This window comes from Streptomyces sp. NPDC037242, assembly GCF_055604165.1.
This window is the reverse complement of sequence record NZ_JBVJUY010000005.1, coordinates 186,419-241,818: the sequence shown is the minus strand read 5'-3', so window position 1 is coordinate 241,818 and position 55,400 is coordinate 186,419. Positions and strand designations below refer to the sequence as shown.

Annotated in this window: 50 protein-coding genes, 3 tRNA genes and 1 pseudogene (1 of these 54 cut by a window edge); 32 read left to right on the top strand and 22 right to left on the bottom strand. The window is 72.9% G+C overall.

What is annotated here, in order from left to right:
* On the top strand, positions 1-186 hold the 3' end of the coding sequence (locus tag ACZ7GJ_RS09270; RefSeq protein WP_470750524.1) for a carboxyl transferase domain-containing protein. It extends 1,158 nt beyond the left edge of the window; only the last 186 of its 1,344 coding nucleotides appear in the window; its start codon lies off the left edge, out of view; it ends in the stop codon at positions 184-186.
* 73 nt (positions 187-259) lie between these two features.
* On the opposite strand, the gene ACZ7GJ_RS09265 is transcribed toward ACZ7GJ_RS09270, so the two are convergent.
* Complete coding sequence (locus tag ACZ7GJ_RS09265; RefSeq protein WP_470750523.1) at positions 260-1,126, bottom strand: helix-turn-helix transcriptional regulator; 867 nt, start codon at positions 1,124-1,126, stop codon at positions 260-262.
* Between the two features lie 48 nt (positions 1,127-1,174).
* Here ACZ7GJ_RS09265 and ACZ7GJ_RS09260 point away from each other — a divergent pair, with 48 nt between their 5' ends.
* Positions 1,175-1,552, top strand: coding sequence for a cupin domain-containing protein (locus tag ACZ7GJ_RS09260; RefSeq protein WP_470750522.1), 378 nt, complete (start codon positions 1,175-1,177; stop codon positions 1,550-1,552).
* 48 nt (positions 1,553-1,600) lie between these two features.
* On the opposite strand, the gene ACZ7GJ_RS09255 is transcribed toward ACZ7GJ_RS09260, so the two are convergent.
* On the bottom strand, positions 1,601-2,875 hold the full coding sequence (locus ACZ7GJ_RS09255; RefSeq protein WP_470750521.1) for an MFS transporter: 1,275 nt from the start codon (positions 2,873-2,875) through the stop codon (positions 1,601-1,603).
* Between the two features lie 232 nt (positions 2,876-3,107).
* Here ACZ7GJ_RS09255 and ACZ7GJ_RS09250 point away from each other — a divergent pair, with 232 nt between their 5' ends.
* From ACZ7GJ_RS09250 to ACZ7GJ_RS09225, 6 genes are all read left to right on the top strand, one after another.
* The gene (locus ACZ7GJ_RS09250) at positions 3,108-4,265 is read left to right on the top strand and encodes a carboxylate-amine ligase (protein WP_470750520.1); all 1,158 of its coding nucleotides are present in this window, start codon (positions 3,108-3,110) and stop codon (positions 4,263-4,265) included.
* Positions 4,266-4,828: 563 nt separating this feature from the next.
* Positions 4,829-5,497: a hypothetical protein gene (locus ACZ7GJ_RS09245; protein ID WP_470750519.1), complete on the top strand. Its 669-nt coding sequence runs from the start codon at positions 4,829-4,831 to the stop codon at positions 5,495-5,497.
* Positions 5,491-6,228 (top strand): ANTAR domain-containing protein, encoded by a 738-nt coding sequence (locus tag ACZ7GJ_RS09240; RefSeq protein ID WP_470750518.1) that lies wholly within the window; start codon positions 5,491-5,493, stop codon positions 6,226-6,228. The genes ACZ7GJ_RS09245 and ACZ7GJ_RS09240 overlap by 7 nt, the downstream gene beginning before the upstream one ends.
* An 18-nt stretch (positions 6,229-6,246) precedes the next feature.
* Positions 6,247-6,963, top strand: coding sequence for an ANTAR domain-containing protein (locus ACZ7GJ_RS09235; RefSeq protein WP_470750517.1), 717 nt, complete (start codon positions 6,247-6,249; stop codon positions 6,961-6,963).
* 191 nt (positions 6,964-7,154) lie between these two features.
* Positions 7,155-7,736 carry a hypothetical protein gene (locus ACZ7GJ_RS09230; protein WP_470750516.1) on the top strand — a complete coding sequence of 194 codons (582 nt, stop codon included), beginning with the start codon at positions 7,155-7,157 and terminating at the stop codon, positions 7,734-7,736.
* Entirely contained in the window at positions 7,733-8,125 is a 393-nt protein-coding gene (locus ACZ7GJ_RS09225) for a hypothetical protein (protein ID WP_470750515.1), read from the top strand. Before ACZ7GJ_RS09230 ends, ACZ7GJ_RS09225 begins: the two co-directional genes overlap by 4 nt.
* A 135-nt stretch (positions 8,126-8,260) precedes the next feature.
* On the opposite strand, the gene ACZ7GJ_RS09220 is transcribed toward ACZ7GJ_RS09225, so the two are convergent.
* On the bottom strand, positions 8,261-8,728 hold the full coding sequence (locus tag ACZ7GJ_RS09220; RefSeq protein WP_470750514.1) for a pyridoxamine 5'-phosphate oxidase family protein: 468 nt from the start codon (positions 8,726-8,728) through the stop codon (positions 8,261-8,263).
* Positions 8,725-9,084, bottom strand: a complete 360-nt coding sequence (locus ACZ7GJ_RS09215; RefSeq protein WP_470750513.1) for a VOC family protein — start codon at positions 9,082-9,084, stop codon at positions 8,725-8,727. Before ACZ7GJ_RS09215 ends, ACZ7GJ_RS09220 begins: the two co-directional genes overlap by 4 nt.
* Before the next feature lie 131 nt (positions 9,085-9,215).
* Here ACZ7GJ_RS09215 and ACZ7GJ_RS09210 point away from each other — a divergent pair, with 131 nt between their 5' ends.
* Positions 9,216-12,194 (top strand): ATP-binding protein, encoded by a 2,979-nt coding sequence (locus ACZ7GJ_RS09210; protein ID WP_470750512.1) that lies wholly within the window; start codon positions 9,216-9,218, stop codon positions 12,192-12,194.
* Positions 12,195-12,306: 112 nt separating this feature from the next.
* Here ACZ7GJ_RS09210 and ACZ7GJ_RS09205 read toward each other — a convergent pair.
* The 3 genes from ACZ7GJ_RS09205 to ACZ7GJ_RS09195 all read right to left on the bottom strand — a co-directional run bounded on the left by ACZ7GJ_RS09205 (position 12,307) and on the right by ACZ7GJ_RS09195 (position 12,716).
* Positions 12,307-12,380, bottom strand: a tRNA-Ile gene (locus tag ACZ7GJ_RS09205).
* A 185-nt stretch (positions 12,381-12,565) separates the two neighbouring features.
* A tRNA-Asn gene (locus tag ACZ7GJ_RS09200) sits at positions 12,566-12,638 on the bottom strand.
* A gap of 5 nt (positions 12,639-12,643) precedes the next feature.
* Positions 12,644-12,716: transfer RNA gene (locus ACZ7GJ_RS09195), tRNA-Asn, on the bottom strand.
* A gap of 146 nt (positions 12,717-12,862) precedes the next feature.
* Here ACZ7GJ_RS09195 and ACZ7GJ_RS09190 point away from each other — a divergent pair.
* From ACZ7GJ_RS09190 to ACZ7GJ_RS09175, 4 genes are all read left to right on the top strand, one after another.
* Complete coding sequence (locus ACZ7GJ_RS09190) at positions 12,863-13,168, top strand: YtxH domain-containing protein (RefSeq protein WP_365924685.1); 306 nt, start codon at positions 12,863-12,865, stop codon at positions 13,166-13,168.
* 109 nt (positions 13,169-13,277) lie between these two features.
* Complete coding sequence (locus tag ACZ7GJ_RS09185; protein WP_470750511.1) at positions 13,278-14,717, top strand: FGGY family carbohydrate kinase; 1,440 nt, start codon at positions 13,278-13,280, stop codon at positions 14,715-14,717.
* Between the two features lie 187 nt (positions 14,718-14,904).
* Positions 14,905-16,638: an ABC transporter ATP-binding protein gene (locus ACZ7GJ_RS09180; RefSeq protein ID WP_470750510.1), complete on the top strand. Its 1,734-nt coding sequence runs from the start codon at positions 14,905-14,907 to the stop codon at positions 16,636-16,638.
* Complete coding sequence (locus tag ACZ7GJ_RS09175) at positions 16,635-18,557, top strand: ABC transporter ATP-binding protein (RefSeq protein ID WP_470750509.1); 1,923 nt, start codon at positions 16,635-16,637, stop codon at positions 18,555-18,557. The genes ACZ7GJ_RS09180 and ACZ7GJ_RS09175 overlap by 4 nt, the downstream gene beginning before the upstream one ends.
* Positions 18,558-18,620: 63 nt before the next feature.
* Here the strand turns inward: ACZ7GJ_RS09175 and ACZ7GJ_RS09170 are convergent, their stop codons facing one another.
* Positions 18,621-19,772 (bottom strand): RNA polymerase sigma factor, encoded by a 1,152-nt coding sequence (locus ACZ7GJ_RS09170; protein WP_470750508.1) that lies wholly within the window; start codon positions 19,770-19,772, stop codon positions 18,621-18,623.
* Positions 19,773-19,865: 93 nt separating this feature from the next.
* Here ACZ7GJ_RS09170 and ACZ7GJ_RS09165 point away from each other — a divergent pair, with 93 nt between their 5' ends.
* Together ACZ7GJ_RS09165 and ACZ7GJ_RS09160 are read left to right on the top strand one after the other, a co-directional pair.
* Positions 19,866-20,468: a hypothetical protein gene (locus tag ACZ7GJ_RS09165; protein WP_470750507.1), complete on the top strand. Its 603-nt coding sequence runs from the start codon at positions 19,866-19,868 to the stop codon at positions 20,466-20,468.
* Entirely contained in the window at positions 20,465-21,439 is a 975-nt protein-coding gene (locus ACZ7GJ_RS09160) for a nucleotidyl transferase AbiEii/AbiGii toxin family protein (protein ID WP_470750506.1), read from the top strand. Before ACZ7GJ_RS09165 ends, ACZ7GJ_RS09160 begins: the two co-directional genes overlap by 4 nt.
* Here ACZ7GJ_RS09160 and ACZ7GJ_RS09155 read toward each other — a convergent pair.
* The 3 genes from ACZ7GJ_RS09155 to ACZ7GJ_RS09145 all read right to left on the bottom strand — a co-directional run bounded on the left by ACZ7GJ_RS09155 (position 21,436) and on the right by ACZ7GJ_RS09145 (position 25,226).
* The gene (locus tag ACZ7GJ_RS09155) at positions 21,436-23,511 is read right to left on the bottom strand and encodes a molybdopterin oxidoreductase family protein (RefSeq protein ID WP_470750505.1); all 2,076 of its coding nucleotides are present in this window, start codon (positions 23,509-23,511) and stop codon (positions 21,436-21,438) included. The genes ACZ7GJ_RS09160 and ACZ7GJ_RS09155 overlap by 4 nt on opposite strands.
* 132 nt (positions 23,512-23,643) lie before the next feature.
* Positions 23,644-24,414, bottom strand: a complete 771-nt coding sequence (locus tag ACZ7GJ_RS09150; protein ID WP_470750504.1) for an SDR family oxidoreductase — start codon at positions 24,412-24,414, stop codon at positions 23,644-23,646.
* Positions 24,415-24,464: 50 nt separating this feature from the next.
* Positions 24,465-25,226 carry a SanA/YdcF family protein gene (locus ACZ7GJ_RS09145; RefSeq protein ID WP_470750503.1) on the bottom strand — a complete coding sequence of 254 codons (762 nt, stop codon included), beginning with the start codon at positions 25,224-25,226 and terminating at the stop codon, positions 24,465-24,467.
* Positions 25,227-25,431: 205 nt separating this feature from the next.
* On the opposite strand from ACZ7GJ_RS09145, the pseudogene ACZ7GJ_RS09140 reads away from it, so the two are divergent.
* The 4 genes and pseudogenes from ACZ7GJ_RS09140 (at position 25,432) to dnaG (ending at position 31,022) form a co-directional block, all read left to right on the top strand.
* Positions 25,432-26,306, top strand: a pseudogene (locus ACZ7GJ_RS09140) (sirohydrochlorin chelatase).
* A 56-nt stretch (positions 26,307-26,362) separates the two neighbouring features.
* Positions 26,363-27,703, top strand: coding sequence for a deoxyguanosinetriphosphate triphosphohydrolase (locus tag ACZ7GJ_RS09135; RefSeq protein ID WP_470750502.1), 1,341 nt, complete (start codon positions 26,363-26,365; stop codon positions 27,701-27,703).
* A gap of 93 nt (positions 27,704-27,796) precedes the next feature.
* A complete protein-coding gene (locus tag ACZ7GJ_RS09130) occupies positions 27,797-29,071 on the top strand; it encodes an NAD(P)/FAD-dependent oxidoreductase (RefSeq protein ID WP_470750501.1) in 1,275 nt (424 codons plus the stop codon).
* A gap of 34 nt (positions 29,072-29,105) precedes the next feature.
* Positions 29,106-31,022, top strand: a complete 1,917-nt coding sequence (dnaG, locus tag ACZ7GJ_RS09125; RefSeq protein ID WP_470750500.1) for a DNA primase — start codon at positions 29,106-29,108, stop codon at positions 31,020-31,022.
* On the opposite strand, the gene ACZ7GJ_RS09120 is transcribed toward dnaG, so the two are convergent.
* Complete coding sequence (locus tag ACZ7GJ_RS09120) at positions 31,019-31,483, bottom strand: gamma-glutamylcyclotransferase family protein (RefSeq protein WP_470750499.1); 465 nt, start codon at positions 31,481-31,483, stop codon at positions 31,019-31,021. The genes dnaG and ACZ7GJ_RS09120 overlap by 4 nt on opposite strands.
* 167 nt (positions 31,484-31,650) lie before the next feature.
* Between ACZ7GJ_RS09120 and ACZ7GJ_RS09115 the strand changes: the two genes are divergently transcribed.
* The 4 genes from ACZ7GJ_RS09115 to ACZ7GJ_RS09100 all read left to right on the top strand — a co-directional run bounded on the left by ACZ7GJ_RS09115 (position 31,651) and on the right by ACZ7GJ_RS09100 (position 35,110).
* Positions 31,651-32,340: a hypothetical protein gene (locus ACZ7GJ_RS09115; RefSeq protein WP_470750498.1), complete on the top strand. Its 690-nt coding sequence runs from the start codon at positions 31,651-31,653 to the stop codon at positions 32,338-32,340.
* The gene (locus tag ACZ7GJ_RS09110; RefSeq protein ID WP_470750497.1) at positions 32,337-33,611 is read left to right on the top strand and encodes an ATP-binding protein; all 1,275 of its coding nucleotides are present in this window, start codon (positions 32,337-32,339) and stop codon (positions 33,609-33,611) included. The genes ACZ7GJ_RS09115 and ACZ7GJ_RS09110 overlap by 4 nt, the downstream gene beginning before the upstream one ends.
* Positions 33,612-33,787: 176 nt before the next feature.
* Positions 33,788-34,330, top strand: a complete 543-nt coding sequence (locus tag ACZ7GJ_RS09105; protein ID WP_470750496.1) for a hypothetical protein — start codon at positions 33,788-33,790, stop codon at positions 34,328-34,330.
* A gap of 132 nt (positions 34,331-34,462) precedes the next feature.
* Complete coding sequence (locus tag ACZ7GJ_RS09100; protein WP_470750495.1) at positions 34,463-35,110, top strand: class F sortase; 648 nt, start codon at positions 34,463-34,465, stop codon at positions 35,108-35,110.
* Between the two features lie 75 nt (positions 35,111-35,185).
* On the opposite strand, the gene ACZ7GJ_RS09095 is transcribed toward ACZ7GJ_RS09100, so the two are convergent.
* The 3 genes from ACZ7GJ_RS09095 to ACZ7GJ_RS09085 form a co-directional block, all read right to left on the bottom strand.
* Positions 35,186-35,962 carry a sulfite exporter TauE/SafE family protein gene (locus ACZ7GJ_RS09095; protein ID WP_470750494.1) on the bottom strand — a complete coding sequence of 259 codons (777 nt, stop codon included), beginning with the start codon at positions 35,960-35,962 and terminating at the stop codon, positions 35,186-35,188.
* 37 nt (positions 35,963-35,999) lie between these two features.
* Complete coding sequence (locus ACZ7GJ_RS09090; RefSeq protein ID WP_470750493.1) at positions 36,000-36,272, bottom strand: hypothetical protein; 273 nt, start codon at positions 36,270-36,272, stop codon at positions 36,000-36,002.
* Between the two features lie 70 nt (positions 36,273-36,342).
* On the bottom strand, positions 36,343-37,638 hold the full coding sequence (locus ACZ7GJ_RS09085) for a ferredoxin reductase family protein (RefSeq protein ID WP_470750492.1): 1,296 nt from the start codon (positions 37,636-37,638) through the stop codon (positions 36,343-36,345).
* A 157-nt stretch (positions 37,639-37,795) separates the two neighbouring features.
* Here ACZ7GJ_RS09085 and ACZ7GJ_RS09080 point away from each other — a divergent pair, with 157 nt between their 5' ends.
* From ACZ7GJ_RS09080 to nirD, 3 genes are read left to right on the top strand one after another with little or no spacing between them, the layout of a single operon-like run.
* Positions 37,796-39,043 (top strand): NAD(P)/FAD-dependent oxidoreductase, encoded by a 1,248-nt coding sequence (locus tag ACZ7GJ_RS09080; RefSeq protein ID WP_470750491.1) that lies wholly within the window; start codon positions 37,796-37,798, stop codon positions 39,041-39,043.
* Between the two features lie 2 nt (positions 39,044-39,045).
* Complete coding sequence (nirB, locus tag ACZ7GJ_RS09075; protein ID WP_470750490.1) at positions 39,046-41,583, top strand: nitrite reductase large subunit NirB; 2,538 nt, start codon at positions 39,046-39,048, stop codon at positions 41,581-41,583.
* Complete coding sequence (gene nirD / locus ACZ7GJ_RS09070) at positions 41,580-41,915, top strand: nitrite reductase small subunit NirD (RefSeq protein ID WP_470750489.1); 336 nt, start codon at positions 41,580-41,582, stop codon at positions 41,913-41,915. Before nirB ends, nirD begins: the two co-directional genes overlap by 4 nt.
* Here nirD and ACZ7GJ_RS09065 read toward each other — a convergent pair whose 3' ends face one another.
* On the bottom strand, positions 41,916-42,323 hold the full coding sequence (locus tag ACZ7GJ_RS09065) for a VOC family protein (RefSeq protein ID WP_470750488.1): 408 nt from the start codon (positions 42,321-42,323) through the stop codon (positions 41,916-41,918).
* A gap of 110 nt (positions 42,324-42,433) precedes the next feature.
* Positions 42,434-42,895, bottom strand: coding sequence for a group III truncated hemoglobin (locus tag ACZ7GJ_RS09060; protein WP_470750487.1), 462 nt, complete (start codon positions 42,893-42,895; stop codon positions 42,434-42,436).
* 209 nt (positions 42,896-43,104) lie between these two features.
* Here ACZ7GJ_RS09060 and ACZ7GJ_RS09055 point away from each other — a divergent pair, with 209 nt between their 5' ends.
* Positions 43,105-44,265, top strand: a complete 1,161-nt coding sequence (locus ACZ7GJ_RS09055; RefSeq protein ID WP_470750486.1) for an alkaline phosphatase PhoX — start codon at positions 43,105-43,107, stop codon at positions 44,263-44,265.
* 48 nt (positions 44,266-44,313) lie between these two features.
* Here the strand turns inward: ACZ7GJ_RS09055 and ACZ7GJ_RS09050 are convergent, their stop codons facing one another.
* The 3 genes from ACZ7GJ_RS09050 to dusB all read right to left on the bottom strand — a co-directional run bounded on the left by ACZ7GJ_RS09050 (position 44,314) and on the right by dusB (position 49,982).
* Positions 44,314-45,360, bottom strand: coding sequence for an ArsR/SmtB family transcription factor (locus ACZ7GJ_RS09050; RefSeq protein WP_470750485.1), 1,047 nt, complete (start codon positions 45,358-45,360; stop codon positions 44,314-44,316).
* Positions 45,361-45,755: 395 nt separating this feature from the next.
* On the bottom strand, positions 45,756-48,464 hold the full coding sequence (gene ppdK, locus ACZ7GJ_RS09045; RefSeq protein WP_470750484.1) for a pyruvate, phosphate dikinase: 2,709 nt from the start codon (positions 48,462-48,464) through the stop codon (positions 45,756-45,758).
* A 375-nt stretch (positions 48,465-48,839) separates the two neighbouring features.
* Positions 48,840-49,982 carry a tRNA dihydrouridine synthase DusB gene (gene dusB / locus ACZ7GJ_RS09040; RefSeq protein ID WP_470750483.1) on the bottom strand — a complete coding sequence of 381 codons (1,143 nt, stop codon included), beginning with the start codon at positions 49,980-49,982 and terminating at the stop codon, positions 48,840-48,842.
* Positions 49,983-50,046: 64 nt separating this feature from the next.
* On the opposite strand from dusB, the gene ACZ7GJ_RS09035 reads away from it, so the two are divergent.
* Complete coding sequence (locus ACZ7GJ_RS09035; RefSeq protein WP_470750482.1) at positions 50,047-51,501, top strand: MFS transporter; 1,455 nt, start codon at positions 50,047-50,049, stop codon at positions 51,499-51,501.
* Here the strand turns inward: ACZ7GJ_RS09035 and ACZ7GJ_RS09030 are convergent.
* A complete protein-coding gene (locus ACZ7GJ_RS09030) occupies positions 51,464-51,763 on the bottom strand; it encodes a DUF7489 domain-containing protein (RefSeq protein ID WP_470750481.1) in 300 nt (99 codons plus the stop codon). The two genes, ACZ7GJ_RS09035 and ACZ7GJ_RS09030, sit on opposite strands and share 38 nt — an antisense overlap.
* Before the next feature lie 62 nt (positions 51,764-51,825).
* Entirely contained in the window at positions 51,826-52,281 is a 456-nt protein-coding gene (locus ACZ7GJ_RS09025) for a MarR family winged helix-turn-helix transcriptional regulator (RefSeq protein WP_470750480.1), read from the bottom strand.
* Between the two features lie 90 nt (positions 52,282-52,371).
* Here ACZ7GJ_RS09025 and ACZ7GJ_RS09020 point away from each other — a divergent pair, with 90 nt between their 5' ends.
* The 4 genes from ACZ7GJ_RS09020 to ACZ7GJ_RS09005 all read left to right on the top strand — a co-directional run bounded on the left by ACZ7GJ_RS09020 (position 52,372) and on the right by ACZ7GJ_RS09005 (position 55,263).
* A complete protein-coding gene (locus ACZ7GJ_RS09020; RefSeq protein ID WP_470750479.1) occupies positions 52,372-52,716 on the top strand; it encodes a DoxX family protein in 345 nt (114 codons plus the stop codon).
* A gap of 58 nt (positions 52,717-52,774) precedes the next feature.
* The gene (locus tag ACZ7GJ_RS09015) at positions 52,775-53,806 is read left to right on the top strand and encodes an aldo/keto reductase (RefSeq protein ID WP_470750478.1); all 1,032 of its coding nucleotides are present in this window, start codon (positions 52,775-52,777) and stop codon (positions 53,804-53,806) included.
* Between the two features lie 21 nt (positions 53,807-53,827).
* Positions 53,828-54,421: a TetR/AcrR family transcriptional regulator gene (locus tag ACZ7GJ_RS09010; RefSeq protein WP_470750477.1), complete on the top strand. Its 594-nt coding sequence runs from the start codon at positions 53,828-53,830 to the stop codon at positions 54,419-54,421.
* Positions 54,422-54,558: 137 nt separating this feature from the next.
* Positions 54,559-55,263 carry a VC0807 family protein gene (locus tag ACZ7GJ_RS09005; RefSeq protein ID WP_470750476.1) on the top strand — a complete coding sequence of 235 codons (705 nt, stop codon included), beginning with the start codon at positions 54,559-54,561 and terminating at the stop codon, positions 55,261-55,263.
* Positions 55,264-55,400: the final 137 nt, after the last annotated feature.

The following is a 55,400-nucleotide window of genomic DNA, read 5'->3' as shown; positions in this document are numbered from 1 at the left end:
GCCGCCCCGGGGAACACCTGGGTCACCCCGGACAGCTACTTCTCGGTCATCGCCCCGGAGTTGGCGGCGGCGATCCTCAAGCGCCCCGCGGAAGCCGCCCCGGCGACGGCGGACCAGCTCCGCATCCGCCCCCAGGACCTGGTGGCCCTGGGGGTGGCCCGCGGCGTGGTGGGGCCGAAGGCCTAGGGAGTGTCGTCAAAGTGGCGTCGGCCGCCCGAAGGGCGGCCCCGCCGGCCAGACGGGACTTTGACGACACGGCCTAGGGGGCCCGGGCGGAACGGGCGGAACGGGCGGACCGGGCGAAGTGCCCCGGGCCGGTTCCCACGTGCCGCCGGAAGTGCCGCGTCAGGTGGGCCTGGTCGTAGAACCCGGCCTCCGTCGCCGCCTGCGCCGGCTCCGTCCCGGCCAGGAGAAGCCGCCGGGCCACCGCCACCCGCCGCCCGGTCAGGTACGCGTGCGGCGGCAGCCCGAACGCCTGCCGGAAGCTGCGGATCAGGTGGGTCGGATGGGCGTGTCCCAGTACGGCGCACGCCTCCTGGAGGGTGATCCCGCCGACTACCCGCGCATCGAGCAGCTCGCGCAGTCGGGTGGCGGTCCGCGTGTCCGGGCCCCCGTACGAAAGGGTCTCGTGGCCCGGGCCGCGCCCGGCCAGCCGGCCGCGCAGCCGTTCCCGTACGAAGGCGAGCCGCGACTGCGCCTCCAGCAGGTCCACCGCCCCGGCGGGCAGGTCGGGCGGGCCCAGCGCCCGGTGCAGCCCGTGGACGCGGTCGCGCAGCGCGGCGTCGGCCAGCAGCGGTGTGTCCACGGCCGCCCCGGTCAGGGCCTCGGGCAGTACGGAGGTGTCGAGGTAGAGCACCCGCTTGCGGAAGCCGGCCTCCGTGACGGTCCGGCCGTCGTGGACCACCCCGGGCGGCAGCAGCACCACGGTGTCGGACACGCCCAGGCCGTGCCGCTCCCGGTCGAGGCCGAAGTCCACCCGGCCGCCGTCCAGGATCATCAGCGCCCAGGTGTCGTGGACGTGGGCGGGGTACGCGTGCTCGGTGAAGCGGGCGTGGAACACCTCGGCGATGCCCGGCACCGGTGGCTGCCAGGCGGAGACGGTGCTGGACGGACGTATCGCGGCCATGTCAGGAACGTACAAGACCGGCGGCGGCGCACCGGGAAGCCTGGACCCATGACCACACACCAGCCAGTGAACGTCCCGGTGAACATCGCGCGGAAGCTGTCCGAGTTCGACGAGCAGTGGGCGCCCCGACGCATCGCCCGCGTCAACGACTACGAGGTCAAGATCGCCAAGCTCCAGGGCGAGTTCGTCTGGCACACCCACGAGGACACCGACGAGCTCTTCCTCGTGGTCTCCGGCAGCCTCACCATCCGCCTCCGCGACGGGGACGTGGTCCTGGCCCCCGGGGAGATCTACGTCGTCCCGCGCGGGGTGGAGCACTGCCCGCAGGCCGACGCGGAGGCGGCGATCCTGCTGTTCGAGCCGGCCGGCACGCCGAACACGGGCGACGCGGGCGGCGACCGCACCCGGGAGCCGGTCGACGCCTGAGCCCGGCCCAGGCTCGGGGCTCGGGGCTCAGGGCTCGGGGCTCAGGGCTCAGGGCTGTGGCGACCGCGCGTCGTACCGGGCGAACCCGCGCCACCGCGCGGCCAGCAGCCCGAGCACCAGCACACACCCGACCCCGCCGCCCGTGATCGCCACGGCCGGGGAGAAGAGGTCGGCGGCGGTCCCGGCGAGGAAGTCCCCGAGCCGGGGCCCGCCCGCGACGACCACGATGAAGACCCCCTGGAGCCGGCCGCGCATGTCGTCGGGGGTCGCGGCCTGCATCATCGTGGAGCGGAACACCATCGACACGCTGTCCGCGCACCCGGCGAGGGCGAGGAAGAACAGCCCGAGCCAGAGGTTGCGGGTCAGCCCGAAGGCGGCGATGGCCAGCCCCCACCCGGCGACGGAGAGCAGGATCGCCAGCCCGTGCCGGTGGACGCGCCCCTGCCAGCCGGAGAGCAGCCCGCCCAGCAGCGCCCCGACGGCTGGCGCGGTCACCAGCAGGCCGACGGTCTTGGCGTCGCCGCCGTACCAGAGCACCGCGATGGCCGGGAACAGCGCCTTCGGCTGGGCCAGCACCATGGCGGCCAGGTCGCTGAAGAAGTTCATCCGGATGTTGGGCCGGCTCCCGAGGAAGCGCAGGCCGTCGAGCACGGAGGCCCGGCCGCGCTTCCCCGGCGCCCCGGGCTCACCGGGCGACCCGGCCCCCCGCTCGGGCCGCATCGACGGCAGCCGCCACATCGCGTAGAGGGAGGCGCAGAAGGTCACCGCGTCGATCAGGTACGCCGCTTGGTAGCCCCACCAGCCGACGATGAGGCCGCCGAGCGCCGGACCGGTCATCATCCCGAAGGTCATGGCCGCCGAGTTGAGCGCGTTGGCGGCGGGAAGCTGCTCGGGCGCTATCAGCCGCGGGATCATCGCGGCCCGGGCCGGGCCGTTGAGCGCCCCGCACGCCGCCTGGAGCGCGACGACCGTGTACAGGAGCCAGACCCGGTGGTAGTCGAGCAGCGCGGCGGCGGCCAGCGCGATCGAGAGGGCGGCCAGGCCCAGGGAGCTGTAGAGCCCGAGCGTGCGCCGGTCGACGGTGTCGGCGATGGCCCCGCCGTACAGGCCGAGGGCGATGAGCGGGACGAGCGAGAAGAGTCCGACGAGTCCGACGGAGAAGCTGGACCCCGTGATGGCGTAGACCTGGAGCGAGATGGCGAGGGCGCTCATCGCCTGGCCGAGCCGGGAGATGGTGGCGCCGACCCACAGCCGACGGAAGTCCGGGGAGGATTTCAGCGGCGTGATGTCGGCGAGTATTCGCCTCGGGGGGCGGGTGGGCACGCTCGTACGGTTCACAGCGGATGATAACCAGCGGTCCCTCGGAGCCGGGCAGGGTTTTTTCCCCGGTCCGGGCTCGCGCGCAACAGCCGCCCCACCCGGACCTGCCGTCCCGGGACGGGGTCGCTCTTGCCGCTAACCCGCCACTATCACCGGACATTTGACCGAATCGACGTGCGCTCCTCCCCTGGTGTTCAGCTCATGATGAAAAGACTCGTATGTCCAGGGAGGCGTAGTGATCAAACCTGGCACCAGCACCACGAGCACGAGTTCAGGCACGAGTTCGACGCCCGGTACGGTCCCGCTCACGGTCGGGGTCGAGGAGGAGTTCCTCCTCGTCGACACCCGCACCCTCCGAGTGGTCCCGGCCGCCCCGCACGTCCTCGCCACGGCCGCCGGACTCCCCCACGAACTGCACCCCGAGGGCACTCGCTACCAGGTGGAGATCTCCACCCCGGTGGCCGACTCCGCGGTGACCCTGCGCAGAGAGCTCGCCGGCCTGCGGCGCACCCTCGCCCAGGCGGCCCGCGCCCACGGCTGCCGGCTCCTGGCCGCGCCCTCGCCCGTCCACGCCGTGGAGGGGCCGCTGCACCTGACCGACGACGAGCCTCGCCAGCGCGAGCAGCACCGCCGCTTCGGCGCGCTCACCGACACCCTCGTCAGCTGCGGCCGCCACATCCACATCGGCACGCTGGACGTGGATACCGCGGTCGCGGTGTCCAACCGGGTCAGACCATGGCTGCCCACGCTGATCGCGCTGGCGGCCAACTCGCCCTTCTGGAACGGCCGCGACACCGGCCACGCCAGCTGGCGGGCGATGGCCTGGTCGGGCTGGCCCTCCGCGGGCCTGCCCCCGCACTTCACGTCCACGGCGCACTTCCGGCGCTCGGTGCAGACCCTGCTCGGCTCCGGGGCGGCCCTGGACACGAAGATGGTCTACTGGGACCTCCGCCCGTCCGGGAACTGGCCGACGCTGGAGCTGCGGGCGCCGGACATGTCCCCGTACATCGACACGGCCATCCTGCAGGCGGAGTTGGCCCGCGCCCTGGTGGCGACGGCACTGCGCGAGATCGCCGAGCAGCGTCCCGAGCCCGCCCTGCGGGAGGACGTACTGCGGCTCGCGCGGTGGCGTGCGGCCCATGACGGCCTGGAGGGCTTCGGGCTCGACCCGTACACGGGCGCCGAGCTCCCCGCGGCGGACCTGGCGGAGGCGTTACTGGACCTGGTGGCCCCGGCACTGGCTTCCGCGGGCGACCTCGACCACGCCGCCGGGACCCTGGCGGGCCTGCTCCGCGACGGCTCGGGCGCCCACCGCCAGCGCACGGCGTTCGCCCGCCGCGGGGACCTGACCGACGTACTGCGGCACTTGGCGGACGAGACGGAGAACTTCTAGCGCGCGAGGGGAACCGGAACACGCTGAACCCGCAGGTGCGGCCGTCCGCGCACCTGCGGCCCGCGGCGGGGCGCGCGGGAGTTCGTGCCGGGGGCGCACACCGGAGCGCCCACGCGCCGGTCGGCTACCGGCCACGAACGGCCTGCTTGCGCCGCTCCACTGGCCCCGGCACGGGGCTATCCTGCGGACAGAACGTCGACGTTCCAGACCCCGACGGCGCGTTGCCTGCCACTGCTGTCCGCGTCACGGCCCGGACCCGTCGTCCGGGCGTCCGACGCGTCCGAGGGCGGGGCCCGTCTCCCATCCTGGAACACAGGTACCGGACCGGCCTGCGCCCGCTGCGCACGTACACCCGCACCGGAAGAGCCGCGAAGGGCCGGGACGTCCGGCACCCGACGGCGCTTCCCGGCCGGTCCCGAACCGAGGCGCCCCATGCGTATTCCCGCATCGCACACGCTCCGTACCCCGCACGCCCCGCCGGCGCGGGGCCCGCGACCGCACCACCACCGGCCACCCGTGCCGGTCCGGCTCACCGGTATCACCGCCGCCCCGGGCGGTGTGCTGTGACGGACACCTGGCCGCGACGCGGCCCGCAGCAGGACGGCCGCCGCGCGCCCCACCCCGGGGACGCCATGGCCACGGTCCGCCTGCGGCGGCTCAACCGCTGGCAGGCCGAGGGAATGAAGGAGGACCTGGCAGACCTGTACGTGGAGTCCTCCCACTCGGCGGCCGGTGCGGAGTACCGCAACCGGGAGGCCTTCCTGCGCCGCCTCACCGCCGATGTCCGGCGGCCCGGCTTCGCCATGCTCGTCGCGGAGAGGGCCACCGTGGCCGGCTGCGCCTTCGGCTTCCCCCTGCGGCGGGACGGCTCCTGGTGGCGCGGGTTCCTCGGACCGCTCCCCCAGGCCGTCGAACAGCTCACCGCCTCCGGCCACGTCTTCGCCATCACCGAGGTCGTCGTCCACCCGCACCAGCAGGTCCTCCCCATCGGCCGACGGCTGCAGGAGCGGCTGCTGGACGACCACCACGCCTCGCTCGGCGCCACCTTGGTGCCCGAGGACGAGGTCAGGACCCTGACGGCCTTCCGGTCCTGGGGGTGGCGCGGGATCGGCGAGGTCCACCGGCCGCCCGGTACGGTGCTGTTGCAGGCGCTCGTCCTGCCCCTCGGGAAGCGGACGGGCCCCGCGGACGGGCTGGAGCACGATGCCCGTACCCAGCGGCCCGAGTGGTGACGGGTGCCCGGATCGCCAGGATCCGGGTGCTGGTGGCCGAGGAGGCGGCTCTCCGCGGTAGACGGGTCGGGGTGGTGGATGTGTGCACCGCCGCGGTGGCCGTGCTGCCGATCGGCGGGGCCGGCGTGTCGGCGATGTCCCGGACCACCGCCTGCCATCCGCTGTGCAGCACCGACATCGTGAGTGAGCGGCTCGAAGAGCTCCAACTCACCCTGGGCGAAGGCCCCTGTGTGGATGCCTTCGCCCTCGGGTCGGCCGTCCTGGCACCCGATCTCCGGGCTGCCGCGGAGCGGCGCCGTTGGCCCGTGTTCGCGTTCGAGGCCACTGCTGCCGGCGCGGTGGCCGTGTTCGCGTTCCCCCTCCAGATCGGTGCGATCTGCCCCGGAGTCCTGGACCTCTACTCCGGAGTGCCGGTCGAGCTGGACTTCGAGGAGCTGGCCGACGCCATGGCGCTCGCCGACACCGCGACGCTCGTCCTCCTCGGCACCCGCGCCGGACGGGCGGACGGTCCGCCGGACGACCTGGGCGGCCGTCGGGCCGAGATCGACCAGGCCACCGGCATGCTCACCGTCCAGCTGGGCGTGGGCATCGAGGAGGCGTTCGTCCGCCTGCGCTCCTACGCGTACGCCCACGGACGCCGGCTCGCCGAGGTGGCCGCCGACGTGGTGGCCCACCGGCTCCGGTTCGCCCCGGGCACCGATGAGGATCCGAGCCTCACCGACGAAGCCTGACAACGGAGGGTGTGCACGATGAACCAGCAGCTCCTGGCCAAGACGTTCGTCGAACTGGCGGACAACCTGGTCGCGGACTTCGACCTGATCGACTTCCTGCGCATGCTGACCGACCGCTGCGTCGGCATGCTCGGCGTGAGCGCGGCCGGAGTGCTCCTCGCGGACCAGAACGGTGAACTGCGCGTGATGGCCGCCTCTGACGAGCAGGTCCGCCTGCTCGAACTCTTCCAGCTCCAGAGCGACGAAGGTCCGTGCCTGGAATGCTTCCACACCGGCGTGCCCGTCACCGTCCCCGACCTGAGCACGGAGAGCGCCCGCTGGCCGCGGTTCGTCGCACAGGCCCACCGCACCGGGTACTCGGCGGTCCAGGCCCTGCCGATGCGCCTGCGGGACGAGGTCGTCGGCGCGCTCAACCTGTTCCGCACCATGCCGGGGCCCTTCGACCCGACCGCCACACCCATCGCCCAGGCCCTGGCCGACGTCGCCACCATCAGCCTCCTGCAGCAGCGCTCCTCCCATCGGGCCGGCATGCTCAACGAGCAGTTGCAGAACGCGTTGAACAGCCGGGTGCTGATCGAACAGGCGAAGGGCAAGCTCGCCGAACGGCAGGGCATCGACATGGAACAGGCCTTCACCGCGCTGCGGAGCTACGCCCGGGCGAACAACCGGCGGTTGTCCGACCTGGCACGCGCCTTCATCGACGGCACCGAACCCCTCACCGGCCTGGTCACGTGACCGTCCGTGCGGCGCAAACCAACTCACGTACGACAAGTGCCCATTGACAGGTCGCCTCCCCGGGCGTTGACTGGCCGCGATGGCGTTGGGCAGCACCACCCCGGAAACCTCCGGCCTGGCCCTCCGCCTCCGCTTCGCCCGGACCTCGCGGAACGCAGGCACCATCCCTGTGACCGCTGGAGGTCCCGGCCATGCCCAAGCTCATGATCATCGCTGCGGCCGTCATCGCGCTGGCGGCCGTCCTGTTGGCCGTATTCGGCACGGGGCGGCGCGCGCGGGGGCTCAAACAGCGCTTCGGCCCCGAGTACGACCGTCTCGTGGCCCGGCACAAAGGCGACACCAAGGCGGCGGACCGGGAACTCGGCGAGCGCATGAAGCGGCACGGCTCCGCCAGGCAGCGGCCGCTGTCCTCCGCGAGCCGCGAGCAGTACACGGCCCAATGGGCCGGGATCCAACAGCGGTTCGTCGACTCCCCGCGGGAGTCGGTCGCCGAGGCCGACGCCCTGCTGACCCGGCTGGCCACGGACCGGGGCTTCCCCGGCGCCGAGGTGTTCGAAGAGCAGCTCGCCGCCATCTCCGTCCACCACGCGAGCCACGTCGACGGCTACCGCAACGTGCACGAGGCGGCACCCGGCCGAAGCAGCACCGAGGAGATGCGCATGGTCATGGTCGAGGCCCGGGGCCTCTTCGACGCCCTGGTCGCGGAACTCCCGGCCGACTCCGGCCGGCACCGCACGCAGCGCCACCACACGAAGGGAAGCGGCACGCGATGACGTACGACCAGGACCGCGCCCGGCAGTCCCCGGCCGGGAGCCCGGCCCCGGGACGGCGCGACCCGCGCGGGGGTCCCCCGCACGCCGAGGTCCCCACGGGCACCCTCGTCCCGGTGCCGCTGCTCGCGCAGAGCGACCGGGACGAGTTGACCCTGCGCCTCCAGCACGCCCTCCACACCTTCGTCCGGAGCCCGCGCCAGGCGGTGGAGGAGGCCGACACCGCCTTCGCCGAAGCCACCACGCACCTGACGGCCGCACTCGTGGAACGCAGGCACGTGCTCGCCAAGGCCCGTCAGAACGTGCCCGACGGCACGGAGGCGGAGACCGAAGCCCTACGGCAGGCACTGCGCCAGTACCGGGAGCTCACCCTGCGGCTGCTGCGCATGTGACCACCCCCTGACAGCCGGCGGGGACGGCCCGCCTCCCCGATGGGCCGTCCCCGCCGGCCTGACCGCTTCCGCCGTCGCGGCGGTCCCCAGCGGTGTTCGGGTCCTCCGCGAGCCGACGGCACGGACGTACGGCCCTCAGACCAGCCGGCGGCCGTCCCGCACCAGTTCGCGGCCGGGAAGCTCGTTCACCTCGCGCCAGGCCTGGACGCGGCGCGGCGTGATGCGGAACCAGCGGTACGGGGTCGCGGACGCGCGCGGGTCGAAGCCGGTGCGTGCGGCGAACCGGTCGCCCCGCTCCCGCGGCAGCGCGTCGATCTCCAGGACCTCGACCTCGCCCTCGATCATGGACACGTCGCGGGTGTGGCCCAGCGCCAGGCGGGCGGCCCGGGTGGCGGCCAGGTTCCGGCCGGTCGGGCTGTCCGCCGGGGTGGCCACCAGCAGCGCCTCGCCGTCCCAGTCGAAGGACAGCGGCACCAGGTACGGCACGCCGTCCGCCGAGGCACTGGCCACCCAGACGTCGACGTCATGGGTGAGCCGGTGCTCGGTGTCGCGCATGCGCCGTTCGCGGGGACGGGGCGCGTCACCCGTCGGCTCGCCGCTCATCGGTCCTGGATCAGGCCGAGGACGTTGCCGTCGAGGTCGGTGACGGTGGCCACCAGCCGGCCGCCGCCGACGTCCTGCGCGGGCTGGCCCACGGAGGCGCCCGCGGCGGTCAGCTCGGCCACCTTCGCCTCGATGTCCGGGACGTGCCAGTAGGCCAGCGACGCGCTCAGGGCCTGCGGTCCGCCGTTCGGCACCAGCCCGATGTGCTGGCCCCCGGCCTCGAAGCCGACGTAGTACGGCGTGTCGGTCTGCGGCGCGACGCCGAGCAGGGCGGCGTACACGGCCTTGGCCTTCGCCAGGTCGGACACGGGGTGCAGCACGGTCTTGATCCCCTGGGTGGAAGAGCTGGTGGTCATGGTCACTCCTGTGTTCGCGAGTCGCGGGTCGCCGTCTCGGACCCGCTCCCTCTCTGTGGTCACAGGTTCTCCCGGCGGGAGGGCGGTCCGCCTCCGTGGTGACCACGGAGAGCACTACGGATAATGAGCCCGTGTCCAGTTCAGTGGTCTCGGCCCGGGAGGCCGAAGTGCTCGCGCTGCTCGGGGAGTTCCTCAGCAACGCGGAGATCGCCGCACGGCTCTTCCTCTCCGTGCGGACGGTCGAGTCGCACGTCTCGTCGCTGCTGCGCAAGCTGGAGGCGGCGGACCGGCGGGCGCTCTCGCGGCGCGCGGCCGAGCTCGTACGCGCCGAGCAGTCGCGCTCCGCGCCGGTGCTCCCGGAGCCGCTGACGGCGTTCGTCGGCCGGGCGCAGGAGCGCGGGGAGCTGGCCGAGGCGTTGAAGACGCACCGTCAGGTGACCGCGGTCGGTCCGGGCGGGGTGGGCAAGACGCGGCTCGCGCTGGCGGTCGCGGCGCAGACGGCGGGCGAGTTCGCCGACGGGGTGTGGTTCGTCGACCTGGTCCCGGTCACCGATCCGGCGCGGGTGGGGGCGGCGGTCGCGGCGGCCGCGGGTGTGGGCGAGCAGCCCGGGCGGGGCATCGACGACGCGGTGCTGGCCGCGCTGGCGGACCGGCAGGCGCTGCTGGTGCTGGACAACTGCGAGCAGGTGCTGGGCGGGGTGGCGCCGTTCCTGGAACGGCTGCTGACGGCCTGCCCCCGGGTGCGGGTGCTCGCGACGAGCCGGGCCCGGCTGATGGTGCCGTTCGAGTGGGTCTACCCGGTGCCGCCGCTGTCGCGGGCCGGCGGCGGCGAGTCGGACGCCGTGGCCCTGTTCATGGACCGGGCGGCGGCGGTCGGCCGGGCGCCGGATCCGACCGTGCGCGACCGGGTCGAGGCCATCTGCGAACGGCTCGACGGCATGGCGCTGGCGATCGAGCTGGCGGCGGCGCGGTGGCCGACGCTCGGGCCGGACGGGCTGGAGGCCGCGCTCTGCGACCCGCTGCGGTCCCTGGCCGGCGGATCCCGCGCCACCGACCGGCACCGGTCGGTGCGGACGGTGCTGGACTGGAGCCATGACCTGCTGGAGCCTCAGGAGCGGGCGCTGCTGCGGCGGGTGTCGGTGTTCGTCGCGCCGTTCACCGCCGGGGCGGCCGCCGAGGTCGCCGGGTTCGGGCCGCTGGATCCGGCGGCGGTGGCCGACGGGCTCGGCAGGCTCGCCGAGCAGAGCCTGCTCGCGGTGGAGCCGTACGCGGCCGGTACCCGGTACCGGGCGCTGGAGACCATCCGCCAGTACGGGACGGAGCGGCTCGCCGACGCGGGCGAGTCGGCGGAGGTCCGGTCCCGGCACCTGGGCTGGTGCGCGGCCGGTGCGGCCGCTCTCGGCGGGGCGGGTGCCGGCGGCCCCGGCTGGCGCGCCCGGTTCGACGCGGTGGCGGAGGACCTCCGCGCCGCCCTCGCCTGGGCCGCCGACCGCCCGGAGCGGCGCACGGACGCCTGCCGCCTCGCCTCGTCCACAGCCGCACTGGCCTTCACCCGCAACCTCCTGGGCGAGTCCCAACAACTCTACGAACGGACCGCCACCCTGGCCTCCGCGGGCGCCAAGGCCGAGGTCAGGGCGGGAGCCGGGGCCGAGGCCGCATCCGGAACCGGGTCTGGGGCCGGGGTGGCCGGGACCGAGGCCGCATCCGTGTCCGGGGCCGACGCCGCGGAGGCCGGGGCCGGGGCCGGAACCGGGGCCGGGGCCGACGCCGCGGAGGCCGGGGCCGGGGGTTACCTGGCTGCCGCCGGGGCGTTGCGGCGGGCCGCTGGGGTGGCCGGGTGTCGGAGGCTCGGGGACGACATGTACCGCCTGCACCGTGCCGCCGGGGAGGCCGCCCGGCGGGCCGGGGACACCGCGGGCGCCTGCCGCGACCTGGCGGCAGCCGCCACCGTCGCGTACCGCTTCTCCAGCGCGTTCGCGGTGGTTCCCCCCGCGGCCGAGGTGACCGCCCTGCTCGCGGCGGCGCGGAAGCTGTCCGGCGGCGACCCGGCTGCCGAGGCGGCCGTCGCGCTGGCGGAGGCGGCGGTGGTCGCGGACGCGTTCGGCGCGGTCCAGGGGGACTCGAACAACACGGCGGAGCAGACGGTGGCGTCCGCCGAGCGCGCGGTCGGGCTGGCCCGCCGCGCGGGCGACCCGGTGGCGGAGTCGGCCGCCCTCGACGCGCTCTCCGGTGCGCGGAGCTGGGTCGGCGAGGCCTTCGCCGCGGCTGAAGCGGCCCGGCGGCGGATCGACGTACTGGCTTCGGCGCCGCCCACCCCGGCCAGTACGCACGAGCTGACCGACGCCCTCGCCATGGCCGCCGGAACCGCCGTCGGCATCGGCGAGTTGCCGCAGGCCCGCCGGTGGGGCGGCCAGCTCGCCGACCAGCCGCTGCTGGCCGAGGCGGGCCACTACGCCACGTCCTGGCTCCTCGTCGCGGACGCGTTCGCGGGCCGCACCGAAGAGGTGCTCACCGGCAGCGTGAGGTTCCTCGACGCGTGGGAGCGCACCGGCCGCCAGCGCTCGTTCTCGCTCGGCCCGGCCGCCGCCTCGGTCGCGATGGTCCACGGCCTGCGCGGCGACCGCGCCGCCCGTACGGCCTGGCTCGCGGTCGTCGACGAGGCGGGCACCGCACCGGAGCACCGCCACGGCTACGGCGCGGTCTTCGACGCCATGGTCCTGCTCCACCAAGGGGACGCGGCGGCGGCCCTGGAGCGGCTCGCGCCGGAGCCGGACCGGGTGTGGAAGTGGGTCAGCTGGATCTGGCTGCACTGGTACGTGGCGCTCCGCGCGGAGGCCTCGGTACTCGCCGGCCACCCGGACGCCCGCCGCCGGATCGACGCCGCCCGCCCCGTGGTCGCCGGCAACCCGGTGGCCACCGCCCAACTGGACCGGGCCCTGGCCTTGCTCGACGACGACCTGCCGCGCCTGCTGACCACGGCGGAGTCCTTCGCCGCGGCCGGCTGCCCCTACCAGTCGGCGCGCACGCTCCTGCTGTCCGGCGCCGAACACACCGAGACGGGCGCGGCCGCCCTCAAGGCCCTCGGCCTGGCCCCCACGACTGTCGGGTAGTTCACACGGCGCCGCCCGAAGCAGCCCGAAAACGAAACGGTGCCCCGCCCGACAAGGCCGGGCGAGGCACCGAATCAGCCAGGCGCAACGTTTCTGCTGACCTGAACCGCAGTGGGGCGGGTGGGACTCGAACCCACGGCCGACGGATTATGAGTCCGCTGCTCTAACCGGCTGAGCTACCGCCCCTTCACGGCGTGGCGCGTACATGTGTGCGCGCCGTCTGCCGCAGCATAGCCGCTCATACGATCTCCTGCTCCGGATGCCTCGCATGATCGGCTTCGCCTTCTCAGAGAGACCGCTCTGAGTGCTGCCCGGTTCCAGGAGCAGGGCAAAAAAGAAAAGGACCCACCTGGGGTCCTCGTTCTTTCTTGCTCCCCCGACTGGACTCGAACCAGTAACCTGCCGATTAACAGTCGGCTGCTCTGCCAATTGAGCTACAGGGGACCGAGCTCCCCCGACTGGACTCGAACCAGTAACCTGCCGATTAACAGTCGGCTGCTCTGCCAATTGAGCTACAGGGGATTGCTGCGGTGCGCCGAACAGCCCACCTCCGGCCTGTGCCGGGGGGCGAGTGCCCGTTGCGAGTCATAGATTAGCGCAAGCAGGGGGGTGCTCCGCCAATCGGTATCGACAGCAGGCCGGGCACCACACGACGAGAGGTGACAGGCATGCGGTACAAGGTCACGTTCGCGGTCGGACTGGCCCTCGGGTACGTGCTCGGGACCCGGGCCGGGCGCGAGCGGTACGAGCAGCTGAAGAAGTCCGCCCGGGAGCTCGCGCAGAACCCCGCGGTGCGCAACGCCGCCGAGACGGCCGGGCAGAGCGGGCGGGAGTTCGCGGGCAAGGCCTTCGCCGCCGTGAGCGACCGGGTCGGCGACGCGGTGCCGGCTTCCCTCGCCGGGCGCGTACGGGGACTGCGCGAGCGGGTCGGGGGCGGCGCGGGCGAGGACGACTGGGGTACGAGCAACACCTGACGGGCCCGGCAACCTCATACGGGCACCGGCGGGCGCCCACGAGACCTACGAGCACTTCCGCCGCCTCTGGGCGGCGGAAGTTCGCCGGGCGTGCGGCAGAATTCTCCGCATGGGGATAGTCGCCGGGCTGGACAGCTCTTCCGCCTTCACTCGCATAGTCGTCTGTGACGCCGAGACGGGCGCCGTGCTGCGCCAGGGGTACGCACCCCATCCGCAGCCCGCCGGCGAGGCCGTTCCCCACGAAACCGATCCACAGGCGTGGCTGCTCTCGCTCGGCGAGGCCGCCGGCGGCGGGCTCCTCGAAGGGGTCCAGGCCATCGGGGTCTCCGCGCAGCAGCACGGCGTGATCCCGCTGGACGCGCAGGGCGGGCTCGTCCGCCCGGCCCTGGTCGGCAACGACAAGCGCGGGCAGGTCGCCGCCGCCGACCTCATCGAGCGGCTCGGCGGCCGGCAGGCCTGGGCCGAGGCCGTGGGCTCCGTCCCGCACTCCGCGCAGCCCGTCGCGAAGCTGGCCTGGCTGGCCCGCGCCGAGCCGGAGTCGGCCCGGCGGGTGGCCGTGGTGATGTCCCCGCACGACTGGCTGGTGTGGCAGCTGCTGGGCCGGCCGGCCCGGCGCACCACCGACCGGGGCGGCGCCTCCGGGACCGGGTACTGGTCGACCGCCACCGGCACCTGGCGCCCCGACCTGGTCGAGCTGGCGCTCGGGCACCAGGCGCTGCTGCCCGAGGTGCTCGGCCCGGCCGACGCCGCCGGGACCACGCCCGAGGGGCTGCTGATCTCCGCGGGCACCGGCGAGACCATGGCCGCGGCCCTCGGGCTCGGGCTGGGCCGCGGCGACGCGGTGGTCTCGCTGGGGGCCTCCGGGTCGGTGATGGCCGTGCACCACGAGGCGCTGTCGGAGCCCGGCGGTCTGATCACCTCCCTCGCCGACGCCGGCGGCATGCACCTGCCGGTGGTGAACACCTCCAACGCGGTACGGGCCCTGCGCGGCACCGCCGAGCTGCTGGGGACCGACCTGGAGGGGCTGAGCGCGCTCGCGCTGAAGTCGACGCCGGGCGCGCACGGACTCGTACTCCTGCCGTACCTGGAGGGCGAGCGGACGCCGAACCTGCCGCACACCGCCGGAACCCTGTCCGGGCTGCGGCGGGACTCGATGAAGCCGGAGCACCTGGCCCGGGCGTCCTTCGAGGGCATGCTGTGCGGGCTGGTGGACGCGCTCGACGTACTGCGCAGCCGCGGGGTGGAGATCCGGCGGGTGTTCCTGCTGGGCGCGGCGGCCGAACTGCCCGCCGTACAGGCCTTCGCGCCGGGGCTGTTCGGCACGCAGGTCGTCGTACCGGCGCCGGCCGACTACGCGGCGCTGGGCGCGGCGCGCCAGGCGGCGTGGGCGCTGGGCGTGGCCCGGGGCACGCTCGCCCCGCACACCCCGCCGGTGTGGCCGGCCCCGGCGGCGCAGGTCTTCGAGCCGGACGAGGAGTTCCCGGCGTGGCAGGGCGTGCGCCAGCAGTACATCGCGACGCGGGAGCAGATCCACCCGGGCGCGTTCTAGTGCTGTGACCGCGAAGGCTCACCAGGGCGTGTTCTCGGCCCCGGCACCAGGGCCGGCGGAGGCGGCCTAGGGACCGGGCGGGGCGCCTACTCCTTTTGACCGGCCTTTGCGAAAACCGCTGGGGTTCGGGGCTCCTGTTGGCTGAAGATGGGTTGAACCCCTCGATCTTGCCGACCGGAGCCTACGCGTGCTCATACGACTTCTGCGGACCCATCTGGGCCCGTACCGGAAACCCATCGCCGTGCTGGTCCTGCTTCAGCTGCTGCAGACCAGCGCGACCCTCTACCTGCCCACGCTGAACGCGGACATCATTGACAACGGTGTCGTCAACGGCGACACCGGCTACATCCTGCGCTTCGGCACCCTGATGCTCGGCGTCTCGCTCGTCCAGCTCGTCTGCAACGTCGGCGCCGTCTACTTCGGCGCCCGCACCTCGGCCGCCGTCGGCCGGGACATCCGGGCCGCCGTCTTCGACCGCGTGCAGAGCTTCTCGGCGCGCGAGCTCGGCCACTTCGGCGCCCCGTCGCTGATCACCCGTACGACGAACGACGTCCAGCAGATCCAGATGCTGGTGCTGATGACCTTCACCCTGATGGTCTCGGCGCCGATCATGTGCGTCGGCGGCATCTTCATGGCGCTCTCGCTCGACGTGAAGCTGTCGAGCGTGCTCCTCGCCGTCGTCCCCGTCCTCGGTGTGTCGGTCGGCGCGATCGTCTTCCGTACGCGGCCGCTGTTCCGGCAGATGCAGGAGCGCCTGGACACCGTGAACCGGGTGCTGCGCGAGCAGATCACCGGCAACCGCGTGATCCGCGCCTTCATCCGCGACGGATACGAGAAGGATCGGTTCCGCGACGCGAACGCGGACCTCACCGGCGTCTCGCTGGCGGCCGGCAAGCTCCTCGCCCTGATGTTCCCCACCGTCATCGTGGTCGTGAACATCTCCAGCGTCGCCGTCATCTGGTTCGGCGCGATGCGCGTCGACAGCGGCGGCATGGAGATCGGCCAGCTGACGGCCTTCCTCGCCTACCTGCTGCAGATCGTCATGTCCGTGATGATGGCCACCTTCATGTTCATGATGGTGCCGCGCGCCGAGGTCTGCGCCGAGCGCGTCCAGGAGGTCCTGGACACCGAGTCGAGCGTGGTCCCGCCCACCGATCCGGTGCGCGAGCTCTCCCGGCGCGGGCAGTTGGAGCTGCGCGGCGCCGACTTCCGCTATCCGGGCGCCGAGGCCCCGGTGCTGCGCGGGGTGGACCTGGTGGCCCGTCCCGGCGAGACGACCGCGGTGATCGGCTCCACCGGCAGCGGCAAGTCCACGCTGCTGGGCCTGGTCCCCCGGCTGTTCGACGCGACCGGCGGCGAAGTGCTGGTCGACGGGGTGGACGTACGCGGCCTCGACCCGGAGCTGCTCGCGCGGACGGTCGGCATGGTCCCGCAGAAGCCGTACCTCTTCTCCGGAACCGTCGCCTCCAACCTGCGCTACGGGCGCCCCGGGGCCACCGACGAGGAGCTGTGGCACGCCTTGGAGGTGGCCCAGGCCAAGGGCTTCGTCTCCGAGCTGGAGGGCGGGCTCGACGCGCCCGTCTCCCAGGGCGGAACCAATGTCTCCGGCGGCCAGCGCCAGCGTCTGGCCATCGCCCGCACGCTCGTGCAGCGCCCGGAGATCTACCTCTTCGACGACTCCTTCTCGGCCCTGGACTACGCGACGGACGCGGCGCTGCGCTCGGCGCTGGCCCGCGAGACCGAGGACGCGACGGTGGTCATCGTGGCCCAGCGGGTGTCGACCATCCGCGACGCCGACCGGATCATCGTCCTCGACGAGGGCCAGGTCGTGGGCGAGGGGCGCCATCACGAGCTGATGGCCGGCAATGAGACCTACCGGGAGATCGTGCTCTCCCAGCTGACGGAGGCGGAGGCCGCATGAGCGGGCCCGGAGGACGGATGATGATGGGGCCGGGCCAGCGGTCCCTGGACTTCAAGGGCTCGGGGAAGCGGCTGCTGGGCCAGATCGCCCAGGACCGGGTCAAGATCTGGGGCATGGTGGCCGCCGTCGTCGGCAGCGTCGCCTTCACGGTGATCGGGCCGAAGATCCTCGGCAAGGCCACCGACCTCGTCTTCGCGGGGATCGTGGGCCGCCAGATGCAGGCGGGGACCACGAAGGAGCAGGCGCTCCAGGGGCTGCGCGACCGCGGTGAGGGCGGGATGGCGGACATGCTGTCCGGCACCGACTTCACCCCCGGCAAGGGCATCGACTTCGGCGCCGTCGGGGTCGTGGCGATCTGGGCGCTCGTCGTCTTCACCTTGGCGGGCCTGCTGATGCTGGTCGCGACGCGGCTGTCGAACCACGTCATGAACGGCACCGTGTACCGGATGCGCGAGGAGCTCCAGGCGAAGCTGTCGCGGCTGCCGCTGTCGTACTTCGACGGGCAGAAGCGCGGCGAGGTGCTCAGCCGGGCCACGAACGACATCGACAACATCGGGCAGACGCTCCAGCAGACGATGGGGCAGCTGCTCAACTCGCTGCTGACGATCGTCGGCGTGCTGGCGATGATGTTCTGGATCTCGCCGCTGCTGGCGCTGGTCGCGCTGGTGTCCGTACCGGTCTCGATCTACGTCGCGGCGAAGATCGGCAAGAAGTCTCAGCCGCAGTTCGTGGCGCAGTGGAAGTCCACGGGCGCGCTCAACGCGCACGTGGAGGAGATGTACTCGGGCCACACGCTGGTCAAGGTGTTCGGGCGGCAGAAGGAGTCCGCGGCCCTCTTCGCCGAGCAGAACGAGGCGCTGTTCCGGGCCTCCTTCAAGGCGCAGCTGGTCAGCGGCATCATGCAGCCGGTGATGCTGTTCATCTCGAACATCAACTACGTGCTGATCGCGGTCGTCGGCGGGCTCCGGGTCGCCTCGGGCACCCTGTCGATCGGTGACGTGCAGGCCTTCATCCAGTACTCGCGCCAGTTCTCGATGCCGCTGACGCAGGTCGCCTCGATGGCGAACCTGGTGCAGTCGGGCGTCGCCTCGGCCGAGCGGGTCTACGAGCTGCTGGACGCGGAGGAGCAGGAGCCGGACGCCGAGGTTCCGGAGCGTCCGGAGGAGCTGCTCGGGCAGGTCACCTTCGAGAAGGTGGCGTTCCGCTACGAGCCGGACAAGCGGCTGATCGAGGACCTCTCGCTCACCGTCAAGCCCGGCCAGACGGTCGCGATCGTCGGCCCCACGGGCGCCGGCAAGACCACGCTGGTCAACCTCCTCATGCGGTTCTACGAGGTCACGGGCGGCCGGATCGCCCTCGACGGGGTGGACATCGCGAGGATGACCCGCGAGGAGCTGCGCGGCAGCATCGGCATGGTCCTCCAGGACACCTGGCTGTTCGGCGGCACGATCGCCGAGAACATCGCCTACGGTGCCTCGCGCGAGGTCACGCGCGCCGAGATCGAGGGGGCGGCGCGGGCCGCGCACGCGGACCGCTTCATCCGCACCCTGCCGGACGGCTACGACACCGTGCTGGACGACGAGGGCGCGGGCGTCAGCGCCGGCGAGAAGCAGCTGATCACCATCGCCCGGGCGTTCCTGTCGGACCCGGTGATCCTGGTGCTCGACGAGGCGACGAGCTCGGTGGACACCCGTACCGAGGTGCTGATCCAGAAGGCGATGGCGCGCCTCGCGCACGGCCGTACGTCCTTCGTGATCGCGCACCGGCTGTCCACCATCCGCGACGCGGACCTGATCCTGGTGATGGAGAACGGTTCGATCGTGGAGCAGGGCACGCACGAGGGGCTGCTGGACTCGGACGGCGCCTACGCGCGGCTGTACGCGGCGCAGTTCGCGCAGGCGGTCGCCGAGGTCGACTGACCGGTCGGGTCGCAACACTGCGGGGGTGCCCTCATGCGGGGGCACCCCTTCCCGTTTCCCGTCTCAGTCGAGGTATCCCCGTAGCTGGTCGGCGAAGGCGTGGTCGCGCAGCTTGTTGAGGGTCTTGGACTCGATCTGGCGGATCCGTTCGCGGGTCACGCCGAAGATCCGCCCGATCTCCTCCAGGGTGCGCGGCCGCCCGTCGGCGAGCCCGTACCGCAGCTGGACGACCTTGCGCTCGCGCTCGCCGAGGGTGGACAGGACGGCTTCCAGGTGCTCGCGCAGCAGGAAGAACGCGGCCGACTCCACGGGTGAGGCGGCGTCCCCGTCCTCGATCAGGTCCCCGAGCGCCACGTCGTCCTCCTCGCCGACCGGCGCGTGGAGGGAGACCGGTTCCTGGGCGAGGCGCAGCACTTCGAGGACCCGCTCGGGGGTCAGCTCCAGGTGGACCGCGACTTCCTCGGCGGTGGGCTCGTACCCGCGCTCCTGGAGCATGCGGCGCTGGACGCGGACGACGCGGTTGATCAGTTCGACGACATGGACCGGCACGCGGATGGTCCGGGCCTGGTCGGCGAGGGCCCGGGACATCGCCTGGCGGATCCACCAGGTGGCGTAGGTGGAGAACTTGTAGCCGCGGGCGTAGTCGAACTTCTCAACGGCCCGGATGAGGCCGAGGTTTCCCTCCTGGACGAGGTCCAGCATGGTGAGTCCGCGGCCGACGTAGCGCTTCGCGACGGAGACGACGAGCCGCAGGTTCGACTCGATGAGGCGGCGCTTGGCCATCCGGCCCATGACGACGAGTTTGTCGAGGTCGAGGGTGAGCTGGAGGTCGAGGGCGGCGCCGCTGCCGAGTTTCTCCTCGGCGAACAGGCCGGCTTCCACGCGCCGCGCGAGCTCGACCTCCTCGACGGCGGTGAGGAGCGGGATCCTGCCTATCTCGCGCAGGTACTGCCGGAACAGGTCGGCGGAGGGTCCCGCCCCGCCCGTCCCCTCGGTACCGCGCTTTCGCTGCGGCGGCACCTGTTGCTCGATCAACTCCAGGACCTCGGGCTCCTCGGGCTCCTCGTCCACGGCATCGGCCTCTGCCTCGGGCTCTTCGGCCGTGGCGGCGTCGGCGGGCGGGCTCGCGTTGACGGTCAGGATCTGGGTCTGCACGGGGGCGACCTCCAGGGCTCCGAGGACGGGGGCACCGCACCTCAGTGTGGGGTACGACACATCGCTGCCACGAGGGGCGTGCGAGCACTTTCTGAGTCCGCAGTGTGACCGGATGGTTACCCCCCGGCGAGAACCCCGATGCGGATCGGACGCATGTCCGAGAAGATCAATGCCATGTCCGACTACGAAACCCACGTCACGGTGCGCTGCCCCGACCCCGCGGAGCTGGCGCGGCTCGAAGCGTGGGCCGGCGGGCGGGAGTTGAAGGTCACGCACATCGTGCTGGCCCGGGGCCGGATGGTGTCGCAGCCGATGCTGACCCTGCCCGGGCGTACGGGGCACCGGGCACTGGTGGCCCGACTGCGGGCGGCGGGCTTCGACCCGGTCCGGGTCAAGGTGGAGACCGTGCCCTGGACGACGGACCTGCCGGGCCCGGGCGGCGGCTACTTCGAGCACCACCTCAAGCTGCGGCTCCCGGCGGACTGGGACCGCCCGGCGCTGGAGTCCCTGGTCACTCCGCACGGGGCGCACCTGTCGTGGAACGCCCGCCGCGTCCTGCCCGGGTCCCGGCACGAGCGCTTCGTGACGCAGCGCCACCCCGGCCCGGCCGCGCAGGCGGCGGCCGCGTGCGACGCGCTGCTCGCGGCGCTGGCGGGGGCCGGGCACGAAATCCGCTCGGAGGAGCGGGAGTTCGTGCTGTACGACAGTGACCTGTCGGTGGACGACGGGTGGATCGAGCAGGGAGCTGTCCGATGACGTGGCGGGACTTCGACTGGCGCAGCGCCGAGCTCCCCCGTGAGCAGTTGGATGAGGAGACGCGACGTGAGCGCGGCCTTCCGCTGACTCTGCGGCCGGTGGCGGGCTGGGACGTCCGCCAGCGAGCCGTCTTCGACCCCTCGCTGAAGTCGTTCCCGCGGGCCTACCGGGGCGGCGACCCGGTCTTCGACGACCCGGCGAGGACGGCCGCGTGGCTGGCGGCACGGCGGGCGGCGATGGACGCCGTGCTGCTGGCCGTCTCCCGGTCGCCGTGGGTGGACTCGCTCGTCCTACGGGGCAGTGTGCTGCTGGCCGACTGGTTCGGGGAGGCGGCCAGGGAACCCGGTGACCTGGACTTCGTCGTCGTACCGCGGAGTTGGGACATCGGCGACGGGCGGACCGCGAGGATGCTGGAGGAGATCGCCGCCGGTGCGGCGGGTCGGGCCGGGGTCAAGGAGTCGGGCGCGGTCTGCGAACGCATCTGGACGTACGACCGGGTGCCCGGGCTGCGGATGGTGCTGCCCTGGCAGGTGCCGGGGCTGCCGACCGGGCAGGTGCAGCTGGACTTCGTCTTCAACGAGCCGTTGCCCGCCGGGCCCGAACCGGTGGAACTGGCCTGCGGGGCCCTGGTCCTGGCGGCCTCACCGGCGCTCTCGCTGGCCTGGAAGCTGCTGTGGCTCGTCACCGACGTGCATCCGCAGGGCAAGGACCTCTACGACGCGGTCCTGCTCGCAGAGCGCTTCCCCCTGCCGTACGTGCTGCTGCGGGACGTGTTCCGCCTGGCGGGACAATGGCCGATGGCGACCCGGGATGTGAAGCTCCAGGACTTCGCGAACCTGTTCACGGGCGGACCCGAGGGTACCGAGTGGCAGCACTTCGAGACGGAGTACCCGGACCTGGCCCGGGCGGGCGAGGCGTCGTTCGCCGAACGTCTGGTCGAGGCCCTGCTCCCGACGTTCGAGCCGGCCTAGACCGGCTCGACGCGGACCGCGCAGACCTTGAACTCCGGCATCCGCGAGACGGGGTCCAGGGCCGGGTTGGTCAGGGAGTTCGCGCGGCCCTCGCCCGGCCAGTGGAACGGCATGAAGACCGTGTCCGCGCGGATGGCGTCCGTGATGCGGGCCGGGGCGACGGCGCGGCCGCGGCGGGAGGTGACCGCGAGCGGCTCGCCCTCGACCGCGCCGATACGGGCCGCGAGGCGCGGGTGGAGCTCCACGAACGGGCCGGGCGCGGCCTCGTTGAGCTCCTCGACGCGCCTGGTCTGCGCGCCCGACTGGTACTGGGCGACGACCCGTCCGGTGGTGAGCAGGAGCGGGTACTGCGCGTCCGGGACCTCGGCGGCGTCGCGGTGGCAGGCGGCGCTGAAGCGCGCCCGGCCGTCCTCCGTGGCGAAGGCTTCGAGGAAGAGCCGCCGGGTGCCCGAGGAGCCTTCCGGGCAGGGCCAGAAGACGCCCTGCTCGGCCTCGATGCGGGCGTAGGAGATCCCGGAGTAGTCCGCCGGGCCGCCGGCCGAGGCGCGCCGCAGTTCCTCGAAGACCTCCTCGGGGGCGGTCGGGAAGCCCTTCTCGACGCCCAGCCGGGCCGCGAGGCCGTGCAGGACGTCCAGGTCGCTGCGCACGCCCGGCGGCGGTGAGAGGGCCCGGCGGCGCAGCAGGACGCGTCCCTCCAGGTTTGTGGTGGTGCCGGTCTCCTCCGCCCACTGGGTGACCGGCAGGACCACGTCGGCGAGGGCCGCCGTCTCCGAGAGGACCACGTCGGCGACCGCGAGGAAGTCCAGCGAGCGGATGCGGTCCTCGATGTGCCCGGCGCGCGGGGCGGAGACCACCGGGTTGGACCCCATCAGGAGCAGGGCCTTCACGTCGGTGCCGAGCGCGTCGAGGAGTTCGTACGCGCTGCGGCCCGGGCCGGGGAGGGTGTCGGGGTCGACGCCCCAGACCCCGGCGACGTGGGCCCGCGCCGCCGGGTCGGTGAGTTTGCGGTAGCCGGGGAGCTGGTCGGCCTTCTGGCCGTGTTCGCGTCCGCCCTGGCCGTTGCCCTGGCCGGTGAGGCACCCGTATCCGGAGAACGGCCGGCCGGCGCGGCCGGTGGCGAGGCAGAGGTTGATCCAGGCGCCGACGGTGTCGGTGCCCTTGGACTGCTGCTCGGGGCCGCGGGCGGTGAGGACCATCGCGGAGGAGGGGGCGCAGAACATCTCCACCGCCTCGCGGAGCCTGGGCACGGGGATGCCGGTGATCCGCTCCACCAGCTCCGGCCAGTGCGTCATGGCGGCCGCCCGGGCCTCCTCCCAGCCGGTGGTGCGCTCGGCGATGAACTCCTCGTCGGTGTGCCCCTGGGCCACGACCAGGTGCAGCAGGCCCAGGGCGAGCGCGAGGTCGGTGCCCGGGCGGGGGGCGAGGTGCAGGTCGGCCTGCTCGGCGGTCCGCGTGCGGCGCGGGTCCACCACGATCAACGTTCCGCCGTTCTCGCGCAGTTCCCGGAAGAAGCGCAGGGCGGGAGGCATGGTCTCGGCGAGGTTGGAGCCGACGAGGATCACGCAGCCGGTCCGGGGGATGTCCTCCAGCGGGAAGGGCAGCCCCCGGTCGAGCCCGAAGGCCCGCTGGTGCGCGGCGGCGGCCGATGACATGCAGAAGCGGCCGTTGTAGTCGATCTGCGAGGTCCGCAGGGCGACCCGGGCGAACTTGCCGAGGGCGTACGCCTTCTCGTTGGTCAGTCCTCCCCCGCCGAACACGCCGACCGCGTCCGGTCCGTGCGACCGCTGCGTGCGGGCGAGCCCCTCGGCGACGGCGTCGAGCGCCTCCTCCCAGGTGGCCGGCTCCAGCCGCCCTGCGTGGGTGCGGACGAGCGGCTCGGTCAGGCGTACCCGGGAGGAGAGCACGGCGGGGGCGGTGCGGCCCTTTCCGCAGAGCGCGCCCCGGTTCACGGGGAAGTCCCGCTCCTCCACCGTCACTCCCCGGCCGCCCGGCTCGGGACGGAGGTTCATGCCGCACTGCAGCGCGCAGTACGGGCAGTGCGTGGCGGTGGCGGCTGATTCCGGGGTGTGCATGACGCCAGCGTGCGTCGCCGGTGTTACGAAGGCCGCCGCCCCGCGTTACGGCTCGGGGTTCTCGACCTCAGCGCGCCCCGCCGCCCCCGGTGAGGCGGCCGGGCGGGCGGGCTCGGGACCGCGGGACATCCCCTACTGGCCGGTGAGGTGCCTGGCGGTCAGTCCGGCGGTCCAGCCGCCGTCCACCGCGAGCTCGGCGCCCGTCATGTATCCGGCGGCGTCGGAGAGGAGGAAGGCGACCGCCGCCGCGACCTCCTCGGGCAGGCCCACGCGGCCCATCGGGGCGCCGGGGTAGTTGCCCTCGCCGGCCCGGATGCCGATCGGGGCGGTCATCGGGGTGAGCGTCATGCCGGGGTGGACGGAATTGACGCGGATCCGGGCCTCGGCGAGCTCGACCGCGCCGATCTTGGACAGGCCGCGCACGCCCCACTTGGAGGCGCCGTATCCGGCGGTGAGCGCGAGGCCTGTCAGCCCGGCGGCGGAGGAGATGTTGACGATGGAGCCGCCGCCGTTCGCGCGCAGCAGCGGGATCGCGGTCTTGATGCCGATGAACACGCCGACGAGGTTCGTTTCGACGACCCGGCGGAAGTACTCGACGCTCTCGTGCTCCAGGAGCTGGCCGGTGGCGATGCCGGCGTTGTTGACGAGGCCGTCGATCCGGCCGAACTCGGCGACGGCGTGGTCGAGGGCGGCCTGCCAGTCGGCCTCGCTGGTCACGTCGTGCCGCAGGAAGCGGGCCGCGCCGCCCAGCTTCGCGGCGGTCTCGGCGCCCTCCGCCTCCAGCACGTCGGTGATCAGCACCCGGCCGCCGCCGTCGACCACGGCCCGTGCGGCCGCGGCTCCCAGGCCCCGGGCGCCGCCGGTGATGACGACGGCCTTGCCGCTCAGATCCACAACGGCCACGGTTCACACCCCATCGGTATATGACTGATCGGCATAGGCTGAGCGCGGCGTCAGTCTGCCAGAGCGGCCAGGGCCCGCGACACCCCTTCCTCCTTGGGCCCGAGGAACCGCGGCTGCGGCTTGAAGACCGCGTCCACGGCCGCCTTGCCGGACGCGAAGACCTCGCGGGCGCCGCCGTAGTACCAGGTCGCGTCGTGTACGTCGGCCACCCCGACCCCGTAGGAGTCCAGGCCCGCGGCCCGGCACAGGGCGACGGCCCGGCGGATGTGGAAGCCCTGGCTGATCAGCACCGCCCGCCGCACCCCGAAGATCTCCCGGGCCCGGACGCAGGAGTCCCAGGTGTCGAAGCCGGCGAAGTCGCTGACGATCCGCCCGTCCGGCACCCCGTGCCCCGTCAGGTACGCGCGCATCGCGTCGGGCTCGTCGTACTCGGTACGGCTGTTGTCCCCGGTGACCAGCACCACCTTGACCTTGCCTGCGCGGTAGAGCTCGACGGCGGCGTCGAGCCGGTCGGCCAGGTAGGGCGTGGGCCGGCCGTTCCACAGGCCCGCGCCGAAGACCACGGCCACCTCGGCGGCGGGCGCGTCGGCCGTGGTGCGCAGGCGCGGGGCGGCCGCCGTGTGCGTCCACGCCGAGGGGAGCAGCGCCAGCACGCAGGCCGCCATCACGGCCTGCACGGCGCGCCGCCGGGCCCGCACGGTGCGCGGGAACGACAGCCGGGGCAGCAGCCTCGGCGGCAGCAGGGCCCGCGCCCCGCTCGCGGTCCTGTCCGGGCGCGGTCTGAGGCGCGGTCCGAGGCGCGGTCTGCGCATGGCGGTTCCCCCTGGTCGTACGTGCGGTGCCGGGCGCCGCCTCCGGCCATCGCCCCGCAGGTCAGGACGCCGGCGGCGCGCACGCGGTTTCAGCCGCCGGGCGCGCGCCGCGCGCACCCCCGGCGCCCCGCTCCGGTGAGGAGGTGGAAAACACCCGTCACCCCGGCGCAACGCCCACGCAACCTGCGCCCCGCAGGATCGGTTCATGACGGAGCTGGTGCACCCTCCCGAGTCCCTGTCCCTCCCGCTTCCCCCCGCCACCACCGCGGAGCTGCTGTCGCGGATCACCGCCCAACTCGGCACGCAGCTCAGCGGTCTGCGCCCGCCCCGGTCACGGCCCCGAGAGCACGGAGTCCCCGCATGCAGCCCACCCTCGTCGCCGTGGCCCACGGCAGCCGCGACCCCCGCGCGCTCGACACCGCCCTCGCGCTCCTGGAGCGGGTCCGCGAGCTCCGCCCGCGCCTCGACGTCCGGCTCGGGCACATAGAGCTGAACCGGCCGCTGCTCGGCGACACCCTGCAGGACACCTCCGGATCGGCCGTCCTCCTACCGCTGCTCCTGGGGCGCGGTACCCACGTCAAGCGCGACCTCCCGGCCGCCGCCGCCCGCGCCCGGCACCTGCGCACCCGTATCGCCGCCCCGCTCGGGCCGCACCCGCTGCTCGTCGAGGCCCTGTACGAGCGGCTCCTGGAGGCCGGCTGGACCCCGGGCACGGCGGTCGTACTGGCCGCCGCCGGGTCCCGCGACCCCGACTCCGCCGCCGACACCGGCCGCACCGCCGCCCTGCTCGGCGAGCGCCTCGGCGGGGTGCCCGTCGTACCGGCCTACGCCTCCGCGGCCCCCGCCGTGCCCGAAGCCCTGCGGGCGCTCGCCGCCCGGGGCCACCACCGGCCCGCGGTCGCCTCGTACTTCACCGCGCCGGGCCGGTTCGCCACCCAGTGCGCGGCCGCCGCGCCCGGTCCGGCCGCCGCGCCGCTTGGCGCCCACCCGGCGCTGGCCCGGCTGCTCGTACAGCGCTACGAAGAGGCGCTCGCCCACCCGGGCCACCCGCTGGAACTGGCCACCGCCTCCCTCGCATAAAGACCGCGTTGGTTCGGATTGCTCGGATTGTCGGTGTCTCCGGTTAACGTCTGAGCATGGAAGGCACAGCGCACGCCCCCGCATCCGACCACGCACCCGACCACGCCTCCGAGGCCTACGCCCCGGCCGACACCGAGCGCTGGGCCGCGGAGCCCGACAAACGCCCCGGCCGCACCGCCTTCCAGCGCGACCGCGCCCGCGTGCTGCACTCCGCCTCGCTGCGCCGGCTCGCCGGGAAGACCCAGGTCGTCACCCCCGGCACCCGGTCGTACGACTGGGACGCGAGCCCTCGTACGCGGCTCACGCACTCCCTGGAGTGCGCACAGGTCGGCCGCGAGCTCGGCGCCGCCCTCGGCTGCGACCCCGACCTGGTCGAGGCCGCCTGCCTCTCGCACGACATGGGCCACCCGCCGTTCGGGCACAACGGCGAGGAAGCGCTCAACGAATTCGCCAAGGACTGCGGCGGCTTCGAGGGCAACGCCCAGTCGCTGCGGCTGCTGACCCGGCTGGAGCCCAAGCGGTTCGTGCCGGACCCGGCGAGCGGCACCCTCGTCAGCGTCGGCCTGAACCTGACCCGGGCGAGTCTGGACGCGGCCACCAAGTACCCCTGGGCCCGCGGGGGCCACCCCACCGACCCCGGTTCTGTGAAGTTCGGCGCGTACGACGACGACCTGCCGGTCTTCGAGTGGCTGCGCCGCGGCGCACCGGCGGACCGCAAGTGCTTCGAGGCCCAGGTCATGGACTGGGCCGATGACGTGGCGTACTCCGTCCACGACTTCGAGGACGGCCTGCACGCGGGCCACCTCGACCCCAACCTGCTCTTCGCCGAGCCCGAGCGCACCGCCATCTGGCAGGTCGCCATCGGCCGCTACGTGCCGGCCGACACCGAGCCCGAGGAGCTCCGCGAGGCGCTGGACCGGCTGATGGAGCAGGAGTGGTGGCCGCACGGGTACGACGGCTCGGCCGTGGCCCAGGCCCGGCTGAAGGACGCCACGAGCCAGCTGATCGGCCACTTCTGCCTGGCCGCCGAGGGCGCCACCCGCGAGGCGTACGGCTCCGGCCGCCTCACCCGGTACGCGGCCGAGCTGGTGGTCCCGCGCGAGGCGCGCAACGAGTGCGCGGTCCTCAAGGCCGTCGCCGACCTGTACGTCATGCAGCGCGACGAACAGGAGCGGCTGCGCGCCGACCAGCGCATCGTCCTGGCCGAACTCGCGGAGGCGCTCCTGGCCCGCGCGCCCGAGGGCCTGGACCCGCAGTTCCGGGCGATCTTCGATGCCGCGCCGGACGACAAGGCCCGCAAACGCGCGGTCATCGACCAGATCGCGGCCCTCACCGACGCCTCCGCGCGCTCCTTGCACGCGCGCCTCATGCTGCGCACGCGACGCGCCGAAGGGTGAGCTGATCGGGCCACTCCCCCTTCACGCGGCAGGCTCAGTGCGGGACGCTCGCATGTGGTCGCATGTGGCGGAGAGGTTATGAGGAGGCATCAGGTGGTCGACGCACACCGGACATTCGTCATCGTCGGCGCAGGGCTCGCCGGGGCAAAGGCGGCCGAAACGCTGAGGTCGGAGGGGTTCACGGGGCGGGTGATCCTGATCGGCGACGAGCGCGACCATCCCTACGAACGGCCCCCGCTGTCCAAGGGGTACCTGACGGGGAAGGAAGAGCGCGACAGCGTCTTCGTGCACGAGGCGTCCTGGTACGCGCGCTCCGACATCGAGCTGCACCTCGGCCAGCCGGCGGTCCAGCTGGACCGGGAGGCCAAGAAGGTGGTCCTCGGCGACGGCACGGCGCTGCACTACGACAAGCTGCTGCTGGCCACCGGCGCCGAGCCGCGGCGTCTGGACATCCCCGGCACGGACCTGGTCGGGGTGCACCACCTGCGGCGGCTCGCGCACGCCGAGCGGCTGCGCAAGGCGCTGGCGGGCCTGGGCCGGGACAACGGCCACCTGCTCATCGCGGGCGCCGGATGGATCGGCCTGGAGGTCGCCGCGGCGGCCCGCGGGTACGGGGCCGAGGTCACCGTGGTCGAGCCGGAGGCCACCCCGCTGCACGCGGTGCTGGGTCCGGAGGTCGGCCGGCTGTTCGGGGACCTGCACACCGAGCACGGGGTGCGCTTCCACTTCGGGTCCCGCCTCACCGAGATCGTCGGGCACGACGGCATGGTGCTGGCCGCCCGTACCGACGACGGCGAGGAGCACCCGGCGCACGCCGTCCTCGCGGCGATCGGTGCCGCGCCGCGGACCGCGCTCGCCGAGAACTCCGGGCTCGCCCTGGTGGACCGGCAGCACGGCGGCGGCATCGCCGTGGACGAGTCGCTGCGCACCTCCGACCCGGACGTGTTCGCCGTCGGGGACGTGGCCGCGGCCCACCACCCGATGCTCGGGACGCGGCTGCGGGTCGAGCACTGGGCCAACGCGCTCAACGGCGGCCCGGCCGCGGCGCGGGCGATGCTGGGGCAGGGGGTCAGCTACGACCGGGTGCCGTACTTCTTCTCCGACCAGTACGACGTGGGCCTGGAGTACTCCGGGTACGCCCCGCCGGGCGGCTACGACCAGGTGCTGATCCGCGGCGACGTGGCCAAGCGGGAGTTCATCGCCTTCTGGCTCTCGGACGGGCGGGTGCTGGCCGGGATGAACGTCAATGTGTGGGACGTCACCGAGCACATCCAGGCCCTGATCAGGTCGAAGGCGGCGGTCAACCGCGAGGCGCTGGCGGACCCGTCGGTTCCGCTGGCCTCGCTGGTTCCGGCGGAGGGGGCCTGACAGGTTTGCCGGTGTCCGGCCGTAGACTTCACGGGTGGCAGGACGGATCAACGAAGACGACGTGAAGGCGGTACGGGACGCGGTCCCGATCGACGCCGTGGTCTCCGACTACCTCCAGCTGCGCAATGCGGGCGGCGGCAACCTCAAGGGCCTGTGTCCCTTCCATGACGAGAAGTCCCCGTCCTTCCAGGTCAGCCCCAGCAAGGGGCTCTACCACTGCTTCGGCTGCCAGGCGGGCGGGGACACCCTCGACTTCATCATGAAGATCGACCACCTCTCCTTCTCGGAGGCGGTGGAGCGCCTGGCGGGCCAGGCCGGCATCACCCTGCGCTACGAGGAGGGCGGCTACACCGCCGGCACCAGCGGCCGCGGCGAGCGGATCCGGCTGGTCGAGGCGCACAAGGCCGCCGCCCAGTTCTACGTGGACCAGCTCGACGGCCCCGAGGCCGAGATCGGCCGCAAGTTCCTGGCCGAGCGCGGCTTCGACCAGGCCGCGGCCGCCCACTTCAGCGTCGGTTACAGCCCGGCCGGCTGGGACCACCTGACCCGCTTCCTGCGCGGCAAGGGCTTCAGCGACAAGGAGCTGATCACCTCCGGGCTCGCCCAGGACAGCCGCAGCGGCAAGCCCATCGACCGCTTCCGCGGCCGGCTGATGTGGCCGATCCGCGACATCAGCGGCGAGGTGGTCGGCTTCGGCGCGCGCAAGCTGCGCGACGACGACAACGGCCCCAAGTACCTGAACACGCCCGAGACGGCGATCTACAAGAAGTCCCAGGTGCTGTACGGCATCGACCTGGCGAAGAAGGAGATCGCGAAGACCTCGCGGGCGGTCGTGGTCGAGGGCTACACCGACGTGATGGCCTGCCACATGGCCGGGGTCACCACCGCGATCGCCACCTGTGGCACCGCCTTCGGCGGGGACCACATCAAGATCCTGCGCCGGCTGCTGATGGACAACGCCACCGCCGAGGTGATCTTCACCTTCGACGGTGACGCGGCCGGGCAGAAGGCGGCGCTGCGCGCCTTCGAGGACGACCAGAAGTTCGCCGCCGAGACCTCCATCACCATCGCGCCCGGCGGCATGGACCCGTGCGATCTGCGCCTGGCGCAGGGGGACGCGGCCGTCGCCGGCCTGGTGGAGGCCCGCACCCCGCTGTTCGAGTTCGCGCTGCGGCACATCGTGGCCCGGCACAACCTGGAGAACCCGGCGGGGCGGGCGGCCGCGCTCGACGAGGCGGCCCCGGTCGTCGCCAACATCAAGAACATCGCGATCCAGCACGAGTCGGCGGTCCAGCTGGCGGGCATGCTCGGCATCCGCGACGAGCAGTTCGTCGTCAAGCGGGTGGCGCAGCTGGCCCGCTGGGCCCGCGAGCGCGGCGGCCAGCCGCAGCAGCAGGGCAGGGGTGGCGGAGGGGCCGGCGGCCGGTCCTACGAGGCCGCCTCCGCACCCGCCGCCCAGCCCGCCGGCGGCCCCGCGCTGAACCTGCGCAGCCCGGCCCACCGCACCGAGCGCGAGCTGCTGAAGCTGGCTCTCCAGCGCCCGGCCCTGGTCTCCCCCGCCTTCGACGCGTACGGCGCGGACGAGTTCACCGCCCCGCCGTACGCCGCCGTGCGCCAGGCCGTCCAGGACGCGGGCGGCGCCTCGCTCGGCACCGAGGACTACCTGGCGCGCGTCCGCGAGGCCGCCCCGAACGACACCGTCCGCGCGCTCGTCACGGAGCTGGCGGTCGAAGCCATCCACGCGAAGACGGTGGACGAGATCTATGCGGGGGTCCAGCTGGTCCAGGTCCGCCTGCGCGCCGTCGACCGCCGGGTCCACGAGATCCAGGGCACCATGTCCCGGCTGGGCCCGCAGGCCCCGCCGGAGCAGCTGGCCGCGGTCCAGGAAGAGCTGTGGGTCCTCCAGCAGTACGGGCAGCGCCTGCGCAACCGCGGGGCCGAGGGGCTCTAGAGCCGGTCGAGCCGGTCGAGCCGCTTGAGCCAGTCCCCGCCCGGTATCTCGGTGCCCGACTCCGCCAGCCGCCGGGCCAGCGGCGCCGCCGCCAGGTAGACCCAGGCCCGCACCGCCGTGCCGTCGGGCCGCAGCGCCTCGCGGGCGGTCCGGTCGTAGAGGTTGCCCGGGCGGCCCGGGCCCCGGTACTCCTCCAGCAGGTCGAGCGCGGCCAGCAGCTCCCCGTAGGCCTCCGGCGTCGCGGTGATCAGCTCCCCGACGACGGCCGAGCCGGGCCGGTCCACCGCGTACGGGTATCCGGGTCCGTCGTAGAGCGCCGCGTCCGGGAGGCGGGCGGGCTCCTCCGAGGCGGTACGGCCGCGCAGGAACAGGTCGTGGTTGACCTCGCCCGGGCGCAGCGTCCCGTAGACGAAGAACGGCAGCGGCGCGGGCGGATCGTACGGCCGGACGACCGATGTCATGGGGCCCTCCCTCGGATAAGGCGAAGCAGTCGGCAGACCCGGCCGAAAGTACCGAATCCGCCTTCGATCTCCACCGTACGCACCCCTGTTACACAACCTCCCGGTGCCCGTGACCCGGGGCGTCTACCGTCGGTCATCTCTGCTCCCGGCCCCTCGGTTCTGTCTCCATGACCCTTTCGTCCCGCCGCTTCACCGCCGCCCTGCTGTGCGCCTGCGCGCTCGCCGCCGGCGGCTGCGCCGCACCCGGCGGGCTGGCCAAGGGCACCCGGGTCGCCCCGGTGTCGGTCCAGCCGCACCCCGAGTCGCTGTGGCCCGCCTGGACCGATAAGCCCGGCGCCGCGGTGGGGGGCCGGGCGGCTCCGCCCAAGCCCCTCAAGGACGCACCCGAGGTGGGACCGGAGGGTCTCATGGGGGTCGACGCGATGGAGGTGCTGCGGGCCGACCCGCAGATGGCGCAGCTCGCGAAGAAGGGCCCGATCACCGGTCCGGGGCGGGTCGGCATCCGGCCGTTCGTCTACCGGGACCTGACCGGGGACGGGAAGCAGGAACTGATCGTCGCCGTCGACGCCGCGACCGGCCGCACCGCGCTGAGCGTCTACTCCGTGGTCAACGGCAAGGTCGTCGCCGTCCTCTTCACGATCGGCCGGCAGATGGCCGTCGAGGCAGTCGGCACGGACCTGCTGGTGCGCACCGCCTCCGACGACGGCGCCGAGCAGGCCGTGCGCTACCACTGGGGCGGCGACCGGATGACGGTGGTCAACGACGAGAAGCGGTTCCTCGCCTCCGGTCCCGGCTGCGACGCCAAGGGGAACCCGGCTCTGCGCTGCTCTCCCGAGGAAGGGCCGAACTCGCCGTGAGGCCCGCCCTGATCCGCTGCCGGCACCTCCTGCGAGCCCTCGGCCTGCGCTGGAAGATCTCCATTCTGCTCGCCCTCGGCTGCTCGCTCGTCGCCGTCGCCATCGGGCTGCTGATCCACGAGGCCCGCGCCCGTCAGATCGGCGAGGCCGCGCGCGAGAACGCCACGAGCCAGCTGACCCGGGTACGGCAGGTGTACGAGCTGACCGGCCGGCTCGACCCCGAGAAGGTCGGTGAGGCCGATGCCCGGATCGACTCCAGGGAACTGCCCGACGCGCTGCGGGCGGCGGCCCTCGACGGGAGGCGCACGACCTATCTCGACATGAACGGCCCGGAGCCGATGGTCTGGGCCGCCCGGCCGCTCGGCGGCGACCACGTGCTGTCCGTACGGCATTCCCTGGCGGCCCAGCGCGACGAGCTCGCCGAACTGGACCGGCAGCTGGTGGCGTACGGGGCCCTGATCGTGGCGCTCGCGGCGGCGGGCGGGGCCGTGCTGGCCAGCCGGCTGAGCAGGGAGCTGCGCACGGCGGCCGAGACGGCCCGCCGGATCAGCGCGGGCGAGCTGGACGCCCGGATCGGGCCGTCGGGGGTGGCGGGGACCCGCGACGAGGTCGCCGAGCTGTCCTCGGCCGTCGACACCATGGCGGCCAGCCTCCAGCGGCGGCTGGAGGCTGAGCAGCGGTTCACCGCGGATGTGGCGCACGAGCTGCGCACGCCGCTGACGGGGCTGCACACGGCCGCCGAGCTGCTGCCTCCGGGGCGGCCGACGGAGCTGGTGCGGGACCGGGTCTCGGCGCTGCGGGCGCTGACCGAGGACCTGCTGGAGGTGGCCCGGCTGGACGCCAACCGGGAGCAGCCGCAGCTGGAGGCGCACGCGCTGGGGCCGCTGGTGGAGTCGATCACGCGGCGCTCCGGGGTGGCGGCCGAGGTCGCGGGCGCGCGGGAGTCGGCGCAGGTCAGCACCGATGCGCGGCGGTTCGAGCGGATCCTGACGAACCTGCTGGTCAACGCCCGGCGGCACGGCCGGGGCCCGGTCACCGTGACGGTGTCGGGTACGACCGTGGCGGTGCGGGACCAGGGGCCCGGCTTCCCTGAGGAGCTGCTCCGCGAGGGCCCGCAGCGGTTCCTGACGGGCACCCCAGAACGCGGCCAGGGCACGGGGCTGGGCCTGACCATCGCACTCGGTCAGGCCCAGGTCATCGGCGCCCGGGTGGCCCTGGCCAACCCCCGCCCCGCCGGCGCGTGCGCGACGGTGGTCCTGCCGCCGGCCTGACCCCGTCACCCGGACGGGGCGGGGGCACCCGGATGGCCGCATCACCGCCACTGACCTGCGGGAACGGCTCCATCTCGGCGGGGGCGCAGGGGGACCTGACGGGGCATCAGCAGGCGCGTGCCCGGCGGGCCGGGTTACCTCGGAGACACGACCCCGTGTCCCCAGGAGAGCCCCCCATGCGCCGAAGCACCGCTCACGCGCTCACCGCCACCGCGCTGACCGCCGCCGCGTTCGCCGGCCCGGTCGCGGGTGCGGTCGCTGCCGTGGACCTCGGCATGGTGGGCTTCGCGCCCGGTGACTTCGCCCGGCTGGAGGTGTGGCCGAAGTCGGCCGCTCCCGGCGCGACCGTCACCGTGAACACCACCGCCTGCGGCCGCGCGAGCCATGCCGACGGCGATGCCACGACGGTCGGCGCGGGCCGCTTCAAGCTGGTCCCGGGCACCCACAAGGAGGTGGTCGTGGGGCAGTTCCAGGTTCCCCGCGACACCCGACCCGGCACCTACGGCATCGGCGCGACCTGCGCGAACGGCAAGTTCGCCACCGGCGACCTGGTCGTCACCGAGCGCGGCCCGCAGGGCCACGTCCGGACCGGGGTGGGCGGTGGCACGACCACCACCACCGACCCCGCCAAGATCGCGGCGGGAGCGGCAGTGCTGGCCGCCACCGCCGTCGGCGGTACCTGGCTCCTGCGTCGCCGGGCGAGCGGCACGCGGAGCTGACGGACGCCCACCGCGGCTCCGGCCGCGGTCCGACCGGTACCGTCCCCCGTCGCCCGCCCCGCGAGGTCCCCCCCGTTCGCGGGGCCGGGCGACGGCCAGTTCACCCCGCACCGAGGAGCCGAGGGGGTACGCATGGGTCGCGCATTCCGGAGCGGCCGGACCCCCACCGCCCGCCACGCGGGACTCGTCGCACTCGCCGCCTGCGTCGGCATCTGGCTCGTGAGCAGCGGTTGCCGGGAGCCGGTCGGGCCGCCGCTGCCCTCCCCCGCCGAGGCGCTGAGCGCCCTGGCCCCCCGGGCGGCCGGCTCCGGGCCGGACCCGCTCCCCGGCTCACCGCCGACCCGGATCCGGATCCCGTCCATCCGGGTCGACGCGCCGCTGACCGGGCTCGGGCTGGAGCGCGACGGCAGCCTCCAGGTGCCACCGCCCGCCCCCGGCGACCTGGCCGGCTGGTACCGCGAGGGCACCACCCCCGGCTCCACCGGCACCGCCGTCATCGCCGGGCACGTGGACAGCGCCACCGGCCCGGCGGTCTTCTACCACCTGGGCGCGCTGCGCCGCGGGGCGGCCGTCGAGGTCCCGCGCGCGGACGGACGTACCGCGGTGTTCACCGTGCACGCGGTCGAGGTCTACGACGCCAAGGCCTTCCCCGACACCCGGGTCTACGGCCCGTCGGCGGGCGCGGAGCTGCGGGTCATCACCTGCGGGGGCGGCTTCTCGCCGCGCAGCGGCTACAAGGGGAACGTCGTCGTCTTCGCGCACCTGACGGGCACCTACTAGGGAGTGTCGTCAAAGTGCCGCCGGCCAGACGGGACTTTGACGACACGACCTAGTGCCGGCCGCGGGTCGCGGACGTCATCCCCACTGCTCGATCCCCAGCTTGACCACCAGCGCGCCCACGACCGTCAGCAGCACCCCGCGGACGAAGCCGCTGCCCTTCTTGAGTGCCATCCGGGCCCCGACCATGCCTCCGGCCAGGTTGAACACCGCCATCAGCGCGGCCAGCTGCCACAGCACCATGCCCTGGTGGGCGAACATCGCGAGCGCCCCGGCGTTGGTGCAGCAGTTGACGATCTTGGCGGTGGCGGAGGCGGTGACCAGGTCGAGGTGGAGCAGGGCGGTGAGCGCCAGTACCAGGAAGGTGCCGGTGCCGGGTCCGATGAGGCCGTCGTAGAAGCCGATGCCGAGGCCGGCCAGGCCGATGGCGAGGAGGACCCGCTGACGGCTGGCGGGTGCGGCGGAGGGGGCGGTGCCGAAGCCCGGCTTGAAGATCACGACACCCGCCACGATCACGAGTACGACCATGATCAGCGGGCGCAGCGCGTCCTTGCTGATGCCGCCCGCCAGCGCGGCCCCGCCCATCGACCCGGCGAGCGCGGCCAGGCCGATGCGGACGGCGGTCTTCACGTCCACCGGGGCCTTGCGCGCGTACGTCACCGCCGCGCCCGCGGTGCCGACGATGGCCACCGCCTTGTTGGTGCCGAGGACGGTGGCGGGGTGGGCGTGGGGCAGGCCGAGCAGCAGGGCGGGCAGGAGCAGGAGGCCGCCGCCGCCCACCACCGCGTCGATCCAGCCGGCTGCCGCGGCGGCCACGCACAGCACGATGACCATGGTCGTTGATATGTCAGGCACGGCCACGACCCTACGAAGCGGTTGGGTGCAGTGGCCATCAATCGCCGGAAACTTGCGCAAAGGTTGAGCTTCGCCCGGCCGGAGCCCGGTCCGGGGCGGCCGGAGCCGCCGGGTCCACGGCCGCCGTCAGCGCGCTCGCGGCCAGCACGCTGGCCAGCCCCAGCCCGGCCGCGAGCCGCCGCGCGGGCGGTACGCGGGCCAGCGCGGCCCGCCAGGAGGGCGGCTTGCGGTGCCGGGCGGGTGCGGGGGCCGCGACCGCCACCGCCTCTGCCTCCGGGGCGGACAGGGCGATGTGCAGCGGGTGACGCATGGCGGGATGACCTCTCGGACGGAAGCGGGGCCCAGAAGCGCGGCCCAGAAGCGGGGCCCAGAAGCGGGGCTCAGAAGCTGAAGCACTCGGAATGGATACGTCCGGCCGGCACCCCGGCCCGCAGCAGCGAGGTCTGCGCCGCCTCGGCCATCCCCGGCGGCCCGCACAGGTACACGTCGTGCTCGGCCAGGTCCGGCACCAGCGCGGCCAGCGCCTGCGGGGCGAGCGGATCGTACGCAGCCCCGGACGGCCCGAGCAGGTAGTGCAGCCCGGCCCGCCGCTCGGCGGCGATCGCCTCCAGCTCGGAGCGCAGGACCAGGTGCTCCTCGGCCCCGGCCCGGTAGAGCAGGGTGATCTCCCCCGGCCCGCCGGGCAGGGTCTCGAACAGGGCCCGCATCGGGGTGATCCCGACGCCGCCGGCGATCAGCAGGACCTTCGCGCGGGTGCGCCGGGCCGCGGTGAGCGCCCCGAACGGCCCGGTGGCCAGCACCCGCGTCCCGGGGCGCAGCCGGCGGATCCGGCGGGAGTGGCCGCCGAGCCCCTTCACGGTGATCCGCAGGGTGTTCCCGCGGACCGGCGCGGACAGCGAGAACGGCAGGGCCGTGTGCCACAGCCGTCGCTGCAGGAAGCGCCAGCGCAGGAACTGCCCCGGTTCCGCGCGCAGCTCCGCGAGGTGGCGCCCGTACATGACGACGGAGACCACCCCGGGCCCCTCGGCCCGGACCTCCAGCACCCGCAGCGCGTGCCGCAGGGCCTGCCGTACGGGGACCACGGCCCGGTACCAGACCAGCAGGACGGCGACGACGGTGTGCGCGAGCGCCCAGAACCAGGCGACCGGGGCGAGATCGGGCCCGGCGAGCTGGTGGCCGAAGGCGAGCGCGGCGGCGAGGTATACGAGCAGGTGCACCCCGCGCCAGGTTTCGTGGGAGACGCGGCGGCGTACGGACCTGGTCGAGGTGACGCCGACACCGACGAGCAGCAGGGTCCCTGCGAAGGCGGCCGCCAGCGCCGGGTAGCCCAGCAGCCCGCGGACGGCGGAGACGACGTCGATCCCCTCGTGCACGGCGTACCCGCACAGTGCGAAGAGCCCGTGCCCGAAGCAGAGCAGCAGCACGTGGCGGCCGCCCAGGGCGTGCCAGCGGGCGAGGCGGTCCGCGCCCACCCCGTGCTCGACGGCGGGCACCCGCGCCATCAGGAACAGCAGTACCAGCACCCCGTACCCGGCGAGCAGCCCGGTGAGGTGCGCGGCGGTGGCGAACAGCGCGTCGAGCCGGGCCGAGGGCCGTACCTGCGCCGCCCACAGCAGGGTGACGACCCCCGCCCCGCCGAGCATCCCGCCCTTGACCCGCACCACCGCATCTCGCATGCGGCCCACGCTAGGCGGCCCCCGGGGCCCCCGGATGATCCTTAAGGCGGCCTTGAGGAACGCCTCACTGACGCTTAACCCCGGCACTGAGGTCCGCGTTCCGTCCGGGTAACAAGGCGGATGCTGCGGGGAAACAGCGGCCGCGCACTCTCGTGCCATGACCTCGAAACAGCGTGTGGTGGTGATCGGCGGCGGCCTCGCGGGCCTTCGGCTCGCACAGCGGCTCGCCGGAGCCGCGGCGGTGACCGTGCTGGGCGAGGAGACGCACGTCCCGTACAACCGCGTCCTGCTCGCCGAGGTCCTGGCGGGCCGGTACGCGCCGGAGGTGAACGCGCTCCCCGACCCCGGCCCGGCGCTGCGCCGGGGAGTGCGGGCGGTCCGCATCGACCGGGCCGACCGCACGGTCCACTGCGACGACGGCAGCACGGAGCAGTACGACGTGCTGGTGCTGGCCACCGGCTCCAACCCGGTTCTGCCGCCGCTGCGGGGACTCTTCGAACCGGAGGGGCGGGAGCTCCCGGACGGCGTGCACGCGTTCCGCACGATGGACGACTGTCTGGCCCTGTCGGCGGCGGTCGTACGTCCCGGCGTGCGCGCGGTGGTGATCGGCGGCGGACTTCTCGGCGTCTCCGCGTCCCGCGCGCTGGCGGAGCGGGGCGCACAGGTGGTGCTGGCCCAGCAGGGCGAGCGCCTGATGGAACGCCAGCTGGACGCGGACGCCTCCGCCCTGCTGCGGGAGCACATGACCGCCCTCGGCGTGGAGATCCACACCGAGTGCCGCGCCCGCGGCCTGACCACCTCGCCCGCGGCCCCGCGGCCGGGCGCGGGCCCCGGACCCCGGACGGTCACCGGGGTCGAGCTCGCCGACGGCTACCGGCTCGACGCCGACGTCGTCGTGCTCGCCTGCGGGGTGCGGCCGCGCACCGGCCTGGCGCAGGCCGCCGGCCTCGACGTGCGCACCGGGATCGTGGTCGACGACCAGCTGCGCACCAGCGACCCCCGCATCCACGCCATCGGCGACTGCGCCGAGCACGGGGGCCGGGTGTACGGCCTGGCCGGCCCGGCCCTGGAGCAGGCCGACGCCCTCGCCGCCGTCCTCGGCGGGCCCGCCCCCGGCTACACCGGGACCCGCGCCCTGACCCGGCTCACGCTCGGCGGGGCCGACCAGCGCCCCCTCGACCTCGCCGCATTCGGTGAGACCACCCCGCTCCCGGGCGACGACGTCGTGCGCCTCGCGGACGCCACCCGCCGCACCTACCGCAAGGTCGTCGTCCGCGGCGACCGGCTCGTCGGCGGGGTCCTGCTCGGCGAACTCTCCAGCGTGGGTGCCCTCGCCCGCAGCTGGGAGGACGGCGAGCCCCTGACCGACCTGTTCCACCTGCTCACCGACGACGGAGGCTCCTGATCATGGCCGCATCCACGCCCTCTCCCGCCATCGTGCTCATCGGCCACGGCATGGTCGGCCAGCGCTACCTGGAGGCGCTCGCCGAGCGCGGCGCAACCGCCACGCACCGGATCACCGTGCTCTGCGAGGAGCCCCGGCCCGCCTACGACCGCGTGCACCTGACCTCCTACTTCTCCGGCAGCACCCCGGAGGACCTGTCGATGACCCCGGCCGGGTTCATGGCCGAGCACGGGATCACCCTGCACCTCGACGACCCCGCCGAGAGCGTCGACCGCCAGGCCCGTACCGTCACCTCCCGGTCGGGGCAGGTGTTCCCGTACGACGTCCTCGTGCTGGCGACCGGCAGCTACCCCTTCGTGCCGCCCGTCCCCGGCAAGGACGCCGCGGGCTGCTTCGTCTACCGCACCATCGAGGACCTCCTCGCGATCGAGGAGTACGCCAAGACCCGGACCCGCGGCGCCGTCGTCGGCGGCGGCCTCCTCGGTCTGGAGGCGGCCGGCGCCCTGCAGGGGCTGGGCCTGAGCACCCGCATCGTGGAGTTCGCGCCGCGCCTGATGCCCGTCCAGGTCGACGAGGGCGGCGGCGCGGCCCTGCTGCGCACTATCGAGTCCATGGGCCTGACCGTCCACACCGGCGTCGGTACCCAGGAGGTGCTGACGGGCGAGGACGGCTCGGTCAGCGGGATGCGGCTCTCCGACGGCTCCACCGTCGACACCGAGCTGGTCGTCTTCTCCGCCGGCGTCCGCCCCCGCGACCAGCTCGCCCGGGACAGCGGCCTGGCCGTCGGAGAGCGCGGCGGCATCACCGTCGACTCCCGCTGCCGCACCTCCGACCCGCAGATCTACGCCATCGGCGAGTGCGCCCTCGCTTCCGACGGCCGGGTGTACGGCCTGGTCGCCCCCGGCTACGAGATGGCCGAGACGGCCGCCGACGACCTGCTGGGCCGGGAGAAGGAGTTCACCGGCGCCGACCTCTCGACCAAGCTCAAGCTGCTCGGCGTGGACGTGGCCTCCTTCGGCGACGCGCACGGAGCCACCGCCGACAGCCTCGACGTCGTCTACTCCGACTCCCGCTCCGGGGTCTACAAGAAGGTCGTCGTCTCGGCCGACGGCGTCCTGCTCGGCGGGGTCCTGGTCGGCGACGCGGACTCGTACGGACTGCTGCGCCCGCTCACCGGCTCCGTCCCGCCCGTCGCCCCCGAGCAGCTGGTCCTGCCCGCGGGGATCGGCGCGCCCGCGGCCCTCGGCCCGGCCTCGCTGCCCGACACCGCGGTCATCTGCTCCTGCCACAACGTCACCAAGAAGGCCATCACCGCCTACGGGACGCTGCCCGAGGTCAAGAAGTGCACCAAGGCGGGCACCGGCTGCGGCAGCTGCCTGAAGGTGATCGGCCAGCTGCTGCCGGCCGCCGCCGACAAAGGGCTGTGCGGCTGCTTCCCGTACACGCGCGCCGAGCTGTACGAGATCGTCCGTACCCGTCGGCTGACCTCCTACCGGCAGATCCTCGACGGCCACGGCCGCCCCGAGGCCCGCGGCGGCGACGGCTGCGAGGTCTGCAAGCCCACCGTCGGCTCGATCATCGCCTCGCTCGCCCCCACCCTGGGCGCGAGCGGCTACGTCCTGGACGGCGAGCAGGCCGCCCTCCAGGACACCAACGACCACTTCCTCGCCAACCTCCAGCGCAACGGCTCCTACTCGGTCGTTCCGCGCATCCCCGGCGGTGAGATCACCCCGGACAAGCTCATCGTGATCGGCGAGGTGGCCCGCGACTTCGGCCTCTACACGAAGATCACCGGCGGGCAGCGCATCGACCTCTTCGGCGCGAGCGTCGACCAGCTCCCGCGGATCTGGGCCCGGCTGGTCGAGGCCGGTTTCGAGTCCGGGCACGCCTACGGCAAGGCCCTGCGGACGGTGAAGTCCTGCGTCGGCCAGACCTGGTGCCGCTACGGCGTCCAGGACAGCGTGCGGATGGCCATCGACCTGGAGCTGCGCTACCGGGGCCTGCGCGCCCCGCACAAGCTCAAGTCGGCGGTCTCCGGCTGCGCCCGCGAATGCGCCGAGGCCCAGAGCAAGGACTTCGGCGTGATCGCCACGGCGAGCGGCTGGAACCTCTACGTCGGCGGCAACGGCGGGGCCACCCCGCGCCACGCCGACCTGCTCGCCCAGGACCTGTCGGACGCGGAGCTGATCCGGCTCATCGACCGGTTCCTGATGTTCTACATCCGCACGGCCGACCGGCTGGAGCGCACCTCCGCCTGGCTGGAGCGGCTGGAGGGGGGCCTGGCCCACCTGCGGGACGTGGTCGTCCACGATTCGCTCGGGCTGTGCGCGGAGCTGGAGTCGCTGATGTCCGACCACGTGTCGCACTACCGCGACGAATGGGCGGAGACCCTCCAGGACCCGGAGCGGCTGCGCCGGTTCGTGTCCTTCGTCAACGCGCCCGGCGCACCCGACCCGACCGTCAAGTTCGTCCCCGAGCGCGACCAGGTCAAGCCCGACCTGGCCGTCCTCGCCCTGGAGCCCGTGGGAGGCACCCGATGACCGTGGAACTTCAGGTGGACGAGGGGTGGCTCACCGTGTGCGAGCTGTCCGCACTGATCCCCGGGCGCGGGGTGGCGGCGCTGCTGCCCGACGGGAACCAGGCCGCGGTGTTCGTGGACCGCGCGGGGCGTCCGTACGCCATCGGCAACCGGGACCCCTTCACCGGGGCGCAGGTGCTCTCGCGCGGGCTGGTCGGCTCGGCCGACGGGCGGCCGTTCGTGGCCTCGCCGCTGCTCAAGCAGCGCTTCGACCTGGAGTCGGGGAGCTGCCTGGACGACGAGGAGGTGGCGGTCCGGACGTATCCGGTGCGGACCGCCGCGACCTCGTCCTGATCAGCCCTGGATCATCGCCGGGTCCATCCACATGATCTCCCAGGTGTGGCCGTCGAGGTCGTCGAAGGCCCGGCCGTACATGACGCCGTGGTCCTGGGCGGGGCGGGGCTCGGTGGCCCCGGCCGCCAGGGCCCCGTCGACGAGCTCGTCGACCGCGGCGCGGCTCTCGGCGCTCAGACACAGCAGCACCTCGGAGGTCGTCCTCGCGTCCGCGACGGCCTTGTGGGTGAAGTCCTTGTAGCGGGCCTCGGTGAGGAACATCGCGACGATGGCGTCGCTGATGGGCATGGATGCGCAGTTCTCGTCGGTGAACTGGGCGTTGAAGGAGTAGCCCAGCTTCGCCCAGAAGGCCTTGGTGGCGTCCAGGTCGCTGACGGGCAGGTTCACGAAGATCATGGTGGCGGGCATCCCGGTCTCGCTTCTCTCGGCTCGTTGTCGCTTTCGGGAGATAGACCGGGGAGCCGCGGGAAACTCATCGCTCCCCGTCCACTTTTTTTGAGATTCATCGAAACCGCAGGTCAGACCACTGTACGGAGTTCCAGCGCGGCCAGCGGGATGAAGCCGAGGTTGTCCTCGCCCTCCAGCGGGGCGTCCGCGCCGGCGAGGCGCTTGTGCAGGGTCAGGGCGATCCGCTCGCCCTGCGCCTTGGCCCGCTCGGCGTTCGGCCCCCGGTGCAGGCCGTCGATCGTGGCGCGCCACAGCTGCACCCAGCGCCCGAAGTCCTCGGCGGTCATCGCCCGCGCGGAGTTCACCGCGGCGTGCGGGGCGAAGGCGTTGCGGCGGTAGTCGGCGCTGCGGAAGAGGGCCCGCTCCCAGAAGTCGGTGATCCGGGGGAGGTGCACCTCCAGGTCGGTACCGGCGATCTCGGTGAAGAAGGGCCCGATCCGCTGGTCTGCGAAGGCGGCCGTGTAGAAGCGGCGCAGCACGACGTCGAGGTCGGCGCGGCCGGAGATATCGGCTTCGGCGGCGAAGTGGTTCATCAATCCACCATTCCTTCCCCACCCGGGGCCTCCCCAGGGGAGAAAGTCCCGCAGTAGGTCACATGTGCGGCTCGGCCCATTGACCCCGAGCCGGTCGCTCCCGCGTCATGAGGAGTTGGAGTCACGTCAACTCAAGCCTCCTAGGTTCCTCGACGCGTGCGACTCCGCGTCCGACCGGGCGCGGGGCCCTCCCCTCCCCAGGAGTGACCGTGGAACGTCGTACCTTCCTGCGCGGCGCAGTGATCGGTTCGTCGGCCGCCGCCTTCGGCGGAACCCTGATGCACGGGGCCGCCTACGCCGCCCCCGCCCAGCCCGGACCCGGCCCCTACGGGGCGCTCGGCGCCGCGGACGCGAACGGCATCATGCTGCCCTCCGGCTTCACCAGCCGGGTGATCGCCCGGTCGAGCCAGACCGTCAGCGGCACCTCCTACACCTGGCACAGCGCTCCCGACGGCGGTGCGTGTTTCGCCGACGGCACCGGCTGGATCTACGTGTCGAACTCCGAGATAAACCCCTCGGGCGGCGCCAGCGCGGTGAAATTCAATTCCTCGGGCACCATCACCGGCGCGTACCGGATCCTCTCCAACACCCGCCAGAACTGCGCCGGCGGCAAGACCCCCTGGAACACCTGGCTGTCCTGTGAGGAGGTCAGCCTCGGCTACGTCTACGAGACCGACCCGTACGGCGTGAACGCGGCCGTGCAGCGCCCGGCGATGGGCCGCTTCAAGCACGAGGCGGCCGCCGCCGACCCGGTGCGCCAGGTGGTCTACCTCACCGAGGACGAGACCAGCGGCTGCTTCTACCGGTTCATCCCCACCACCTGGGGCAACCTCTCGTCCGGCACCCTCCAGGTCCTCATGGCCGGAACGGGCACCTCCGGCTCCTTCACCTGGCAGAACGTCCCGGACCCGGACGGCTCCCCGACCGCGACCCGCAGCCAGGTCTCCGGCTCGAAGAAGTTCAACGGCGGCGAGGGCTGCCACTACGCCAACGACACGGTCTGGTTCACCACCAAGGGCGACAACCGGGTCTGGCAGCTGAACCTCGCGAACAGCACCTACGAGCTGGCCTACGACGACTCGCTCGTGCCCGGCGGCGGAGCCCCGCTGACCGGTGTGGACAACGTCACCGGGTCCTCGTACGGGGACCTGTACGTCGCCGAGGACGGCGGCAACATGGAGATCTGCGTGATCACCCCGGACGACGTGGTCGCCCCGTTCCTGCGGATCACCGGCCAGTCCTCCTCCGAGATCACCGGCCCGGCCTTCTCGCCGGCCGGCAACCGGCTCTACTTCTCCAGCCAGCGCGGTACGAGCGGCAGTTCGTCGGCGGGCATCACCTACGAGGTGACGGGCCCGTTCCGCACCTGACGGGCGCCCTGGGCAGCCCCCGACCATGGGCCGGGGGCTGCCCACGTCCTACGAGGCCACGGCGCCGCCCTTGAGCAGCGCGGCCCCGAGCGGGGTCACCGTGTGCAGCACGGCGTTGCCCCGGCGCAGGGTGGTGACCAGGCCGGCCTCGCGCATCACGCAGGCGTGCTGGCTCGCGGAGGCCAGCGAGACCCCGGCGCGGCGGGCCAGTTCGCTGGTGGTGGCGCCGTCGCCGATGGCCCGCAGCACCACCGAGCGGGTGTGCCCGACGAGCTTGCCCAGGGTGCGCTGGCGCTGTTCCTCCACGGGCCGGGCGGCCTCGCCCCCGGCGGAGCCCGGCGCCGAGGCCAGCTGGGCGGCGGCCGGGTAGACCAGTACCGGCGGCAGCTCCGGGTCGTGCAGGGTCACCGCGGTGCGCCGGCAGAAGAACGACGGCTGGAGCAGCAGCCCGCGCCCCCGCAGCCGCACGTCACGGTCCACGGGGTAGTCGCACTCCAGCACCGGGGCCCGCCAGCGCAGCATCGGCGGCAGCGAGGCCAGCAGTTCGTCCGCTCCCCCGTCGAGCAGGGCGCGGCCGCGTGCGGCCCGCTCGGCCTCGATCTGGGCCTGGATGTGGGTCCAGTACGGCTCCACGGCCGCGCGGTGGTAGCCGCGCAGCTCGCTCAGCAGCCGGGGCAGGTGCTTGGTGCCGCCGTCCATGAACTCGCGCAGCCTGCTCGGCGGCGGGGCCCCGAAGGCCGCCTCGAAGCCGACTCCGGCCCCCGGCCCGGCGCCCGCGCCGACGAGCGCGAGCTCGCGGCGCATCCGCTCGGGACGGATCCCGCGCAGCGCGTCGAGGCCCACGTCCCATCCGTACTGACCCTCCACGGGGGTCAGGAAATCGGGGAAATAGCCGCGACTCGGTATGAGCGTACCGAGCAGACGTGTTTCACCATTCAACCTGCTCCGGGTTTCGGTACGCCATTCACCGAACAACCGGGCATCGCGCCGGTCTCTTAAACGGTGAAAACTAAGAATCGTTTCCCACAACGCATCGGGACGCCCTGCCATCCGTACGCGTGCCAGGTCCACTCCAGTGAAATGGATACGCAGCACCGAACCCCCACCTGTGCAACCGCAATCCCCCCGCCCCATGAGTATGCATGCCGTCACACGACGTCACCACGCCCTTTCGGCCACAGTTGAAACCCCTTTCGGCGAGGGCGTGACAACCGAAATCCTGTACTCCGCCGGGCACACTCCAGTGCGACCGAAACGCTCCGTGAAGGCCGTGGGGGGCTTTGCGGGGCCTGGCGGTCGGTCGCACCGGGAAGCGCCGACGTGCCCGGTGGATTGGCGGCAGGCGGTGGACGGGTGGGGATCCGTCCACCGCCTGCTGCCGTAAAGATTCGTTGAACGAAAAAGAAATAGGCGCGGCTGCCCTCGGGGGTCAGGGAACCCGGGGGCAGCCGCGGTCTACTGGGCCCGTCGAACGGGGCCGGGGATCGGGGTCAGCGGCTGTCGCTGCCCTTCGCGTCGGCGGCCGCGCGGCCCGCCTCCAGGCGCGCTACCGGAATCCGGAAGGGCGAGCAGGAGACGTAGTCGAGGCCCACCTCGTGGAAGAAGTGGACGGACTCGGGGTCGCCACCGTGCTCGCCGCAGACGCCGAGCTTGAGGTCGGGGCGGGTGGCCCGGCCGGCCTGGACCGCGGAGCGGACCAGCGAGCCGACGCCGTCCCTGTCGATGGTCTCGAAGGGCGAGACCCCGAAGATGCCCTTCTCCAGGTACGCGGTGAAGAAGCTGGCCTCGACGTCGTCGCGGGAGAAGCCCCACACCGTCTGGGTCAGGTCGTTCGTACCGAAGGAGAAGAACTGCGCGGCCTCGGCGATCTGGCCGGCGGTCAGCGCGGCGCGCGGCAGCTCGATCATCGTGCCGACCGTCAGCTTGAGGCTGGTGCCCGTGGCGGCCTCGACCTCGGCGATGATCGCGTCGGCCTCCTCGCGGACGATCTCCAGCTCCTGGACGGTGCCCACGAGCGGGACCATGATCTCGACGCGCGGGTCGCCCTTGGCGTTCTTGCGCTCGGCCGCGGCCTCGGCGATCGCCCGTACCTGCATGGCGAACAGGCCGGGGATGACCAGACCGAGGCGGACGCCGCGCAGACCCAGCATCGGGTTCTGCTCGTGCAGCTTGTGCACGGCCTGGAGCAGGCGCAGGTCGTTCTCGTTGGCGTCCTTGCGGGACTCGGCGAGGGCGACGCGCACCGACAGCTCGGTGATGTCGGGCAGGAACTCGTGCAGCGGCGGGTCGAGCAGGCGGACGGTGACGGGCAGGCCGTCCATCGCCTCGAACAGCTCGATGAAGTCCTTCTTCTGCAGCGGCAGCAGGGCGCTGAGTGCCTCGTCGCGCTCACCATCGGTGTCGGCGAGGATCAGGCGCTCGACCATCTCGCGGCGCTCACCGAGGAACATGTGCTCGGTGCGGCACAGGCCGATGCCCTGGGCGCCGAAGCGGCGGGCGCGCAGCGCGTCCTCGGCGTTGTCCGCGTTGGCGCGCACCCGCAGGCGGCGGACGCGGTCCGCGTACGCCATGATCCGGTGCACGGCGGCGACGAGCTCGTCGGCGTCGTCGGCGCCGGCGTGCATGCGGCCCTCGAAGTACTCGACGACCGGGGACGGTACGACGGGTACCTCACCGAGGTAGACCTTGCCGGTGGAGCCGTCGATGGAGACGACGTCGCCCTCTTCGATGACCGTCTCGCCGACCGTCATGCGGCGGCGCTTGGTGTCGACGTCGAGCTCCTCGGCGCCGCAGACACAGGTCTTGCCCATGCCGCGGGCAACGACGGCGGCGTGCGAGGTCTTGCCGCCGCGCGAGGTCAGGATGCCCTCGGAGGCGATCATGCCGTCCAGGTCGTCCGGGTTGGTCTCACGGCGGATCAGGATGACCTTCTCGCCGGAGCGGGACCACTTGACGGCCGTGTAGGAGTCGAAGACGGCCTTGCCGACCGCAGCGCCCGGGGAGGCGGCGATGCCGCGGCCCAGCAGCTCGGTCTTCGCGTCCTCGTCGAAGCGCGGGAACATCAGCTGCGCCAGCTGGTGGCCGCTGACGCGCTGGAGGGCCTCGGCCTCGTCGATCAGGCCCTGGTCCACGAGCTGGGTGGCGATGCGGAAGGCGGCGCCGGCGGTGCGCTTGCCGACGCGGGTCTGGAGCATCCACAGCTGGCCGCGCTCGATGGTGAACTCGATGTCGCAGAGATCCTTGTAGTGGGTCTCCAGCGTCGTCATGATCGTCATGAGCTGGTCGTACGAGGCCTTGTCGATGGCCTCCAGGTCCGCGAGCGGGACGGTGTTGCGGATGCCCGCGACGACGTCCTCGCCCTGGGCGTTCTGGAGGTAGTCGCCGTAGACGCCCGCGTGGCCGCTGGCGGGGTCGCGGGTGAAGGCTACGCCGGTGCCGGAGTCGGGGCCGAGGTTGCCGAAGACCATGGAGCAGATGTTGACGGCGGTGCCCAGGTCGCTCGGGATGCGCTCCTGGCGGCGGTAGAGCTTGGCGCGGTCGGTGTTCCACGAGTTGAAGACCGCCTCGACGGCGAGGTCCATCTGCTCGCGGGCGTCCTGCGGGAACTCGCGGCCGGCTTCCTTCGCCACGATCTTCTTGAAGTGCTTGACCAGCTTCTTCAGGTCCGCGGCGTCGAGGTCGGTGTCGACGGTGACCTTCTTGGCGGCCTTGGCCTCGTCGAGGGCGTCCTCGAAGAGCTCGCCCTCGACGCCGAGGACGGTCTTGCCGAACATCTGGATGAGGCGGCGGTAGGAGTCCCACGCGAAGCGCTCGTCACCGGCCTGGGAGGCGAGGCCGGTCACGGACTCGTCGGAGAGGCCGATGTTGAGGACGGTGTCCATCATGCCGGGCATCGAGAACTTGGCGCCGGAGCGGACCGAGACCAGCAGCGGGTCGTCCGACTGGCCGAGCTTCTTGCCCATCTTGGCCTCAAGGGCGGCAAGGTGCGCGCTGACCTCTTCGCGGAGCTCGGCGGGGGCCGTGCCGCTCTCGAGGTAGACCTTGCAGGCCTCGGTGGTGATGGTGAAGCCGGGAGGGACCGGCAGACCCAGGTTGGTCATCTCGGCGAGGTTGGCTCCCTTGCCGCCGAGAAGGTCCTTGAGGTCGCGGTTGCCCTCGGTGAAGTCGTAGACGAACTTCTGATCTTTGTTTTCCGACACGGGTCTCGACTCCTCGAGGCTCGGTGGCTGCCCTGACGGCCAGGAACATACCCAGATCAAAGGCTTATGGGTACGTCCACTTGGTCGTCATGCGGCTGTAACCACTCGTGCGCCACCAGATCGAAAGTAACTGATGGGTAGCCCGAACATACGAAGAGCCTTCAGGTCCCGAAGGATGAGGGGGCTCCTGAGGCTTGAATCCGCTCGGATGAGCGATCATCGATACATTTGCGTTCAAGTCTTGAACACAGAAAGGGTGGCACTGGGTGCCACCCTTTGAAAGTCTTACCCGTGATTTTCGCGCTCATCTGAGCGCAACCCCACCCATGCGTGGCGTATGTCACGCCGCCGATGGCACGTTTTGCCGCCGAATTCTCAGCCGCCGGACGTGTCGAGTTCGGCATCCTCACTCACGCCCGCACAGTCGTAGGGGTCCTTCAACCAGCCCTCAGGCAGGACGACCCGGTTGTTTCCGGACGTTCGACCGCGCGGGCCGTCCGCGCTCTCGGGCCAGGACTGGTCCAGGTCGAGCTCGCTCAAATGAGCGTCCAACTCGGCCAGGGAGGAGGTGACGGCCAGCTTCTGGCGCATCTCCGAACCCACCGCGAAGCCCTTGAGGTACCAGGCCACGTGCTTACGGAAGTCGATCACCCCGCGCGCCTCGTCGCCGATCCACTGGCCCAGCAGCTCGGCGTGCCGGTGCATGGTCACCGCGACCTCGCGCAGCGTCGGCTTGTGGAAGTCCTCGGGGCGCCCCTCGAAGGCCGCCACCAGGTCGTTGAACAGCCACGGCCGCCCCAGGCAGCCTCGCCCCACGACCACGCCGTCGCAGCCCGTCTCGCGGACCATGCGCAGCGCGTCCTCCGCGCACCAGATGTCGCCGTTGCCGAGCACCGGGATCTCCGGCACGTGCTCCTTGAGCCGCGCGATGGCGTCCCAGTCGGCAGTGCCGCCGTAGTGCTGGGCGGTGGTGCGGCCGTGCAGGGCTATGGCGGTGACGCCCTCCTCGACGGCGATCCGGCCGGCGTCGAGGTAGGTGAGGTGGTCGTCGTTGATGCCCTTGCGCATCTTCATCGTCACCGGCAGGTCGCCGGCCCCGGCGACGGCCTCGCGCAGGATCGCGCGCAGCAGGTTGCGCTTGTACGGGAGCGCGGAGCCGCCGCCCTTGCGCGTGACCTTGGGGACCGGGCAGCCGAAGTTGAGGTCGATGTGGTCGGCGCGGTCCTCCTCGACGATCATGCGGACCGCCTTGCCGACCGTCGCGGGGTCGACTCCGTACAGCTGGATCGAGCGGGGCTTCTCGGCCTCGTCGAAGTGGATCAGCTGCATGGTCTTCTCGTTGCGCTCGACCAGGGCGCGGGTCGTGATCATCTCGCTCACGAACAGCCCCTTGCCGCCCGAGAACTCGCGGCACAGGGTACGGAACGGGGCATTGGTGATGCCGGCCATGGGCGCGAGCACCACCGGGGGCTGCACGGTGTGCGGGCCGATCGCGAGAGGCGGGGGGAGCGTGGTCATTCCCCCATTGTGGCTCAGCCGCGCCCCTCCACGTATTTCTTTAGTTAGGCGTACTATCGGCCTCATGCACGACTTGAGCCACCGGCGGCGCATGCTCGTACTGGCGATCTGCTGTATGAGCCTGCTCATCGTCAGCCTCGACAACACCGTCCTGAACGTCGCCCTCCCCTCCATGCGCCGCGAGCTGAACGCCTCCGTCGCCGGGATGCAGTGGACGATCGACGCGTACACGCTGGTCCTGGCCTCGCTGCTGATGCTGGCGGGTTCCACGGCGGACCGGATCGGGCGCCGCAAGGTCTTCGGCGTGGGCCTCGTGCTCTTCACCGCCGGCTCGCTGCTCTGCTCGCTGGCCCCGAGCCTGGAGTGGCTGATCGCCTTCCGGATGCTCCAGGCGGTGGGCGGCTCGATGCTCAACCCCGTCGCCATGTCGATCATCACCAACACCTTCACCGACCCCCGCGAGCGCGCCCGCGCCATCGGGGTCTGGGGTGCGGTGGTCGGCATCTCCATGGCCGCCGGCCCGCTGATCGGCGGGCTGCTGGTGGACTCGGTGGGCTGGCGGTCGATCTTCTGGGTCAACCTCCCCGTCGGCCTCGCCGCCCTCGTGCTGACCCTGCGCTACGTCCCCGAGTCCCGGGCCGACCGCCCCCGCCGGCCGGATCCGGTGGGACAGCTGCTGGTCATGGTGCTGCTCGGCTCGGTGACGTACGGGATCATCGAGGCCCCGGCGGCCGGCTGGGACTCCCCGCTGATCCTGGGGTGCGCCGTGGCCGCCGCGGCCTCCCTGGCCGGGCTGCTGCGCTACGAGCCCCGGCGGGCGCAGCCCCTGATCGACCCGCGGTTCTTCCGCAGCGCCCCCTTCAGCGGGGCCACGGTGATCGCGGTGAGCGGCTTCGCCGCGCTGTCCGGGTTCCTGTTCCTGAACACCCTCTACCTCCAGGACGTACGGGGGCTGAGCGCCCTGCACGCCGGGCTCTACATGCTGCCGATGGCGGCGCTGACCGGCCTGTGCGCCCCGCTGTCGGGGCGCCTGGTGGGGAGCCGGGGGCCGATGCTGCCGCTGCTGGTCGCGGGGGCGGCGATGGCGGCGAGCGGGCTGCTGTTCGCGGCGTTCTCGGCGGAGACCTCCACGCCCCTGATGTTCGCGGGGTACGTGCTCTTCGGCCTGGGCTTCGGGATGGTCAACGCCCCGATCACCAACACCGCGGTCTCCGGGATGCCCCGCTCCCAGGCGGGGGTCGCGGCGGCCGTGGCCTCCACCAGCCGCCAGACCGGCGGGACGCTGGGCGTCGCGGTGATCGGCGCCGTCCTGGCGGCCGGCACCGCGGGCGGCGGCGACTTCGTGGATGCGGCCCGGCCCGCCTGGTGGATCATCACCGGCTGCGGGCTGCTCGTCCTGGTCGTGGGCGCCGTCACCAGCGGCCGGTGGGCGCGCGGGACGGCCCTGCGCACGGCCGCCGCCCTGGAGCCTGAGCCCGCCCTCAGCCCTTCACCGGCCAGCGCACCCCCGCGCGCTTGACGATCCGGTCGCCGACCTCGAAGGCGGCCCAGGTGCGGCCGTCCACCAGGCACGAGGTCTTGGCGCCGGTGTCGTCACGGACGTGGAGCCACAGATCGGTGCGGCTGCCGACGGTGAGCTGGACGTTCGTCGCGGTGCGGCCGACGACCACGCCCTCGTAGGCCCTGGCCGTCTCGCGGCTGGCGTGGCCCGCAACGGTCGCGACCAGGGCGAATGTGATCCACGCGCACGCCACCCAGAACAGGATCCACACGGCAGCCACCCCCGGGGTCGATTCTCCCGCCGGGGGGCCGGGAGCGGTACCCCCGCGGCGGGGGCGGGCCGCTACTCCTGGCAGTCGAAGTCGTCGGCGTGCGTGTCGATGCGCGCCAGGAGCCCGCGCAGTACGCCCTGCTCCTGGTCGGAGAGGGCGGAGAACAGCCCGAGCTCCACCGCGTCCAGCGCCGCGTTGGTCTTGCCGAGGGCGGCGGACCCGGCGTCGGTGATGGCCACGTTGTGCCGGCGGCGGTCGGCGGGGTCGCGGCGGCGGTCGGCCAGTCCGTCGCGCTCCAGGTCGTTGAGGATCCCGACGAGCACGCTCGGGTCCACCTCCAGCCGCTCGGCGAGCGCCCGCTGGCCGATGGGGCCGTCCTCCAGGTGCATCAGCGTCATCGCATGGCGCGGGGTGAGCCCGGCCGCGCTGAGCGCCTTCTTCATCCGGGTCTGTGTGACCGAGCCGTGCCAGGCCAGCAGCAGGCCCAGCCGCTGCGGCGGGTGCGAGGAGTCCTGAGGCGCCGTCATGCACACATCGTATCAATCGAGGAATGATTGCGATCAGTCAATCGTTGATGGTATTCAATGGTTTCACATCACCGACCGTTGGAGACTGTCATGTTCATTGCCTACGCCGTCGTCGCCGGCCTGCTCGCCCTGACCCTCGCCGCCTCCGCGACCTTCACGCTCCAGCGCAACCAGGCGATCGTGGCGAGCATGCAGAAGGTCGGCGTGCCCGACTCCTGGCTGCCGCGACTGGCCACCCTCAAGGCCGCGGGCGCCGTGGGCCTGGTCGCGGGCCTGTGGGTGGCCCCACTGGGCACGGCCGCCGCCATCGGCGTGACCCTCTACTTCATCGGCGCGGTCGCCAGCCACCTGCGCGTACGCGACTTCGAGCTCGCCCCGGCGGCCGTCCTCGCGCTGGTCGCGGCGGCCGCCCTGGCGTTGCGCGTGGCAGCGTGATTCACGCTGACGAGTGACAGATATTGAAATCTGTCACTCGTCATGCCATTCTCTTTCCATGACGACGAACCAGAGCACCTACGCCAGCACCACCCGCCGCCTCGGCCTCACCGGTCCCTCCGTCTTCCCGCTGGGGCTGGGCTGCATGGGCATGTCCGCGCTGTACGGCGAGGCCGACCGGGCCGAGTCCCTCGCGACCATCCACGCCGCCCTGGACGCCGGGGTCACGCTCCTCGACACCGGCGACTTCTACGGCATGGGCCACAACGAGCTGCTGATCAACGAAGCACTGCGCACCGCGCCAGCCGCGGCCCGCGACAAGGCGCTGACCAGCGTGAAGTTCGGCGCGCTGCGCACGGTGGAGGGCGGCTTCACCGGCTATGACGGCCGGCCCGAGGCCGTCAGGAACTTCCTGGCCTACTCCCTCCAGCGGCTCGGCCGGGACCACATCGACATCTACCGCATCGCCCGCGTCGACCCGGACGTTCCGATCGAGGAGACCGTCGGCGCCATCGCCGAGGCCGTCCAGGCCGGGCATGTGCGACACATCGGCCTCTCCGAGGTCGGCGCGGACACCCTGCGCCGGGCCGCCGCGGTGGCCCCGATCTCGGACCTCCAGATCGAGTACTCGCTGATCTCGCGCGGTATCGAGGCGGAGATCCTGCCGACCGCCCGCGAGCTGGGCATAGGCGTCACGGCGTACGGGGTGCTCTCCCGCGGCCTGATCAGCGGGCACTTCAGCCGCGAGCGCACGCTGGCGCCGGGCGACTTCCGCGGGATGAGCCCGCGCTTCCAGGGCGAGAACCTCAGCCGGAACCTCGACCTCGTCGAGGCGCTGCGCAAGGTCGCCGAGGACAAGGGCGTGAGCGTCGCCCAGACCGCCATCGCCTGGGTGCTCTCGCGCGGCGAGGACATCGTCCCGCTGGTCGGTGCCCGCCGTCGCGACCGGCTCACCGAGGCACTGGGTGCCATGGACATGGAGCTGACGGCGGCCGACCTCGCCGCCATCGAGGCCGCGGTCCCCGCGGGAGCGGCGGCCGGCGAGCGGTACCCGGCGGCGCAGATGGCCCACCTCGACAGCGAGCACTGAGCTGGCGGTACGGTCATCCACATGGCCCCTGCTGCTGCCGAACCCCTGACCCCCGAGCGCATCCTCGAAACCACCGAGGAGGTGCTGCGCCGCTTCGGCCCCACCAAGGCGACCGTGGTGGACGTGGCGCGCGCGCTGGGCGTCAGCCACGGCAGCGTGTACCGGCACTACCCGTCGAAGGCGGCGCTGCGCGAGGCCGTCACCGACCGCTGGCTCGCCAAGAGCGTCGTCATGCTGGAGGAGATCGCCTCGGCTCCCGCCAAGACGGCTCCCTCCAAGCTGGAGGCGTGGCTGGAGGCGCTCTTCGAGGCCAAGCGCCACAAGGCGGGCGACGACCCCGAGCTGTTCGCGACGTACACGGTGCTGCTCGCCGAGAACAGCGGCGTGGTGGACCGCCACCTGGGCGAGCTGATCGACCAGTTGGCCCGGATCATCGCCGAGGGGGTCGCGGCGGGCTCCCTCAGCGCGGCCGACGTGCCGGCCGCCGCCCGGGCGGTCTTCGACGCCACCGGCCGCTTCCATGACCCGCAGTACGCGGCCGACTGGGTCTCGCCGACCATCGCCGCGGAGTTCGAGGCGGTCACCTCACTGGTGATCCGCGGCCTGCGCGCCTGACGCAGGCTCCGAATTGTCCGGAACTTGCTGTTCCGGTAGGCTTGGTGATCATTTTGGGCGCGCCCTGCTTGTAGTCGCCATGACAACCTCCTTACGGTCCCCCTACCGCACTCATCAGGCACGTTCCAGGGGGAACCTTGTCCGCCCAAGTAGCACGACCCGAACCTCCCGCCCGTTCCGGAGCCGCTACCGCCCTCGGCTGGATCCTGACCATCGGGCTCAACGTGGTCGCGCCGATCATCACGTACAACACGCTCGTCGACGACCACGGCTGGAGCGAGTTCTCGGCCCTGCTCCTCAGCAGCGCCTGGCCGGTGCTCGACAGCGCCATCAGCCTGGCCTGGCGGCGCAAGCTCGACGAATTCGCCGTGGTGGCCCTCGTGTTCATCGTGATCACGGCCGTCGTCTCGCTCGTCGGAGCCCACTCGGCCCGGGCCCTGCTGATCAAGGACTCCGCCGTGACGGGGCTGTTCGGGCTGCTCTGCCTGGCCACGCTCGCCGCGGCGCGCCCGCTGATGTTCTACTTCGGCCGCAAGTTCGCCACCGACGGCACCCCGGAGAGCACCGCGTGGTGGAACGGCCTGTGGCAGTACGAGGGCTTTCGCACCACCATGCGCACCATGACCCTGGTGTGGGGCGTGGCCTACGTCATCGAGGCGCTGGTCCGCATCGCGTTGGCGTACGCCCTGGACACCAAGACCATGGTGACGCTCAGCCCGGTCATGATCTACAGCGTGCTGGGCGCCCTGGGCGTCTGGACCGCGATGTACGGCAAGCGCTCCCAGGCCGAGGGCGAGCGCCGCGCTGCCGCCGCCGCCTCGGGCGAGGCGGCGGCCGCCTGATCCGGGCCGGCTCGCGAAAGACCGGTGGGGGGGGGGGGGGGGGGGGGGGGGGGCCGAGGGTTTTTTTTGTGGGTCCTCGCACACAGCACAAAGCAATGGCCAAGGGGGGGTTTGGTTTTGTTCCAGAAAGAAAGCCC

What these genes read in the sequence shown, in the direction of transcription:
- nirB (WP_470750490.1), top strand. Translation starts at nt 39,046, where the DNA reads ATGGCCGCATCCACGCCCTCTCCCGCCATCGTGCTCATCGGCCACGGC.
- ACZ7GJ_RS09145 (WP_470750503.1), bottom strand. Translation starts at nt 25,226, where the DNA reads ATGCGCAGACCGCGCCTCGGACCGCGCCTCAGACCGCGCCCGGACAGG.
- ACZ7GJ_RS09225 (WP_470750515.1), top strand. Translation starts at nt 7,733, where the DNA reads ATGACGTACGACCAGGACCGCGCCCGGCAGTCCCCGGCCGGGAGCCCG.
- ACZ7GJ_RS09160 (WP_470750506.1), top strand. Translation starts at nt 20,465, where the DNA reads ATGACGTGGCGGGACTTCGACTGGCGCAGCGCCGAGCTCCCCCGTGAG.
- ACZ7GJ_RS09090 (WP_470750493.1), bottom strand. Translation starts at nt 36,272, where the DNA reads ATGCGTCACCCGCTGCACATCGCCCTGTCCGCCCCGGAGGCAGAGGCG.
- ACZ7GJ_RS09220 (WP_470750514.1), bottom strand. Translation starts at nt 8,728, where the DNA reads ATGAGCGGCGAGCCGACGGGTGACGCGCCCCGTCCCCGCGAACGGCGC.
- ACZ7GJ_RS09035 (WP_470750482.1), top strand. Translation starts at nt 50,047, where the DNA reads ATGCACGACTTGAGCCACCGGCGGCGCATGCTCGTACTGGCGATCTGC.
- ACZ7GJ_RS09235 (WP_470750517.1), top strand. Translation starts at nt 6,247, where the DNA reads ATGAACCAGCAGCTCCTGGCCAAGACGTTCGTCGAACTGGCGGACAAC.
- nirD (WP_470750489.1), top strand. Translation starts at nt 41,580, where the DNA reads ATGACCGTGGAACTTCAGGTGGACGAGGGGTGGCTCACCGTGTGCGAG.
- ACZ7GJ_RS09065 (WP_470750488.1), bottom strand. Translation starts at nt 42,323, where the DNA reads ATGCCCGCCACCATGATCTTCGTGAACCTGCCCGTCAGCGACCTGGAC.
- ACZ7GJ_RS09080 (WP_470750491.1), top strand. Translation starts at nt 37,796, where the DNA reads ATGACCTCGAAACAGCGTGTGGTGGTGATCGGCGGCGGCCTCGCGGGC.
- ACZ7GJ_RS09115 (WP_470750498.1), top strand. Translation starts at nt 31,651, where the DNA reads ATGACCCTTTCGTCCCGCCGCTTCACCGCCGCCCTGCTGTGCGCCTGC.
- ACZ7GJ_RS09100 (WP_470750495.1), top strand. Translation starts at nt 34,463, where the DNA reads ATGGGTCGCGCATTCCGGAGCGGCCGGACCCCCACCGCCCGCCACGCG.
- ACZ7GJ_RS09230 (WP_470750516.1), top strand. Translation starts at nt 7,155, where the DNA reads ATGCCCAAGCTCATGATCATCGCTGCGGCCGTCATCGCGCTGGCGGCC.
- ACZ7GJ_RS09215 (WP_470750513.1), bottom strand. Translation starts at nt 9,084, where the DNA reads ATGACCACCAGCTCTTCCACCCAGGGGATCAAGACCGTGCTGCACCCC.
- ACZ7GJ_RS09165 (WP_470750507.1), top strand. Translation starts at nt 19,866, where the DNA reads ATGTCCGAGAAGATCAATGCCATGTCCGACTACGAAACCCACGTCACG.
- ACZ7GJ_RS09105 (WP_470750496.1), top strand. Translation starts at nt 33,788, where the DNA reads ATGCGCCGAAGCACCGCTCACGCGCTCACCGCCACCGCGCTGACCGCC.
- ACZ7GJ_RS09185 (WP_470750511.1), top strand. Translation starts at nt 13,278, where the DNA reads ATGGGGATAGTCGCCGGGCTGGACAGCTCTTCCGCCTTCACTCGCATA.
- ACZ7GJ_RS09155 (WP_470750505.1), bottom strand. Translation starts at nt 23,511, where the DNA reads ATGCACACCCCGGAATCAGCCGCCACCGCCACGCACTGCCCGTACTGC.
- ACZ7GJ_RS09265 (WP_470750523.1), bottom strand. Translation starts at nt 1,126, where the DNA reads ATGGCCGCGATACGTCCGTCCAGCACCGTCTCCGCCTGGCAGCCACCG.
- ACZ7GJ_RS09020 (WP_470750479.1), top strand. Translation starts at nt 52,372, where the DNA reads ATGTTCATTGCCTACGCCGTCGTCGCCGGCCTGCTCGCCCTGACCCTC.
- ACZ7GJ_RS09175 (WP_470750509.1), top strand. Translation starts at nt 16,635, where the DNA reads ATGAGCGGGCCCGGAGGACGGATGATGATGGGGCCGGGCCAGCGGTCC.
- ACZ7GJ_RS09260 (WP_470750522.1), top strand. Translation starts at nt 1,175, where the DNA reads ATGACCACACACCAGCCAGTGAACGTCCCGGTGAACATCGCGCGGAAG.
- ACZ7GJ_RS09085 (WP_470750492.1), bottom strand. Translation starts at nt 37,638, where the DNA reads ATGCGAGATGCGGTGGTGCGGGTCAAGGGCGGGATGCTCGGCGGGGCG.
- ACZ7GJ_RS09190 (WP_365924685.1), top strand. Translation starts at nt 12,863, where the DNA reads ATGCGGTACAAGGTCACGTTCGCGGTCGGACTGGCCCTCGGGTACGTG.
- ACZ7GJ_RS09025 (WP_470750480.1), bottom strand. Translation starts at nt 52,281, where the DNA reads ATGACGGCGCCTCAGGACTCCTCGCACCCGCCGCAGCGGCTGGGCCTG.
- dusB (WP_470750483.1), bottom strand. Translation starts at nt 49,982, where the DNA reads ATGACCACGCTCCCCCCGCCTCTCGCGATCGGCCCGCACACCGTGCAG.
- ACZ7GJ_RS09010 (WP_470750477.1), top strand. Translation starts at nt 53,828, where the DNA reads ATGGCCCCTGCTGCTGCCGAACCCCTGACCCCCGAGCGCATCCTCGAA.
- ACZ7GJ_RS09135 (WP_470750502.1), top strand. Translation starts at nt 26,363, where the DNA reads ATGGAAGGCACAGCGCACGCCCCCGCATCCGACCACGCACCCGACCAC.
- ACZ7GJ_RS09120 (WP_470750499.1), bottom strand. Translation starts at nt 31,483, where the DNA reads ATGACATCGGTCGTCCGGCCGTACGATCCGCCCGCGCCGCTGCCGTTC.
- ACZ7GJ_RS09015 (WP_470750478.1), top strand. Translation starts at nt 52,775, where the DNA reads ATGACGACGAACCAGAGCACCTACGCCAGCACCACCCGCCGCCTCGGC.
- ACZ7GJ_RS09060 (WP_470750487.1), bottom strand. Translation starts at nt 42,895, where the DNA reads ATGAACCACTTCGCCGCCGAAGCCGATATCTCCGGCCGCGCCGACCTC.